This window comes from Mycobacterium deserti, from assembly GCF_025345615.1.
Classification (GTDB): Bacteria; Actinomycetota; Actinomycetes; order Mycobacteriales; family Mycobacteriaceae; genus Mycobacterium; species Mycobacterium deserti.
The window spans coordinates 111,979-167,725 of the sequence record NZ_JAODWD010000007.1 but is presented as its reverse complement, the minus strand read 5'-3'; the positions used below and the strand labels follow the sequence as shown (position 1 = coordinate 167,725).

61 protein-coding genes (2 of these 61 running past the window's edge) are annotated in these 55,747 nt (G+C 66.7%); 28 read left to right on the top strand and 33 right to left on the bottom strand.

The window, feature by feature from the left end:
* The 7 genes from N4S67_RS26435 to N4S67_RS26405 all read right to left on the bottom strand — a co-directional run.
* A protein-coding gene (locus N4S67_RS26435; protein ID WP_260996011.1) for an endonuclease crosses the window boundary here: on the bottom strand, window positions 1-446 show its 5' portion. 199 nt of this gene lie to the left of the window's left edge; 446 of the gene's 645 nt are visible here — the first part of the coding sequence; its start codon is at window positions 444-446; the stop codon falls past the left edge of the window.
* Window positions 447-465: 19 nt separating this feature from the next.
* Window positions 466-798 carry a TfoX/Sxy family protein gene (locus tag N4S67_RS26430; protein WP_260996010.1) on the bottom strand — a complete coding sequence of 111 codons (333 nt, stop codon included), beginning with the start codon at window positions 796-798 and terminating at the stop codon, window positions 466-468.
* 136 nt (window positions 799-934) lie between these two features.
* Entirely contained in the window at window positions 935-3,301 is a 2,367-nt protein-coding gene (lon, locus tag N4S67_RS26425) for an endopeptidase La (protein ID WP_260996009.1), read from the bottom strand.
* Between the two features lie 151 nt (window positions 3,302-3,452).
* Window positions 3,453-4,457 (bottom strand): esterase family protein, encoded by a 1,005-nt coding sequence (locus N4S67_RS26420; RefSeq protein ID WP_260996008.1) that lies wholly within the window; start codon window positions 4,455-4,457, stop codon window positions 3,453-3,455.
* Between the two features lie 201 nt (window positions 4,458-4,658).
* On the bottom strand, window positions 4,659-5,909 hold the full coding sequence (locus N4S67_RS26415) for an alpha-hydroxy acid oxidase (RefSeq protein WP_260996184.1): 1,251 nt from the start codon (window positions 5,907-5,909) through the stop codon (window positions 4,659-4,661).
* Window positions 5,910-5,915: 6 nt separating this feature from the next.
* On the bottom strand, window positions 5,916-7,316 hold the full coding sequence (locus N4S67_RS26410) for a mechanosensitive ion channel domain-containing protein (RefSeq protein ID WP_260996007.1): 1,401 nt from the start codon (window positions 7,314-7,316) through the stop codon (window positions 5,916-5,918).
* Window positions 7,313-9,481, bottom strand: coding sequence for an adenylate/guanylate cyclase domain-containing protein (locus tag N4S67_RS26405; RefSeq protein WP_260996006.1), 2,169 nt, complete (start codon window positions 9,479-9,481; stop codon window positions 7,313-7,315). The genes N4S67_RS26410 and N4S67_RS26405 overlap by 4 nt, the downstream gene beginning before the upstream one ends.
* A gap of 44 nt (window positions 9,482-9,525) precedes the next feature.
* Here N4S67_RS26405 and N4S67_RS26400 point away from each other — a divergent pair, with 44 nt between their 5' ends.
* Window positions 9,526-9,978, top strand: coding sequence for a DUF1810 domain-containing protein (locus N4S67_RS26400; RefSeq protein WP_260996005.1), 453 nt, complete (start codon window positions 9,526-9,528; stop codon window positions 9,976-9,978).
* On the opposite strand, the gene N4S67_RS26395 is transcribed toward N4S67_RS26400, so the two are convergent.
* The 5 genes from N4S67_RS26395 to N4S67_RS26375 are packed head-to-tail and all read right to left on the bottom strand — an operon-like array spanning window position 9,953 to window position 15,038.
* The gene (locus N4S67_RS26395; protein WP_260996004.1) at window positions 9,953-11,251 is read right to left on the bottom strand and encodes an alpha-amylase family protein; all 1,299 of its coding nucleotides are present in this window, start codon (window positions 11,249-11,251) and stop codon (window positions 9,953-9,955) included. The two genes, N4S67_RS26400 and N4S67_RS26395, sit on opposite strands and share 26 nt — an antisense overlap.
* Entirely contained in the window at window positions 11,248-11,727 is a 480-nt protein-coding gene (locus N4S67_RS26390; protein WP_260996003.1) for a nucleoside deaminase, read from the bottom strand. The genes N4S67_RS26395 and N4S67_RS26390 overlap by 4 nt, the downstream gene beginning before the upstream one ends.
* A gap of 54 nt (window positions 11,728-11,781) precedes the next feature.
* Window positions 11,782-13,458 (bottom strand): tetratricopeptide repeat protein, encoded by a 1,677-nt coding sequence (locus N4S67_RS26385; RefSeq protein WP_260996002.1) that lies wholly within the window; start codon window positions 13,456-13,458, stop codon window positions 11,782-11,784.
* Complete coding sequence (locus tag N4S67_RS26380; RefSeq protein ID WP_260996001.1) at window positions 13,394-14,455, bottom strand: hypothetical protein; 1,062 nt, start codon at window positions 14,453-14,455, stop codon at window positions 13,394-13,396. The genes N4S67_RS26385 and N4S67_RS26380 overlap by 65 nt, the downstream gene beginning before the upstream one ends.
* Window positions 14,448-15,038 (bottom strand): TetR/AcrR family transcriptional regulator, encoded by a 591-nt coding sequence (locus N4S67_RS26375; protein ID WP_260996000.1) that lies wholly within the window; start codon window positions 15,036-15,038, stop codon window positions 14,448-14,450. Before N4S67_RS26375 ends, N4S67_RS26380 begins: the two co-directional genes overlap by 8 nt.
* A gap of 144 nt (window positions 15,039-15,182) precedes the next feature.
* Here N4S67_RS26375 and N4S67_RS26370 point away from each other — a divergent pair, with 144 nt between their 5' ends.
* Window positions 15,183-15,818: a DUF5701 family protein gene (locus N4S67_RS26370; RefSeq protein ID WP_260995999.1), complete on the top strand. Its 636-nt coding sequence runs from the start codon at window positions 15,183-15,185 to the stop codon at window positions 15,816-15,818.
* A gap of 47 nt (window positions 15,819-15,865) precedes the next feature.
* Entirely contained in the window at window positions 15,866-16,501 is a 636-nt protein-coding gene (locus N4S67_RS26365) for a PaaI family thioesterase (RefSeq protein ID WP_260995998.1), read from the top strand.
* Here the strand turns inward: N4S67_RS26365 and N4S67_RS26360 are convergent.
* Window positions 16,473-18,461 carry an FUSC family protein gene (locus tag N4S67_RS26360; RefSeq protein WP_260995997.1) on the bottom strand — a complete coding sequence of 663 codons (1,989 nt, stop codon included), beginning with the start codon at window positions 18,459-18,461 and terminating at the stop codon, window positions 16,473-16,475. The two genes, N4S67_RS26365 and N4S67_RS26360, sit on opposite strands and share 29 nt — an antisense overlap.
* A 336-nt stretch (window positions 18,462-18,797) precedes the next feature.
* Between N4S67_RS26360 and N4S67_RS26355 the strand changes: the two genes are divergently transcribed.
* From N4S67_RS26355 to N4S67_RS26325, 7 genes are read left to right on the top strand one after another with little or no spacing between them, the layout of a single operon-like run.
* A complete protein-coding gene (locus tag N4S67_RS26355) occupies window positions 18,798-19,637 on the top strand; it encodes a nitrile hydratase subunit beta (RefSeq protein WP_260995996.1) in 840 nt (279 codons plus the stop codon).
* Window positions 19,638-19,678: 41 nt separating this feature from the next.
* The gene (scnC, locus tag N4S67_RS26350; protein ID WP_260996183.1) at window positions 19,679-20,338 is read left to right on the top strand and encodes a thiocyanate hydrolase subunit gamma; all 660 of its coding nucleotides are present in this window, start codon (window positions 19,679-19,681) and stop codon (window positions 20,336-20,338) included.
* Complete coding sequence (locus N4S67_RS26345) at window positions 20,335-20,694, top strand: thiocyanate hydrolase (RefSeq protein WP_260995995.1); 360 nt, start codon at window positions 20,335-20,337, stop codon at window positions 20,692-20,694. The genes scnC and N4S67_RS26345 overlap by 4 nt, the downstream gene beginning before the upstream one ends.
* A gap of 28 nt (window positions 20,695-20,722) precedes the next feature.
* On the top strand, window positions 20,723-21,451 hold the full coding sequence (locus N4S67_RS26340; protein ID WP_260995994.1) for an EthD domain-containing protein: 729 nt from the start codon (window positions 20,723-20,725) through the stop codon (window positions 21,449-21,451).
* The gene (locus tag N4S67_RS26335; protein WP_260995993.1) at window positions 21,448-21,891 is read left to right on the top strand and encodes a TIGR03618 family F420-dependent PPOX class oxidoreductase; all 444 of its coding nucleotides are present in this window, start codon (window positions 21,448-21,450) and stop codon (window positions 21,889-21,891) included. Before N4S67_RS26340 ends, N4S67_RS26335 begins: the two co-directional genes overlap by 4 nt.
* Window positions 21,892-21,907: 16 nt before the next feature.
* Complete coding sequence (locus N4S67_RS26330) at window positions 21,908-22,669, top strand: enoyl-CoA hydratase/isomerase family protein (protein WP_260995992.1); 762 nt, start codon at window positions 21,908-21,910, stop codon at window positions 22,667-22,669.
* Window positions 22,670-22,675: 6 nt separating this feature from the next.
* Window positions 22,676-23,692: an acyltransferase family protein gene (locus tag N4S67_RS26325; RefSeq protein WP_260995991.1), complete on the top strand. Its 1,017-nt coding sequence runs from the start codon at window positions 22,676-22,678 to the stop codon at window positions 23,690-23,692.
* Here the strand turns inward: N4S67_RS26325 and N4S67_RS26320 are convergent.
* Window positions 23,661-23,855, bottom strand: coding sequence for a (2Fe-2S)-binding protein (locus N4S67_RS26320; RefSeq protein ID WP_313959994.1), 195 nt, complete (start codon window positions 23,853-23,855; stop codon window positions 23,661-23,663). The two genes, N4S67_RS26325 and N4S67_RS26320, sit on opposite strands and share 32 nt — an antisense overlap.
* A 10-nt stretch (window positions 23,856-23,865) precedes the next feature.
* Window positions 23,866-24,495 (bottom strand): fatty-acid--CoA ligase, encoded by a 630-nt coding sequence (locus N4S67_RS26315; protein ID WP_260995989.1) that lies wholly within the window; start codon window positions 24,493-24,495, stop codon window positions 23,866-23,868.
* Between the two features lie 240 nt (window positions 24,496-24,735).
* On the opposite strand from N4S67_RS26315, the gene bfr reads away from it, so the two are divergent.
* The 4 genes from bfr to N4S67_RS26295 all read left to right on the top strand — a co-directional run bounded on the left by bfr (window position 24,736) and on the right by N4S67_RS26295 (window position 29,338).
* Window positions 24,736-25,221 (top strand): bacterioferritin, encoded by a 486-nt coding sequence (gene bfr, locus N4S67_RS26310; protein ID WP_260995988.1) that lies wholly within the window; start codon window positions 24,736-24,738, stop codon window positions 25,219-25,221.
* A gap of 117 nt (window positions 25,222-25,338) precedes the next feature.
* Window positions 25,339-27,384 (top strand): MDR family MFS transporter, encoded by a 2,046-nt coding sequence (locus N4S67_RS26305; protein WP_260995987.1) that lies wholly within the window; start codon window positions 25,339-25,341, stop codon window positions 27,382-27,384.
* Window positions 27,385-27,463: 79 nt separating this feature from the next.
* Window positions 27,464-27,946, top strand: a complete 483-nt coding sequence (locus N4S67_RS26300) for a carboxymuconolactone decarboxylase family protein (RefSeq protein WP_260995986.1) — start codon at window positions 27,464-27,466, stop codon at window positions 27,944-27,946.
* A 30-nt stretch (window positions 27,947-27,976) separates the two neighbouring features.
* On the top strand, window positions 27,977-29,338 hold the full coding sequence (locus tag N4S67_RS26295; RefSeq protein WP_390893532.1) for a glutamine synthetase: 1,362 nt from the start codon (window positions 27,977-27,979) through the stop codon (window positions 29,336-29,338).
* Between the two features lie 15 nt (window positions 29,339-29,353).
* Here N4S67_RS26295 and N4S67_RS26290 read toward each other — a convergent pair whose 3' ends face one another.
* The 3 genes from N4S67_RS26290 to N4S67_RS26280 all read right to left on the bottom strand — a co-directional run bounded on the left by N4S67_RS26290 (window position 29,354) and on the right by N4S67_RS26280 (window position 32,590).
* Entirely contained in the window at window positions 29,354-29,797 is a 444-nt protein-coding gene (locus N4S67_RS26290) for a nuclear transport factor 2 family protein (protein WP_260995984.1), read from the bottom strand.
* A complete protein-coding gene (locus tag N4S67_RS26285; RefSeq protein WP_260996182.1) occupies window positions 29,787-31,577 on the bottom strand; it encodes an N-acyl-D-amino-acid deacylase family protein in 1,791 nt (596 codons plus the stop codon). Before N4S67_RS26285 ends, N4S67_RS26290 begins: the two co-directional genes overlap by 11 nt.
* Before the next feature lie 89 nt (window positions 31,578-31,666).
* Window positions 31,667-32,590: an SDR family oxidoreductase gene (locus N4S67_RS26280; protein ID WP_260995983.1), complete on the bottom strand. Its 924-nt coding sequence runs from the start codon at window positions 32,588-32,590 to the stop codon at window positions 31,667-31,669.
* Window positions 32,591-32,631: 41 nt separating this feature from the next.
* On the opposite strand from N4S67_RS26280, the gene N4S67_RS26275 reads away from it, so the two are divergent.
* The 5 genes from N4S67_RS26275 (at window position 32,632) to N4S67_RS26255 (ending at window position 36,604) form a co-directional block, all read left to right on the top strand.
* Complete coding sequence (locus tag N4S67_RS26275) at window positions 32,632-33,543, top strand: dienelactone hydrolase family protein (RefSeq protein ID WP_260995982.1); 912 nt, start codon at window positions 32,632-32,634, stop codon at window positions 33,541-33,543.
* Window positions 33,544-33,658: 115 nt separating this feature from the next.
* A complete protein-coding gene (locus N4S67_RS26270; RefSeq protein ID WP_260995981.1) occupies window positions 33,659-34,765 on the top strand; it encodes a glycosyltransferase in 1,107 nt (368 codons plus the stop codon).
* Window positions 34,766-34,794: 29 nt separating this feature from the next.
* Window positions 34,795-35,304, top strand: a complete 510-nt coding sequence (locus N4S67_RS26265) for a hypothetical protein (RefSeq protein ID WP_260995980.1) — start codon at window positions 34,795-34,797, stop codon at window positions 35,302-35,304.
* A gap of 179 nt (window positions 35,305-35,483) precedes the next feature.
* Window positions 35,484-35,918 carry a hypothetical protein gene (locus tag N4S67_RS26260; RefSeq protein WP_260995979.1) on the top strand — a complete coding sequence of 145 codons (435 nt, stop codon included), beginning with the start codon at window positions 35,484-35,486 and terminating at the stop codon, window positions 35,916-35,918.
* Window positions 35,915-36,604, top strand: a complete 690-nt coding sequence (locus N4S67_RS26255; RefSeq protein WP_260995978.1) for an HAD family hydrolase — start codon at window positions 35,915-35,917, stop codon at window positions 36,602-36,604. Before N4S67_RS26260 ends, N4S67_RS26255 begins: the two co-directional genes overlap by 4 nt.
* A gap of 38 nt (window positions 36,605-36,642) precedes the next feature.
* Here the strand turns inward: N4S67_RS26255 and N4S67_RS26250 are convergent, their stop codons facing one another.
* Window positions 36,643-37,287 (bottom strand): TetR/AcrR family transcriptional regulator, encoded by a 645-nt coding sequence (locus N4S67_RS26250; RefSeq protein ID WP_260995977.1) that lies wholly within the window; start codon window positions 37,285-37,287, stop codon window positions 36,643-36,645.
* A gap of 45 nt (window positions 37,288-37,332) precedes the next feature.
* Here N4S67_RS26250 and N4S67_RS26245 point away from each other — a divergent pair, with 45 nt between their 5' ends.
* Window positions 37,333-38,661, top strand: a complete 1,329-nt coding sequence (locus N4S67_RS26245; protein WP_260995976.1) for an NAD(P)/FAD-dependent oxidoreductase — start codon at window positions 37,333-37,335, stop codon at window positions 38,659-38,661.
* Here the strand turns inward: N4S67_RS26245 and N4S67_RS26240 are convergent.
* Window positions 38,624-39,913 (bottom strand): cytochrome P450, encoded by a 1,290-nt coding sequence (locus N4S67_RS26240; protein WP_260996181.1) that lies wholly within the window; start codon window positions 39,911-39,913, stop codon window positions 38,624-38,626. The two genes, N4S67_RS26245 and N4S67_RS26240, sit on opposite strands and share 38 nt — an antisense overlap.
* Before the next feature lie 116 nt (window positions 39,914-40,029).
* Between N4S67_RS26240 and N4S67_RS26235 the strand changes: the two genes are divergently transcribed.
* Entirely contained in the window at window positions 40,030-41,949 is a 1,920-nt protein-coding gene (locus tag N4S67_RS26235; RefSeq protein WP_260995975.1) for a flavin-containing monooxygenase, read from the top strand.
* Here the strand turns inward: N4S67_RS26235 and N4S67_RS26230 are convergent.
* Both N4S67_RS26230 and N4S67_RS26225 read right to left on the bottom strand, forming a co-directional pair.
* Window positions 41,946-42,449, bottom strand: a complete 504-nt coding sequence (locus N4S67_RS26230; protein WP_260995974.1) for a nuclear transport factor 2 family protein — start codon at window positions 42,447-42,449, stop codon at window positions 41,946-41,948. The genes N4S67_RS26235 and N4S67_RS26230 overlap by 4 nt on opposite strands.
* Window positions 42,450-42,518: 69 nt before the next feature.
* The gene (locus N4S67_RS26225) at window positions 42,519-43,970 is read right to left on the bottom strand and encodes a glycosyltransferase family 39 protein (protein ID WP_260995973.1); all 1,452 of its coding nucleotides are present in this window, start codon (window positions 43,968-43,970) and stop codon (window positions 42,519-42,521) included.
* A gap of 24 nt (window positions 43,971-43,994) precedes the next feature.
* Here N4S67_RS26225 and N4S67_RS26220 point away from each other — a divergent pair, with 24 nt between their 5' ends.
* Window positions 43,995-44,957, top strand: a complete 963-nt coding sequence (locus N4S67_RS26220) for an alpha/beta hydrolase (RefSeq protein ID WP_260995972.1) — start codon at window positions 43,995-43,997, stop codon at window positions 44,955-44,957.
* Here N4S67_RS26220 and N4S67_RS26215 read toward each other — a convergent pair.
* Window positions 44,954-45,415 (bottom strand): SRPBCC family protein, encoded by a 462-nt coding sequence (locus N4S67_RS26215; RefSeq protein WP_260995971.1) that lies wholly within the window; start codon window positions 45,413-45,415, stop codon window positions 44,954-44,956. The genes N4S67_RS26220 and N4S67_RS26215 overlap by 4 nt on opposite strands.
* Window positions 45,416-45,518: 103 nt before the next feature.
* Between N4S67_RS26215 and N4S67_RS26210 the strand changes: the two genes are divergently transcribed.
* Entirely contained in the window at window positions 45,519-46,400 is an 882-nt protein-coding gene (locus tag N4S67_RS26210) for a TIGR03854 family LLM class F420-dependent oxidoreductase (RefSeq protein ID WP_260995970.1), read from the top strand.
* Between the two features lie 2 nt (window positions 46,401-46,402).
* Here the strand turns inward: N4S67_RS26210 and N4S67_RS28095 are convergent, their stop codons facing one another.
* Window positions 46,403-46,561, bottom strand: a complete 159-nt coding sequence (locus tag N4S67_RS28095; protein ID WP_390893530.1) for a DUF6653 family protein — start codon at window positions 46,559-46,561, stop codon at window positions 46,403-46,405.
* A gap of 31 nt (window positions 46,562-46,592) precedes the next feature.
* A complete protein-coding gene (locus N4S67_RS26205; RefSeq protein ID WP_260995969.1) occupies window positions 46,593-46,913 on the bottom strand; it encodes a hypothetical protein in 321 nt (106 codons plus the stop codon).
* Between the two features lie 104 nt (window positions 46,914-47,017).
* On the opposite strand from N4S67_RS26205, the gene N4S67_RS26200 reads away from it, so the two are divergent.
* On the top strand, window positions 47,018-47,305 hold the full coding sequence (locus N4S67_RS26200; RefSeq protein WP_260995968.1) for a putative quinol monooxygenase: 288 nt from the start codon (window positions 47,018-47,020) through the stop codon (window positions 47,303-47,305).
* Between the two features lie 3 nt (window positions 47,306-47,308).
* Here N4S67_RS26200 and N4S67_RS26195 read toward each other — a convergent pair whose 3' ends face one another.
* Window positions 47,309-47,512 carry a hypothetical protein gene (locus N4S67_RS26195; RefSeq protein WP_260995967.1) on the bottom strand — a complete coding sequence of 68 codons (204 nt, stop codon included), beginning with the start codon at window positions 47,510-47,512 and terminating at the stop codon, window positions 47,309-47,311.
* Window positions 47,513-47,570: 58 nt separating this feature from the next.
* On the opposite strand from N4S67_RS26195, the gene N4S67_RS26190 reads away from it, so the two are divergent.
* Window positions 47,571-48,098 carry a putative immunity protein gene (locus N4S67_RS26190; RefSeq protein ID WP_260995966.1) on the top strand — a complete coding sequence of 176 codons (528 nt, stop codon included), beginning with the start codon at window positions 47,571-47,573 and terminating at the stop codon, window positions 48,096-48,098.
* Window positions 48,099-48,110: 12 nt separating this feature from the next.
* Here the strand turns inward: N4S67_RS26190 and N4S67_RS26185 are convergent, their stop codons facing one another.
* On the bottom strand, window positions 48,111-49,037 hold the full coding sequence (locus N4S67_RS26185) for a bifunctional helix-turn-helix transcriptional regulator/GNAT family N-acetyltransferase (protein WP_260995965.1): 927 nt from the start codon (window positions 49,035-49,037) through the stop codon (window positions 48,111-48,113).
* 171 nt (window positions 49,038-49,208) lie between these two features.
* On the opposite strand from N4S67_RS26185, the gene N4S67_RS26180 reads away from it, so the two are divergent.
* Window positions 49,209-50,093, top strand: coding sequence for a cyclopropane mycolic acid synthase family methyltransferase (locus tag N4S67_RS26180; protein WP_260995964.1), 885 nt, complete (start codon window positions 49,209-49,211; stop codon window positions 50,091-50,093).
* Window positions 50,094-50,138: 45 nt separating this feature from the next.
* Here the strand turns inward: N4S67_RS26180 and N4S67_RS26175 are convergent, their stop codons facing one another.
* Window positions 50,139-50,987 carry an alpha/beta fold hydrolase gene (locus N4S67_RS26175; RefSeq protein ID WP_260995963.1) on the bottom strand — a complete coding sequence of 283 codons (849 nt, stop codon included), beginning with the start codon at window positions 50,985-50,987 and terminating at the stop codon, window positions 50,139-50,141.
* 140 nt (window positions 50,988-51,127) lie between these two features.
* Here N4S67_RS26175 and N4S67_RS26170 point away from each other — a divergent pair, with 140 nt between their 5' ends.
* Window positions 51,128-51,673, top strand: a complete 546-nt coding sequence (locus N4S67_RS26170) for a hypothetical protein (protein ID WP_260995962.1) — start codon at window positions 51,128-51,130, stop codon at window positions 51,671-51,673.
* On the opposite strand, the gene N4S67_RS26165 is transcribed toward N4S67_RS26170, so the two are convergent.
* Window positions 51,663-52,922: an MFS transporter gene (locus tag N4S67_RS26165; RefSeq protein WP_260995961.1), complete on the bottom strand. Its 1,260-nt coding sequence runs from the start codon at window positions 52,920-52,922 to the stop codon at window positions 51,663-51,665. The genes N4S67_RS26170 and N4S67_RS26165 overlap by 11 nt on opposite strands.
* A complete protein-coding gene (locus N4S67_RS26160; protein ID WP_260995960.1) occupies window positions 52,919-53,422 on the bottom strand; it encodes a GNAT family N-acetyltransferase in 504 nt (167 codons plus the stop codon). The genes N4S67_RS26165 and N4S67_RS26160 overlap by 4 nt, the downstream gene beginning before the upstream one ends.
* Window positions 53,423-53,468: 46 nt before the next feature.
* Here N4S67_RS26160 and N4S67_RS26155 point away from each other — a divergent pair, with 46 nt between their 5' ends.
* Window positions 53,469-54,056, top strand: coding sequence for a helix-turn-helix domain-containing protein (locus N4S67_RS26155; protein ID WP_260995959.1), 588 nt, complete (start codon window positions 53,469-53,471; stop codon window positions 54,054-54,056).
* Here N4S67_RS26155 and N4S67_RS26150 read toward each other — a convergent pair.
* The 3 genes in view from N4S67_RS26150 to speB are tightly spaced (at most 4 nt apart) and all read right to left on the bottom strand, a layout consistent with a single transcriptional unit that may run on beyond the window.
* Complete coding sequence (locus N4S67_RS26150) at window positions 54,053-54,430, bottom strand: thiol-disulfide oxidoreductase DCC family protein (RefSeq protein ID WP_260995958.1); 378 nt, start codon at window positions 54,428-54,430, stop codon at window positions 54,053-54,055. The genes N4S67_RS26155 and N4S67_RS26150 overlap by 4 nt on opposite strands.
* A gap of 4 nt (window positions 54,431-54,434) precedes the next feature.
* Window positions 54,435-55,424: an NAD(P)H-dependent flavin oxidoreductase gene (locus N4S67_RS26145; RefSeq protein ID WP_260995957.1), complete on the bottom strand. Its 990-nt coding sequence runs from the start codon at window positions 55,422-55,424 to the stop codon at window positions 54,435-54,437.
* 3 nt (window positions 55,425-55,427) lie between these two features.
* Window positions 55,428-55,747: the end of an agmatinase gene (speB, locus tag N4S67_RS26140; RefSeq protein ID WP_260995956.1), read on the bottom strand. It continues 712 nt past the right edge of the window; the window shows 320 of its 1,032 coding nt (coding positions 713-1,032); the start codon falls outside the window, past its right edge; its stop codon occupies window positions 55,428-55,430.

The window sequence follows — 55,747 nt, the reverse complement described above, 5'->3', positions numbered from 1 at the left end:
CGCAAGAAGATCGCGGCTCCGGTGTCGCCGATCCCCGTGAACTGTTTGAGCAGACGCGTCGCGGCAGTGATGTCGTGTCCGCTGGACTCGGCGAGTTTGCGAAGGTCCCCGTCGTAGGAGTCGCTGACGGCTTGCGCGATGTCGACGAGCCGGGTCGCCGAGCTCTCGTCGTACCGGACGTAATGCGCCCGGCCGAATGCGCGGATCATGTCGGTGCGAGCCGCGTTGCGCACCGCATCCGGTGTGCGCATGCCCGCGGAGAACAACTCTCGCGCGGCGGCCACCGCGATCGAGGCATCGATCGGCTTGCTCGCCAGCATGCAGAAGGTCAACAACTGAAACAGCGGCTTCGGCGTATCCGCAAGCCGGATACCGGCTTCCTCGGCGTAGCTGACGCCCGCCTGTTCGAGCAGGTCATCCACCTTCTTGCGCGCCGCCGTGTCCACTCCGGTGGGCGTACCCCTGCTATTTCGGAGGCAAACGCTTGGCGTAGTCGACGCCGCGGCCCACCCACGATTGGAGCTGGCGTTTGGCCTTGACCCCCTCGGCCGACACCCGCAACCACCCGCGCGTCTCGCGGCCGGCCATCACCATCGGCGTGACATGCTCGCGGGTCAACAAGGTGGGCGTCTCCTCGGGCGGCACCCTGACCATCAACCCGCCCTTGCCGCTGACGGCGACCGACATGTTGCCGTTGATCAGGAATGCCAACCCACCGAACATGGTCTTCTCCTCGACGCCGCGTTCGGCGGCGATCAGCTCACGGACGCGATCGGCAAGGTCCTGGTCGTAGGCCATGGTCGAAGGCTAACGCCGCGCACAGACATTCACCCCATGCGTTGAGCGACGGTTACTTCGCTTACGTGACGCCATGGCGCGATGTGGTGTGATTCGTCGCCATGGCGTCACAACCGGCGGCGGTTGCCGGTGTCGGCTAGGCCGCCGCGGTCACGGACTCCGCAGGCTCCAGAGCCTGCGCGACGATGTCCGCGACGTCGGTCATCGGTTTGACCTCCAGAGCGTCGAGCACCTCGGCCGGGACGTCATCCAGGTCCGCCTCGTTGCGCTGCGGGATGAACACCGTTGACAGCCCGGCCCGTTGCGCGGCCAGCAGCTTCTGCTTGACCCCGCCGATCGGCAGCACCCGTCCGTTCAGCGTCACCTCGCCGGTCATGCCGACGTCCGAGCGAACCTGGCGGCCGGTGGCCATCGACACCAGCGCCGTCACCATCGTCACGCCGGCCGACGGCCCGTCCTTGGGGACGGCGCCCGCAGGCACGTGCACGTGGATGCGACGGTTGAGCGCCTGCGGATCGACACCCAACTGCTGGGCGTGGGAGCGCACGTAGGACAGCGCGATCTGCGCGGATTCCTTCATGACGTCGCCCAGCTGACCCGTCAGCTGCAGGCCCGCTTCGCCGTCGGTGGCGCCCGCCTCGATGTAGAGCACATCGCCACCGAGTCCGGTGACCGCGAGACCTGTCGCCACCCCCGGCACCGCCGTGCGTTCAGCCGACTCCGGCAGGAACCTTGGACGGCCCAGGTAGCCAACCAGATCCGGCTCGTCGATCACCAGCGTTGCGCCATCTCCGCCATCTCCATCGTCGTCTGCTCCTCGCGTGCGTGCAGCCAGCTTCGTGGTGGCCTTGCGCATCGCCTTGGCCAGCAGCCGCTCGAAGTTGCGCACCCCGGGCTCGCGCGTGTAATCCGCCGCGATTTTGCGCAGCGCGTCCTCGGTGACGACGACCTCGTCCTCGGTCAGCGCCGCGCGCTCACGCTGTCGCGGCAGCAGGAAATCGCGGGCGATGGCGACCTTGTCGTCAGAGGTGTAGCCGTCGATCTGCACCAGTTCCATGCGGTCCAGCAGCGCCGATGGGATGTTCTCGATGACGTTGGCCGTCGCCAGGAACACCACGTCGGAGAGGTCGAGGTCCAGGTCGAGGTAGTGGTCGCGGAACGTGTGGTTCTGCGCCGGGTCCAGCACCTCGAGCAGCGCTGCGCTGGGGTCGCCCCGGAAATCCGAGCCGACCTTGTCGATCTCGTCGAGCAGCACGACGGGGTTCATCGACTGCGCTTCGCCGATGGCCCGCACGATGCGGCCCGGCAACGCGCCGACGTACGTGCGGCGGTGACCGCGGATCTCGGCCTCGTCACGCACGCCGCCGAGTGCGACGCGAACGAACTTGCGCCCCAACGCCCGCGCCACGCTCTCACCCAGCGACGTCTTGCCGACACCGGGCGGACCTGCCAGCACCATGACGGCTCCGGACCCGCGTCCGCCGACGACCTGCAGGCCGCGCTGTGCGCGCCGCGCCCGCACCGCCAGGTACTCGACGATGCGCTCCTTGACGTCGTCGAGCCCGTGATGATCGGCGTCGAGGACCGCCCGCGCCGCCTCGAGATCGGTCGAGTCCTCGGTGCGCACATTCCACGGGAGGTCCAGGACGGTGTCGAGCCAGGTGCGGATCCAGCCGCTCTCGGGGCTCTGGTCGCTCGCGCGCTCGAGCTTGCCCACCTCGCGCAGTGCGGATTCACGCACCTTGTCCGGCAGGTCGGCGGCTTCGACGCGGGCCCGGTAGTCCTCGGGATCTTCCTCGCCCTCCGGCCGAAACTCGCCGAGCTCCTTGCGGATCGCCGCCAGTTGCTGGCGCAGCAGAAATTCCTTCTGCGTCTTCTCCATGCCTTCGCGAACGTCCTCGGCGATCTTGTCGTTGACCTCCACCTCCGCGAGATGGTCGGTGGTCCACTCGATCAGTGCGCGCAACCGCTCCGCAACATCAGGAGTCTCCAGAAGCTGACGCTTCTGCACCTGGGTCAGGTGCGAGGCGTACCCGGCCAGATCGGCCAGCGCCGACGGGTCGGTCTGCTGGTTGACGAAGTCGACGATCTGCCACGCCTCGCGGCGCTGCAGCACGGCGAGCAGCAGCTTCTTGTAGTCGGCTGCCAGAGCGTTGGTCTCCTCCGTCGGTTCGCCTTCCTCCACCTCGGTCACCTCGACCCACAGCGCGGCACCCGGCCCGTTGGCGCCGGCGCCGATGTGGGCACGGTTCTGGCCGCGCACCACCGCCGCGGTTCCGTTTCCCCCGGCGATGCGGCCCACCTGCACGATCGAGGCCAGCACGCCGTACGACGGGTAACGGTCCCCGAGCCGCGGGGCGATCAGCAGCTCACCGGACTCGCTGGCCCGCGCGGCGTCCACCGCGGCGCGCGCGGCGTCGTCAAGCTCGATCGGCACCACCATGGCGGGCAGGACGATCGGGTCGCTCAGAAACAGCACCGGCACTGACTTGGCTTCAGCCATCAATCCTCCAAAGTTTGAGTCTGATGCGCTCAACCTTGGCGGCGTCCGGTTTGTTCCCCATTTGCCACTGTGACGTTTGCAGGGAAAAGGCAGGGAGCCTGCCGTTCGGGGGTGACGGCAGGCTCCCTGTAGTGGGTGGAACTAGGCCAGTTCAGGCACTGGCTTGCGCCCCCAGCGTCCGCTGGACGTCGGGCAACATCTGCTGCAGCTGCTGACCCCAGTAGCCCCAGCTGTGCGTGCCCTGCGGCGGGAGGTTGAACACACCGTTGGCGCCGCCCGCGGCTACATAGTTGTCCCGGAAGCTGACGTTGGTGCGCAACGTCAAACCTTCGAGGAACTGCGCGGCCATCAGGTTGCCCCCACCGCCGCTGGTGTCCAGATCGGACGGAGTTCCGGAACCGCAGTAGATCCAGATGCGGGTGTTGTTGGCCACCAGCTGGGCCATGTTGACCATCGGGTCGTTGCGCTTCCACGCCGGGTCAGTCGACGGGCCCCACATGCTCTCGGCGTTGTAGCCGCCCGCATCGTTCATCGCCAGCCCGATCAGCATCGGCCACCAGCCCTCCGACGGGTTCAAGAAGCCCGATAGCGACGCGGCGTAGATGAACTTCTGCGGGTAGTAAATCGAGTACGTCAGCGCCGTGCTGCCGGCCATCGAGATGCCGACCACCGCGTTGCCGTTCTGCGACACACCCTTGTTGGCTTCCAGCCACGTGGGAAGTTCCTGCGTCAGGAAGGTTTCCCACTTGTAGGTGTAGTCCTGGCCGTTACCCCGTGACGGCTGATACCAGTCGGTATAGAAGCTGGACTGACCACCGACCGGCATCACGACCGACATGCCTGAGCCGTGGTACCACTCGAACGCCGGGGTGTTGATGTCCCAGCCGTTGAAGTCGTCCTGGGCGCGCAGGCCGTCGAGCAGATACACCGCATGCGGTCCACCACCCTGGAACTGAATCTTGATGTTGCGATTCATCGCGGCCGAGAACACATCCAGATATTCCACGGGCAGACCCGGCCGGGAGAACGCACCAGCAGTCGCCGACCCCCCGACGAAGCCGATCAGCCCGGGCAGGGTCGCCGCCGTCACGACGCCAACCGCCAACCGGCGCAACAATTTTGTCCCGGTATCCCGGTACCTCTCAATGAACTTCATAACGGCAACCAACCCACCTTTCATCACATGCCACCAAGCATTGCCGTTGCTCTTCCTGCGTTATGAAACACGCCCAGACGGCACGGGCCGCCGCGCAACACGGCGCGGCGACGTCGCGTTTGGCTAACGATTCCGACTCGGCGCGGCCTCAGGAACCTGCGATTTGGCCTGTGACCTGTGTGAACTGTGTGGCGGATGTGACTAGCTGCCGGTGCCTGCCCCGCCGCGTGTCAGGCGATGTAGCTGGGTGACGTGGCTCGGCGTCAGCTCGTCGACAGAGGTCACCCCCAGCAGCCGCATCGTGCGGCTGACCTGGCCCGACAGGACCTCGATCGCACGATCGACGCCCGCCTCGCCGCCTGCCATCAACCCGTAGAGGTAAGCGCGGCCCACCAATGTGAAGCGTGCGCCCAACGCCAGGGCGGCGACGACGTCGGCGCCCGACATGATCCCGGTGTCCAGCAAAACCTCGGTGTCGCGCCCGAGTTCTCTCGCCACCATGGGCAACAGGTGAAACGGCACCGGAGCGCGGTCGAGTTGACGCCCGCCGTGATTGGACAGCAGGATGCCGTCGACGCCGAGATCGACCACCGCCCTGGCGTCTTCAAGCGTCTGAATTCCCTTGACCACCAACTTGTTCGGCCACTGTGTCTTGATCCACGCGAGGTCGGCGAACGTGACGGTCGGGTCGAAGGTGCTGTCCAGGTACTCCGCGACCGTGCCCGACCACCGGTCCAGCTCGGCGAAACTCAGCGGTTCGGTGGTGAACAGGTCAAACCACCAGCGGGGATAACGCACCGTGTCGAGCACTGTGCTCAGAGTCAGCGCGGGCGGTATCGACATCCCGTTGCGGGTGTCGCGCAGGCGGGCGCCCGCGACCGGGACGTCGACGGTCACCAACAGAGTGTCGAAGTTCGCCGCGACGGCACGCTCCACCAAGGCCATCGACCGATCGCGGTCCTTCCACATGTACAGCTGAAACCAGTTGCGGCCATGCGGATTCGCGCGCTTGACCCCCTCGATCGTGGTGGTGCCCAGCGTGGACAGCGAGAATGGGATGCCCGCTCGCGCCGCGGCACGGGCACCGGCGACCTCGCCTTCGGTGTGCATCAACCGGGTGAAGCCCGTCGGGGCAATGCCGAAGGGGAGTTCTGACCGGTCCCCGAGGATCGTGACGCCGGTGTCGACCTTTTCGACATCGCGCAGGATCGTGGGGTGAAACTCGATGTCGCGGAAAGCTTGTCGCGCTCGCGCTAAGGACAGCTCATCCTCGGCGGCTCCGTCGGTGTAGTCGAACGCGGCCTTCGGCGTGCGGCGCTCGGCGAGGCGGCGGAGGTCCTCGATCGTCAGCGCGGACGCCAGCCTTCGTTGGGTCGCGTTCAGCTGCGGGCGCCGGAAGCCGATCAGTGGTGCCAGTTCGCGGGGGCGGGGGAAACGTCGCTTCATCGCCAGCGCCGACTACTCGCCCGCAGCCGCCAGCGCTCGGCGCAGGCTGGCTCGTCGCTCGTCAATGGCCCGTCCGAACTCCTGCAATAGCAGGGGTTTTCGCGCCACCAGATCCTCGATGACCTCGCGATCTAATTGCAGCACGGTCACCTCCTCGAGTGCGTATGCCGCCGCTGTGACGGCCTCGAGCGTCAGGGTGGTCTGCCCGAGAAACTCGCCCTTCTCCAGCGTACGCACCGGAATCAGGCCGCCCGCATTGTCGGTGGCCGCCAACCTGACCTTGCCGTTGACGATGAACATCATTCGCTTCGGAACCTGCCCGCTGTACTGGAGGTACTCGTCGGCGCCGTACCTGGTGAGCCGGACACGGGGCAGGAGCGCCTGCTGGTCGTCCTGGCTCAGCCGCAGCGTGGGCGCGACGATCCGCAGCGAAGCGCGCAGCCGTTCCGGTGTCTCGAATTCGTCGTCAGCTTCGTCGAGATGCAGGCCCGCGCGTCGCGATGCGTACCAGACCCAGCGCAGGAACATCGATTTCGCGGCGAAATCGTCGGCGGGGGTACGCAACGGAACCGCCGTGCTGTACTGCAGACCGCCGGCGTGCACGCTGGACGGGGTGGCACCCGGGCGCAGCTGAGGCAGCATCGCGGCGGCCCGGTTGAGCATCGCGATGACGTCGTCGGGTGGGTCGTCGACGGCGAACGTCGTCGTGACGCCCAGCGAGTGGGTCCCCGGCGGTCGGCTGTAATTGGTGAACGAGGCGGCGGCCAGCACCGAGTTGGGCATGATCAACAGCCCGCCGCCCGTGTCGATATGCGTGGCGCGCCAGTTGACTTCGACTACACGGCCGCGTGCAGAAGGCGTCTCGATCCAGTCGCCGAGCTGGAACGGCTGCTCGAAGAGCACCAGCAGACCGGAGATGATCTGGCCGACGGAGTTCTGCAGCGTCAGACCCAAGACGATGGACGTCACACCCAACGCGGTGAACAATCCGCCGACGTTCGCTCCCCAGATGTAGGCGAGCATGATGCCGACACCGACGGCAATCAGTGCGAACCGCGCGACGTCGAGGAAGATCGATGGAATTCGTCTGCGCCAGCTGCCATCGGGAGCGGTTTGGAACATCGTTGCGCTCAGGCCGGACAGCAGCAGCACCAGGACGACGAAGCCGAATACCGTCGCGACGATGCGGACCGGCGTCGCCTCGCCCGAGATCTGAATGGCCTGCACCAGCAGAAGAAGCAGTGCGCCCAGCGGCAGGATGTAGTTGCGCACCAGGTGCACCGGACGTGCCAGCGCACTGTTGCGACGAAGCAGCGCGTTGTGCAGTTCGGTGAGGAGAACCAGGCCGACGGGGAACCCGACGGCCACGGCGATGGCCCAGTAGAACCACGGCGCGTCGACGACGCTGCTCACGGCTGCCGCTCCGACAACCGCCAGACGGGTTGCTCCTCACCGTCCACCGTGATGTTGCCTGCGGCGGTGAACTCGCGGCTGTCGCGCATGACGTCGTACACGGTTGAGGTGACATAGACGCCTGGCTGGGGCGAGCCGCTCTGCACCTGATACGCCAGGTTGACCGCCGATCCCCACATGTCGTAGGCCAGCGTGGACCGGCCCACCAGGCCACTGGTCACCGTGCCGGTGTCGATACCTGCCCGCAGGTATAGCCGGTGCCCCGTCTCGCTGCTGAACCGGTCGATGACACGTTGCATTTCGATCGCGAAATCCACGGTGCGCCGGACGTTGTCGAGCCGGGGGACGCTCAGACCACAGCTGGCCAGATAACCGTTGTGCAGTGTGCGCACCTGCTCGACGCCGAGATTTTCCGCCGCAGCGTCGAATTGGCGCGTCAGCTTGTTGACGATGGAGAGCAGCTGATCGGAATCGAGATCGGTGCCCAATTCGTCGAGACCGACGATGTCGGCGAAGATGACGGTGACATCCCGATGATCCTGGGCGATCGTCTCCTCGCCCTCCCGGTAGCGCTGCACCACCGGTTCGGGCATCAGCGACAGCATCAGCCGGTCGTTCTCCCTGCGCTGCTCGGCAAGTAGATCCTCCTTTATGGCGAGGTTGCGGCTCATGTCGTTGAAGGCGACGGTCAAATCACCGAACTCGTCGCGAGACTGCACCGGCAGCGTGACGTGATAGTCACCGGCGCTGATCTGTTGGGCGCCGGCCTCCAGCCGTCGGATCGGCCGGACGAACAACCGCGCCAACAACATCGCGGCGAGACAGACGACGAAGATGATGACCACCGTCGACAACACCAGGGTGCGGGTGAAATTGGCGACCGGAGCGAACGCCTCCGACGTGTCGATCTTCGCGACGATCGACCAGTCCAACCCCCGGAGGTTCACCGGTGCGTACGCCTGCAGCGTCTCGTGGCCCAGGTAGTCGCTTTCGACGATGGTCCCGCGCTCGCCCCGCTGAGCCTGCCGGGTCGCTTCGGTGGCCACCGGTTGCACCAGGGTGGTGCCGCCCTGCCGGATCGCCTGCTGCGCCACGTCCGGAGGTGTTCCCGCATCGACGACGTCACGTTTGTACGCTTCGGGATCTTCGAGAAACAGCCGCGAGTCCGAACGCATCAGGTCGTCCGGCCCGACGAGGAACGTCTCGCCGGTCCTGCCCATGCCCGCGGCTTCCCACTGCTGATCGACGGTCATCAGATTGTTGATCCTCGAGATCGGGAACTGCAGCGCGAGCACACCCTGCACCCGGCCCTGCGGACCGACGGGGGAAAGCAACCACGCGGTGGGTTCGTCCGCCGGTTGGTAGTCCCCGAAGTCGGTCACCCCGACGTAATCGACCGCATTGGAGGCCATCGCCTTCTGATACGCCTCACGCAACTGGCCCTCGCGGTAGGGGCCGTTGAGGATGTTCGTGCCGAGGTCGACGCCCTTGTATGCGCTGTAGACGACGTTGCCGCGCGCGTCGAGCAGCAGTGCGTCCTCGAACTGGAAGCGCAGCACGATCTCCCGAAAGAAGTCGTTGAACCGCGCGTTGGCCGCGGACCACGCGCTGCCGTCGCGGGCATCGTCGAACCTGATCGCCTTGTCCCAGTCGTCGAAAGGAGCGGTGTAGTGCGCCTGCAGATACTTCTGAGCGTTCGACGTCGGCAGCAGCGCGCCGACGTCGAGAGTGTTACCCGTCTGTTGTTGCTCGGCTTTGCCGAAATTGTTGGCGTAGTAGTCCACCACCGACTGCCACTGTCCCGGATCGACTGTCGTGGCGTTCAATTCGTCGAATCCGGCGGTGAACGCGGTAATGGCTTCGTTGGCCGTCACGCCGCGGGTATAGATGATCAGTGATTCTTCGAGGTCGCTGAACTTGGCCTCGAGTTCGCGCGACTGCGAACCCCTGATCTCGGTCAGCCGGTCGAAAACCGAAGCCCGCAGTGAGGACCGGCCGGATTGGTAGCCGATCGCACCGACGACGGCTGCTGACAGAATGCTGGTCAGCAGCAGCATCACCAGTAGTTTGGATTGAATGCTCATCCGGGACAGCACTCTGCGCCGCAAGGTGCGGGCTGTGGGCGCAGCTTCGATCGACGTATGCGGTTCGGTCGTAGTCGTCATTGAATCGCACAGACTAGCCTGCCAAAGTTGCTGATGAGGTGCCTGTGGACAAATCGTTAACATCGAGCGACCCATTCGATCTGCGCCGCTTCCTCGATGCGCAGAACCGCGTGTACGACACCGTGCTCGCCGAACTGCGCAACGGCAGAAAAGAGAGCCACTGGATCTGGTTCGTCTTTCCGCAACTCAAAGGCCTCGGCCGCAGTCCGACGGCGCTACGCTTCGGCATCTCCTCGGCGGCCGAGGCGCAGGCCTATCTTCGCCACGAGGTGCTGGGCGCACGGCTGCGGGAATGTACACGGCTGGTCGCCGAGATCGACGGCCGCAGCGCCGACGACATCTTCGGCTGGCCGGACAATCTCAAGGTGCGGTCGTCGATGACGCTGTTCGCGAGAACCGCCGAGGATGCCGACGTCCGAGCCGAGTTCCGCGCCGTGCTGGACAAGTTCTACGACGGTGCGGAAGATCCCCTCACGGTTGCGGAGTTGGCGCGATGACCAGCCAGCCGTGCGGCTCGACATCGGTTTCGGAGACGGCTTCCTGCGGCGGCGCTCCCGAACCCCCCACGACGTGTCCACCGCCGAGCCCCAACTCGGGCAGTGCGACACGCAGTGGTTTGTCATCGATGTTCAGCGCCACCACCAGCGTCTCGGAACCCGCGCGTGACTGATAGATGTACTGGCGGTTGGTCAGTGCCAACGGCAAGGTGCGGGCCGCGTGAAGCCACGGGTGCCGACGACGCAATCCGATGAGGTATTGGTGCAATCGGAACACATCGCTGGCATGTCCGTCGATGTCCATTGGCGGAGAACCGAATTCGGGCCGCACCGCGTCGTCGCCGCCAAACCGTTCCTCCTTGACGCCTCGGTAGCCGGCCTCGTCACCTGCGTACACGCTGGGCACGCCGCCGACGGTCATGAGCAGGACCAGTGCGTGTCCGAGGTGACGGATGTCGTCTACGCGGCTGGCGATCCTGGTGACGTCATGGTTGCCGACGAACGTCAACGGTGCGAAGGACTCTAGAAACTCGTTGTGCCGCAACAACGCCCAGTCCAGTTCGTGAAAGTTGCCGTCGTTCAGACTGCTCCAGATCGCTTTCCACAATTCGTACTGGGTGACCGAGTCGAAGCTCGAGTCGCCGACGCAGGCTGCGTAGTCCCCGTGGATGACCTCGCCGACGAACCAGGCGTGGGGGAAGGCCTCGCGCACCCTCGGCAGCACCTGGGCCCAGAATCGGTCGGCGACCGCATAGGCCGCGTCGAGGCGCCAGCCGTCGGCACCTCGCTCCAGCCAGTGCTTCATCACGTCGACCGTGTACTCGACGACCTCGGGTTTGTCATGGTCGAGTGCCCGCAGCTCACCGTGTCCCTCGAACGTATCGAAGTCGTCGGCCGACCCCCGGCCCCGCTTGCGCAGCCACGAGGTGTGGGGAAAGTCGACGCCGACATGGTTGAAGACCCCGTCGAGCAGTACGCGAAGCCCGCGGCTGCGCGCCTCGGCGATCAAGGTGTCGAAGTCGGAGCCGTCGCCGAGTCGCGGGTCGATCCGATAGTGGTCGGTGGTGTCATAGCCGTGTGTGCGCGACGCGAACACTGGTCCGAGCGCCACACCCGACGCCCCCAACTCGATGGCGTGGTCGAACCATTCGGTGATGCGCAGCAGTCTGTGCTCGTCCGCAGTGGGCGGGGGATCGGCGGGGTGAGCCCCGACGAAGCCGAGCGGATAGACCTGCCACCAGATCGCGTGCTGAATCCACTCGCCGGCGCTCACGACTTGAACTTCGCTTCGTAGAGCGCCTTCATCGCGTCGGCGAACTGCTCGGCCGGCCCCTCGGCGACCACGCGGGGCGCGACCATGGTGATCGGCAGCGGCGCGACCGGCGGCGGCGGGGCTCCCCACTCGGTGAGCCACTGGCTCAACTGGGCCGACGAGGCCGCATAAACGATGCGGCCGAGGCCCACCCACGCGTGCCCCGCGGCACACATGGGGCAATGTTCGCCCGAGGTGTACACCGTCGCGTGTGACCGCTGATCCGATGTCAGGTTCTCGACAGCCCAGCGAGCTATCGCGAACTCGGGGTGACGGGTGTGGTCGCCGTCCTTGACGCGGTTGCGGTCCTCGAAAAGCGTGGCGCCGCTGCCGTCGACCAGGACTGAGCCGAAAGGCTCGTCGCCATCGTCGAGTGCTTCCCGCGCGAGTTCGACACAACGGCCGAGACGTTCAAGATCACTGTCGTTGATCGCCATTGGCCGCAGTCTACGTACCGCCGTTCGCGCACCCGGCCGGTGCTGCCGACTACCTCAGGCCCCAGCCGCCTCGAGCCGGCATGCACATGACGCCCTGATCGGTACGTCGGCGCGCGCCTGCGCGAGGGCCAGCTGCTGACCGATGATCACCGCCTCGGAGGTGCGGCCAAGCCGCTGCAGGCATTCGTGGTAGCCGTGCAGGCTCCACACATTGCCGGGGTGTTGGCACGGCCGGGCCAGTGTGGGGTCGAGCCCGAGGTCCGCGGCGTACACCTGCGTGGCCTCCTCGACGTGCCCCTGCTCGAGCAGTAAAGCGCCGTAGGCGTGCCGGGTGGGCTGCATCCAGCCCCACGGTTCGTCGTAGGGCAGGGCGTCGTCGAGCTCGATGGCGCGCCGCAGATGCGCGAATGATCCGTCGTAATCACCTGTCCGATAGGCGATTTCACCGTCGAGCATTGAGCCGGCGACCGCCAGGATGTCCGCCACGGTGTTGTTGAACAGGTACCGGGTGTCCGGAATACGCGCACAGGCCGCGGTGAATGCGTCTCGCTCGGCACGAGCCTGCGTCGTGTTGCCCTTGGCGGCGTGTGCCACGCCGCGGCCGTAGTGGACGGTCGCGGCCGTGCTGCAGTACAGGTCGAGGTCCGCCGGCAGCGGTTGGGCGATCAACTCGTCCCAGCGGCCGAACCTGACGAGAACGTGGGTTCGCAACGGTACGAACGCTTCCAACCAATCGGCCATCGGCGGCGATTCGATGGCCAGTATCGACGGGGTGAGCTGGTCGGCCAATTCCTCGGCGGCCGCGAAGGCGGCGCGCGAGTTGCCCTCGAACATGGCCGAGTACACGATGAAATGCAGGTTGTGCGCTCGATAGAGGGAGTAGAAGTTCAACGGCCCCTCGCGTTCGACGAAGCGTCGATCCACCGATACCGCAGCTTGATTGGACACCACGGAGTCGCGGTAGTTGCCGCACAGCACGTCGATGTGACTGGGCATGTGTTGCAGATGCCCGGCGTCGGGCACCAGCCCGCGCAGCAGGTCCGCCGCGGGCAGTGCATCCTGCGGGCTCGCCGACATCTCCATCGTGTGGACGTACAGGTGCAGGATGCCGGGGTGCTCGCGACCCACAGGGGTGGCCAGCGCGTCATCGAGGATCTTCTTGGCCTCCACGACGCGCGAGTTCGGCGCCGGTTCGCCGGTACTGGTGTCCCACAGCGCCCACGCGGTCAGGTTGACCAGCGCATCCGCGGCCAGCGCAAGGACATCGATGTCGTCGGGGTACGCCTTGGCCAGTGCGGCCATCGCGTCGGCGTAGGCGGCGGCGCCCGCATCGAGCGCCTCGGTGTCGTTCGGGTCATCAGTGGGGAAGCGGGTCTGCAACGCCTCGATCAAGCCGAACTCGACCGCAGAACCCCGGCTCGATGCGGCCAGTCCGAGCTCCATCCGGGCGCGCGCCAGCGACGCGGCCATGTCGACGGGATCGAACGCCTCCCACGTCTTGTTGTAGTTGGGCCCGACGGCGTATGCCACACCCCACCGGGCGATGGCCATGTCGGGGTCGATTTCGAGTGCCCGGTCGAAGCACCGGATCGCCTCTTCGTGGTTGAACGCGTAGGACCACACCATGCCGCGGTCGAACCACATCTGCGCCGCGGGCGTTGGTGTCTCAGTCGGCCGACGGTAAGAGCCGAGGTCGTAGTAGGGCTCGGCGTCGCCGAGGGAAACGCTCATGCCCGGCACGATAATTCACCCGCGCGGCCGTCGCGACGATTGCGAGCAGACAGCCCGCCGCGGCCCACAGCACGAGCGTGAGCAGTGATGTCGCCGCGCCGTTGCCGCCGAAGTAGACGACGCTGCGCAACAGCGAGACACCCGAGCCCTGCGGCACGATCGTGCTGAACGTCGAGTAGAAACCGGAGAGCAACGGCCGGCCCACCGGGCCCGCCGCGGCAGCGTTGCCGACGATGACGAGAAACAGCGTCAGCGCCAGCGAGACGCCGGTGCCGAATGCCGCCGCAGTACCGGTGATCGCGCCGGCAACCGCCATGGCATAGAGCCTCAGGGCACCGAAGACCTGCCAGCCGTGGCCCACCAGTGCGCCGAGGATCACGTCGACGTAGAGCGTCACCCCGCCGGCCAGCAGCGCCGAGTAGCCGGCGAGCGTCACCGTGCGCAGCCCCAGGATCGCGGGCGTACGGACGGTGCCCATGAAGCGGCCCAGCACGGTGGCTCCGACGGAGGCGCCGATCGAGATGAATATGACGGCGTAGAACTCGACGGTCCCAGACGGGTCCGCTGCGGACACGGGCGCGACGTCCTCGACGGTGGCGCGCAAGCCGGACTTTGCGGCAACCGCCCGCCCGACCGTCTCGGCCGCGGCCGCCACGCTGCGCCCGCCACCTCCTGCGACGAAGATCTTCATCGCACCGGTCGGGTCGACGGCGAATGCAGCATCGGTCGCCCGCTCGTAGACCTGAGTGCGGGCGGTCGCAGCGTCCCCGACCTCGGTGATGGCCAGCCCATCCTGGCCGCGGAGGCCGTTCGCCACCTGCGGCGGCGCCGCCACCGCGACGGTCAGGTGATGCAGCGTCGGCTTGGCGAATGCGCCGGAATAACTCGCGATCATCGCGACGACGACCAAGGCCAGGCCGACCAGCGCCAGTGCGGTGTTGCGGACGGCCGCCGGGTCCCCGACGCGCGGTCGCTCCGGAACGTGATGCCTACCCATGGTGGGAGCCTTTCGAAGGTGTGGCCACGCCGAGCAAGGCGGCGACGGTGTCGAGTGCCGCGCGCGCCCGGCCGTTGAGGTCGGTCGAATCGGGGTCTTCCATCCAGGACCGGAGGACTTCGGTGAATCCGCCGACCAGGAAGCGGGTGACCGACTCCGGCGCCACGCCCGCGATCGTCGTGACGGACGGCTTCGCAGCGGCCGCCAACTCTTCGCACGCCGGAAGCAGTTCGGCCCGAAACGCGGACACGACGCGCTGGGTCACGGTGCTCGGCACAACGTTGCGGTACATCGCGCGGTGCTCGGCCGCGAAGTCGAACAACCGAAGGATGCGGGCGGGCGCGTGGCCGCCGATGTCTACTGTCGCCGCGGCGAATGCCGTGCCGAACGCGGCCGCGACGGCATCGTCCCGGTCGGTGAAGTGCTGGTAGAAGGCTTGGCGGCTGACACCCGCGCGGTCGACGACGTCCCTGACGGTCAGTTGATCAACCGGGCGCTCGTGGGCGAGGGCCAGCGCCGCGTCACGAATACGGCTGCGGACCCGCTCGGCGCGGGGATCAACGCTGTGGGCGCGGGCTGCCATGCCAGCAGCGTATGCCACTTCGTGTACAGATGACCACGAGTAGTTAGGTGTTCTAATACGGGATGTACGGCGGTTGTGATGCGCGCCGCTCGCGGGGCGGGTGCGGATGCGGAACCGGCGGCCTGCCGTCCTCGTTGTGCCTCCGTGCCCACCGCCACCATCGCCCTGCCAAGCCTGGCCCGACAAGCCGACACCCTCATCGAACTCGGTATCCACGCGATCGCGGGACTGACCTCCGAGGCCGTGCGTCAGACACCCGAAGGTGCCGGCTTGCTCGTCGTGCATCCCGATCTGCTGCCCGCCTCGACACTGGCCCCGTTGATCGTCGTCAACGGCAGGAAGGGATTCGTCGTCTCGGACATGTCCGACGTCGACGAGTTCACGCCGATCCCCGGCGCACAGCCGCCGCACGGCCCGGTCTACGTGGTGCGGCACCCCGATCGCGGTGATGCGATGGCGAACTGGAGTCCCGACGAGGCGCTGCCCGCGATCGTCGATGCCGGCCGAACGCCGTTGACGCTCACCGAAGGTCTGCACTGGCTACTTCACCGGCCCGAGGTCCTCGAGCGCAACCACTGCTTCATGACCATCGGGTCACGCCGTCGCAAGCCCAGCGGCGCCCTCGACTCCAGGACCCCCGCGCTGTGGATCAGCAACGGCACCGGACGCGATGGCCGCATGAACCGCGACGCACCCAAGGTCGGCTGGTGCTGGGCGGGCAACCGACACACCTGGCTGGGCTTCGCCTCCGCAGCCGAGCGGATCACCTCAGGCGCGTAGCCCTTAGTGACTCGACAACCCGCGCTAGAACGTGTTCTAGTTCTCCCGTGGTGGAGTTCACCGACATCGGCGATGTCCCCTCGGCCGAAGTCGACCGGATGCGTGCCGTGTACCAGCCGCTGGCCGACTCGGTGCGTGAGCTGGTCGACGCGACGATCCGAACGGAGATGGATGCCGACACCGTGGCCGCGGTGAGAGCCGAAATCGACGCCGCAACAGCCCGTTTGAGGTCGCGGCAGATCGACGGCGCGTTCGGCGTGCGCTACACGACGGGCGGCGACAGCCTGGCGTGGGGCAATCCGGTGATCGGCGTGCGCAATCCGATAGCTCCGCCGTTGACGATCGAGCGCGACCTCGAGGACGCCCGCGGGAGGGTGTTCACCGACTTTCACCTCGGCGCCGCCTACGAAGGCCCGCCCGGTCACGTGCACGGCGGTGTCGCCGCGCTGATCCTCGACCATGTGCTCGGCGAAGTGGCGGCCCACGCCGACACTCCGCGCTTCACCGGCACGATCACCTTGCGCTACCTGCGTACGACCCGTCTCGGGCGCCTGCACGCCGAAGCCGCGATCACCCGAACCGACGGAATCAAGGCCTACGCGGTGGGCCACCTGGCCGACGAAGACGGTGTCACCGTCGAAGCCGAAGGCGTGTTCATTCAGCCGCGCTGGGCTCGCGGGTAGTCGCGATGCTGGACAGGCTGCGGGTAATCGCCGCGACTTCGGCCACCAGCACGCGCGTCGCACTGTTGTCTTCTGCGAGCCGGGCGCTCTGCTCGCGCACCTGCTGATTGGCGGTCGTCAGCGCCGCGAGGTCGACGGTCCACGGGGCGGCCGGGTTGGGTGGCGCGCCGCGCAGCGCATCGACGTAATCCTCGACCGCCGCCACGAACTCGGGAGTCAGCGCCACCCGCGGCTGCGACGGCAGATTGCTTTCCAGCGCGGTGCAGGCGCTGGTTACCGCGTTCAGCGCCGCGCGGTACGACCGAACCCATCTGCGGAGCTCGCGGGATTCCATGCGCGTTGCCCCCGAAACCGCTTCGAACGCCGCGCGCGCCCGAAAAGCCCGCTGCCACGCCGCCGACAACGCGTCGGCCGGCTGGTCGAGCTCCCTGATGAATGCCTTGATCACCGTTGCCGCGTAATCCACTTCGGTCTTGAGTAGCTCGCCGGCCCGCTGCTGCAGCCGGGTCAGGGCGTCATCGGGCAGCACCACGTGCACGACGACGGCGAGCCCGCCGCCCACCACGACGGCGAACAGCCGGTCTTCCATGGTCGCGCCGGATGCGGCGGCGTCGATGCCGAGCAGGAAGTCGACGGCCGCTGCGAGTGCCCCACTTACCGCGACGTAGCCGTACCGGGTCACCGTGTACGTGGCGGTGAGGAACAGCCCAGCAAGCACCGCCGCGGCGACGCCAGTCGGGTTCAACACGGTCGCGATCAGTGACGCGAGCACGACGCCTGCGGCGATGCCGCCGAGCCGACCGACGCACCGGGTATAGGTGTGCGACGTCTCCGGACGCAGAACAAGCAACACGACCAGCGCGATCCAATACCCGTGCTGCACGGGCGCCAATCTGTCGGCGGCTACGCCCAATGCAGTGGCCGTCGACAGCCGGATCGCGTGGCGCAGAATCGGCGACGTCGACGTCAGGTGGCCGCGCACCTCCGCGGCGGCGGCTCCAAGGCCGCTGATGACGTCGGGGCGTCGCAGATCGGGAAATCTCGACTCCGCGGCTTCGTGTAGAAGCCTCGAAAAACGTTGCGCTGTCTCGGCATTCGGACCAGAGGTCGATGCGACCGCGGAATCCAGCGCCTCGACCGCCTGCTGCGCGTCGCGTCGCGCCGTTGGGTGGTGGGCGGCAATCGCGTCGAGGAGGGTGCCCGCCGCGGTCAACACCTGTGCGACACCGTCGTTCGCCGCATCGCGCGCTTCGCCGAGCGTGTGCAGCACTGCGGCGATTCGCTCGGGCAGCCGGTGGCCGCCGTGATAAGCCTTGGGGCGCCGCGTCGCCTGGCTGTCGACGAACACGTCACGCAGAAACGACATCGGTGCCGAGTCGATCGACGCATCACGGTCGGAGGCGACCCGGCGGGCGTCGGCGGCCAGGGACCGGTAGGCCCGCGTCAACACGTCGCGCTGCAGGCGCCACCGGTGCGGCGGCCACACCGCGATCAACGTGGCCTGCACACAACCCGCAGCGAAGGTCAACGCCGCCGCCACGACGATCGACGACACCGAAGTCGCGACGGGCGGCGACACCACCAGCAGTGCGCCCGCTCCCGCGGCGACCAGTCCGGCGTGACTGCCCAGCGCCCACTGCAACCCGGCGGCAAAACACCACGCCGCAACCACACCGATGAACACGAGATCGTGTGGCGAGGTCAGCGCTCCGAGGAGAACGGCAGCCGCCATCTGCCCCGACACCGCGATCACCAACGGCACGCGTCCACCGGGGCTGTCCTGCAGTCCGATGGCACCTGCTATCGCGCCTGCACCGGCCGCCCATACCGCCGCGGTCGCGGAGTCCCATGCCAACGCGAGCGCGGCCATCGCCACCATCCCGGCGCAGCTTCGGACCACCGCGCCGAAATCCGGCGTGGTCAGGCGCACGGTGTCCAACACCCGGCTGCCGGTGATCACCTATCCATTGTGACCTGCGCTGCGTCTCATACCGGCAACCCACACGCCGTGAGACCGTGCGCAGTGAACTCGACCCGGCGACCGCCCGCTCGACGTCGCGCAGACATTTTGCTGCGCAACAGACTTCGCCGATTTCCCTACAGGTGAAGATCGCCGGAGTTAAGCTCCGCTCATCCTGGTCGGCTGGTCCACCGTGGAGGTGTCGATGACCCGCAGGGCTGTCACTGCCGACGGCGTTGCTGAATTCCGGCCGCAATCGCCATTCGCTGAGCACTGCGCCCGCGTCGTTGCGCCATGCGTTTTGCGACCGGCAACCCCGAACGAAAGGACGTCTCGATGACCACGGCGGCCGAGCGTGCGGCACAACTCGAACTGGTGGCCCGGCTGAAGTCGGCCTACCCCGAGTTACCCGACGCACCAACCCCCGACCTTCTCGACCACGAACGCATCACCGCCTACCTCAAACCGGTCCACGACGTGGGCGGTGAGCCCGATGCGCCGATGAAGTACGAGAACAAGCAGTACGAATATTGGGAGCACATGACGTATGTGATCTGCGAGGTTCTGGCGTGGCGGGGGATCTGGCTCTCGGAGGAACGGCGCCGGATCGGCAACGTCGACGTCGGCAGGGCCGAGTACCTGGGGTTGCCGTACTACGGCCGCTGGTTGCTCGCCGTCGCAAGAGTCCTGGTGGAAAAGCACCACATCGGCCTGACCGAGCTGAGTGAACGGATGGCCGAGGTCAAGGCCCGATACGAGGGCGGCCTCGACGGCAAGAAGCTGGAGGCCAGACCGAAGTCCGAAGGCGACGGCGCCGACGTCAAACGCAACGCCCACCACAAGCACGCCGTCGGCAAGGGCGACCCGCAGGTGTATGCCGGCCAGGCAGGCGAACCGAAATTCACAGTCGGCGACGCGGTGGTGGTGCGCGAGCTTCCCGTTATCTTCTATACGCGCACACCGGAATACGTGCGCGGCGCCACGGGCGAGATCGCGACTGTCGCCTACGAGAGCCCGGCCGCAGAAGACGAAACCTGGGATCGGCCCGGTGCCGTGCCGGAATGGTTCTACGTCGTGCGGTTCACCATGTCCGACTTGTGGGACGGCTACACCGGAACCACCGCCGACGTCATCCAAACCGAGATTCCTGAGCACTGGCTGGAGGCCGCCTCGTGACCCACGACCACGACCACAACCACGACCGCACGGTGAAACCGATGGTCGACGAGATCACCGATTTCGAGGTGCTCGAGATCGCATTGCGCGAATTATGCATCGAGAAGGGCATTTTCACGGCCGAGGAGCACCGCCGCTTCACCGAGTTCGCCGAGCAGATCGGCCCCACGCCGGCCGCGCGTCTGGTCGCCCGGGCGTGGCTCGAACCCGAATTCAAGGAGCTGGCGCTCGCCGAGCCCATGACCGCCAGCAAGGAGGTCGGGGTCGACTGGATGGAGCCGACCGGTTTCGGCACGCCAAGCGACTTCACTGCCTTCGAGATCTTGGCCGACACCCCCACCGTGCACAACGTGATCGTGTGCGCCCTGTGCTCCTGCTACCCGCGCCCGATCCTGGGGAACTCCCCGGAGTGGTATCGCACGCCGAATTACCGCAGACGCATGGTCCGCTGGCCGCGCCAGGTGCTCGCCGAGTTCGGTCTGTATCTGCCCGACGAGATCTCGATCCGCGTCCAGGACTCCAACCAGAAGCACCGGTTCATGGTCATGCCGATGCGCCCGGTCGGCACCGACGACTGGACCGAGGACCAGTTGGCTGAGATCGTGACTCGTGACTGCCTCATCGGCGTCGCCCTGCCCAAGGCCGGAGTCACGACCAACGTCATCACCGATACCCGCCCGGCCATCCACCCGGTGTCATGACACGCAGATCCGTCGAGAAGTCGAGGATCGCGCCGCTGCAGGAGATCGTCGACCGCAATCAAACCTGGCCCCGCATGGCAGCCAAGTACGGCGTCGAGAATCCGGTGCCGCCGTGGAAGACCAGCCTCGACGGCATGTGCGACGCGTTGGACCGGACCGCCTGCGAAACCACGATTCCCGACTTCAAGGAGCGCCGCGACGAAGAGGACGAGCTGTCGGCGACGCTGTACGCCGATCTGCCGTATCCGGAGAACCAGTTGGTCTCGCTGGCGCACTCTCTGATGGCTCGCGGCGTGATCGACGAAGCCGAACTGCGACAGCGGCTGGCTACCATCCGCGAACGCCTGGAAGCCTGAGGCGACCCGACGCGTTAAGTTCGCTTCTGTGGAGAAAGTCATCATCACGCTGCGCGGCGTCGACGCGGATGACAAATGGTGTGCGCGGATGCGCGCCGCCGTCGCCGCTGATCTGCTCGACCTCGACCTGCCGGGGCTGGCGGTCAACCTGCGCGACGACGTGGTGCGCGAGTCGCTGATGACACTGACGACCCTGGATCCGCCGATCATCGGCTTCGTTACGCTGTGGACGCAGCAGTCCTACGGCGATCAGGTGCACGCGGCGATCGCACGGCTGAGCGACGAAGCCCCCGACGTCGCTGCGTATCTCGTGACCGAGTCAGTGCCCCTGCCGCCACCGGAGACCGTGCCGGGGCAGCGCACGGCCGGCTTTGCCAACGTCGCGCTGTTACGCAGACCCGCCGACCTGGACGAAGCCACCTGGCTGCGGCGGTGGCACATCGACCACACGCCGGTGGCCATCGAGACGCAGTCGACGTTCGGCTACACCCAGAATGCGGTGGTGCGTGCGCTGACACCGCAGGCACCTCCGATCTCGGCGATCGTCGAAGAACTCTTTCCCGAAGCCGCAACAAAGGACCTGCACGCGTTCTTCGGCGCGGCCGACGACGACGATCTGCGCGACCGGATGGAGCGCATGGTGGCCAGCACCGCCGCCTTTGGGGCAAACCGCGACATCGACACCGTGCCGACCAGTCGCTATGTCTTCCGAACACCGTTCGTGACCAACGACATTCGGCGAAGGGCTGCCACATGACCACACTCGACGAAGCCGTCACACTGGCGTCGAAGGAAAGCGGCTTGGCGGTGATCTCGACGTTGCGAGGCGACGGCACCATCCAGGCGTCACTGGTCAACGTCGGAGCGCTCGCGCACCCGGACAACAGGGGACAGGTACTTGGCTTCGTCACCTACGGCAAGGTCAAGCTGGCCAACCTGCGTGTCCGGCCACAACTTGCGGTGACGTTCCGCAATGGTTGGCAATGGGCCACCGTTGAGGGCCGGGCCGAACTGTTCGGCCCGGACGATCCTGCGCCGTGGTCCACCGACTCCGACCAGTTGCGCCTGCTGTTGCGTGACGTGTTCACCGCGGCAGGCGGAACCCACGACGACTGGGACGCCTACGACCGGGTGATGGCCGAGCAGCGCCGCACCGTCGTGCTCGTCGAACCCACCCGCGTGTACAGCAACGGTTGACCCGTACGCTGCTGGCGTGGTCTTACAGGTCAGCGACGACAATCGGGTGCGTACCCTCACCCTGAACCGGCCCGACGTTCTCAACGCGTTCAACGAGGAGCTCTACCTCGCCACCGCGACCGCGCTGCGTGAGGCGGCCAACGATTCCGAGGTGGCGGTCGTGCTGCTGACGGGCGCGGGCAGGGCGTTCAGCGCAGGCAACGATCTCGTCGAGATGCAAAGACGCATCACCGATCCGGCGTTCAACCAGCAGGGCAGCCACTTCTCGACCATGATCGACGCGCTCACCGACCTGCCCAAGCCGCTGATCTGCGCGGTCAACGGCGTCGGCGTCGGCATCGGTGCGACCATGCTCGGCTATGCCGATCTGGTGTTCATGTCGGCGACCGCGCGCCTGAAGACACCGTTCACCAGTTTGGGTGTCGCACCCGAGGCGGCGTCGTCCTACCTATTGCCGCGGTTGATGGGCAAGCAGAACGCGGCATGGCTGCTGTTGTCGTCGGAATGGATCGAGGCCGACGAGGCGCAGCGCATGGGTCTGGTATGGAAGGTCTGCGCGCCCGACGACCTGATGCACGAGGCGCGAAGGCATGCCGATGTGCTTGCTTCCCGGCCGATTTCGAGTTTGATCGCGGTGAAGCAGACGATGGTCGCGCCTACCCGCGACGGCATCGCCGCGGCAACGGCCCGAGAGATCGAGCACTTCACCGAGTTGATGGGGGCGGCGGCGAACTCACAGGCGCTGTCGGAGTTCACGGGACGCCGCGGATCCGACTAGCCGCACATGACGCGACTTGCGTGGGTCGACAGGGCCAAAGGCATCGCGATCCTGTTGGTCGTTCTGCATCACGTCATTCAGTTCTCGGCGGATCAGCAGTGGGCAAGTCACCAAGTCCTGTACTACAACTCAATGTTGCAGACGTTCCGCATGCCGCTGTTCTTCGCCATGTCGGGATTGTTCTTCAGCCAGGCCGCGGGCCAGTCGTGGCGATGGCTGTCGACCAACCGTGTCCTACCATTCGCCTACCTGTATGTCGTGTGGGCCGTCATCTGGAACCTCTGCTTTTCGCTGACGCCCGTCGAGGGAATCGGACTCGGGCTGCGATACTTCTCGGCGCACTTCCTCGACCCGGGCACGGGCCCGTGGTACATCCTCGCGCTGACGGTGTATTTTATTGCGGCCAAGGTTCTTTCGCCGTTGCCCGCGTGGGCTCAGCTCTCCGTTGTCGCAGCGGTCTCGGTGCCCGTGGCGGTGCACCTGGTCAAACTGCCCTGGGCTTGGGAATACATCTGCATGTATTGCCTGGCCTTCTTCGCCGGCATGCACGGCCGGCGCCTCTTACTCCGGCTTGCCGAGAAAGCGACGTGGGCGACCGTCATCGTCGCCGCCACCTTGTGGGGTATAGCAACCTTCGGCGTGTACGTACTGGCCTGGCCGTTCGGTCGCTATCTGTTCATTCCGCTGTGTGCGGTGGGGATCGCGCTGGGCGTATCGCTCGCCGCCGTGTCTACCGGTGCCGGAGTTCTGAGTTGGTTCGGCAGACGGACGCTTCCGATCTACTTTCTGCACCAGCCGATGATCGCCGCCGTCTACTCGGTCGGGATCATCCGAACTCTGCCCGCGACGCCGTGGGTCACGGCGGTGATTCTCCTGACCACCTTGTCGCTGGTGGTGACGGCATCGATCGCGATCTGGCGGGTTGGCAGAGTCGTCCCCGGGATCTTCGTCGCACCGTGGCACGGCGCGGGTCAAGTGACGATGTCGCGGGTCATCTCACGGACTGCGACGGGCAGTCGTTGACGTTCTGATGGGCCGCGATGATCGCACGCAAAGTACGCCTGCAGCGCCCGCAGTCGCCCCCCGCGCCGCAGGCCTCGGCGATCTGCTTCGACGTCGTGGCGCCGTTGGCCACGACCTCGTTGACCACGTGGCTCGTGACTCCCATGCACAAACAGACGAACATCGCGGCCCCGTCAATCCTCGTCGACGCTCATGAGATGGGCGAACCTGCCGACGAACTGTGTGGGGTAGGGCCCGAGGCCGGCATTGGACATCCACTCCGCCGCCGTGTCGGGATGATCGATCCACTGCCTTGCCGCGGCCTCGTCCTCGATTTCCTGAAGGATCATCACTTCCTGCCCGTCATCGAGCGCACGGTAGACCCAGATTTTGCGCACACCGCCGCGCTTGAACCGGTCGAGTCCGTCGTGCACCTTGACCATCAGCGCGGAGACGTCCTTGACCGACGACATCACCCCGACCACGACGCGGCCCACATGCTCGGCGGGCGACGGGGGATAGAGGTCGACCTTCTCGACGACTTCGCCGCCGAAGATCGGCGGAATGTCGTCGGCACCGGAGATGTCGAACCACTCGAACAACGCAGGCGACCGCAACACCTCGCGGACGGATTTCGCCTGCCGAATTCCAATGGTCACCAGGACCCGATGCGGTTCCCAGATTGAGGTGTACAACACGACGTGATGCGCGCCGATAGCGGCCAGACTTTCCCGATGTTTTCTCAGCCAGGCCCACATTCGCTCGACGTCATCGACGCGGTAATCACAGGCGAGAATGAATGAGTGCAGATCGTACTCACTCACCTTATTCCCCATCTCCCGGACGCCGTTGCCAAAGGTTAGCGCAGTCTAACCTTAGTTAGCGTAGGCAGTCCAGACTCCTTGGCCGAGGAGCGTCCCGGAGCGGCCAAACGGCTCGCCACGGCGCCGAAAACACGCCTGGCGCAACCGTAAAGGTGGGCTCTCGGGCGTTTCCTGGACTAGATTAGGTGGCGCACAACCGACAGCGACAGTTGACCAGCCCACAAGGTGCTAGGAGCGACCATGCAAGGCGATCCGGACGTTCTCAAATTGCTCAACGAGCAATTGACAAGCGAACTCACGGCGATCAACCAGTATTTTCTCCATTCGAAAATGCAGGCCAATTGGGGCTTCACGGAACTCGCTGAATACACCCGAAAAGAATCATTCGAAGAAATGGTTCACGCGGAGCACATCACCGACCGAATTCTCATTCTGGACGGTCTGCCGAACTACCAGCGTCTGTTCTCCCTGCGGGTCGGTCAGACACTGCGCGAACAGTTCGAGGCCGATCTCGCGATCGAGTACGAGGTCATGGAGCGGTTAAAACCGGGCATCGTCATGTGCCGCGAGAAGCAGGACGCCACCACCGCCACCCTGTTCGAGAAGATCCTGGCCGACGAAGAGGAACACATCGACTACCTCGAGACCCAGTTGGCCCTGATGGACAAGCTCGGCGACGCGTTGTACGCCGCCCAGTGCGTGGCCCGCCCGCCGACGGCGTTGTAGTTCCCGCGGGGCGTTTCCCGTCGGCGTGAGCGGCAACACCTCCGTCGGGCCGTAACCTTTCTAGCTTGTCTAACGATATGGCTTCGTGAAGGTTCAACACCTCGACGGAGGGCGAGTATGAGTTCGGCGACGTCTGATGCCGTGGACGCGCCCAGCGACGCGATGGTCAGCCCGCAGCGCCGCAACATCATCTTCGTCGCGGTGCTGCTCGGCATGCTGTTGGCCGCACTGGATCAGACCATCGTGGCGACGGCGCTGCCGACGGTGGTCGCCGATCTCGGAGGCGCCGGCCACCAGTCGTGGGTGGTGACCAGCTACCTGCTCGCCTCGACGATCGTCACCGCCGTCGTCGGCAAGCTCGGCGATCTGTTCGGTCGCAAGGCCGTCTTCCAGACCTCGGTGCTGTTCTTCCTCGCCGGCTCCGTCCTGTGCGGGCTGGCCACCTCGATGACGATGCTGGTCGCGTCGCGCGCACTGCAGGGCGTTGGCGGCGGGGCCATCATGGTCACCGCGATGGCCGTCATCGGCGAGGTCATTCCGCTGCGCGAACGCGGGCGTTACCAGGGTGCACTCGGCGCGGTGTTCGGCGTCACGACCGTCATCGGCCCACTGCTCGGCGGCTTTTTCACCGACCACCTCACGTGGCGATGGGCCTTCTGGATCAACATTCCCGTCGCGATCGTCGTTCTGGCGGTGGGTGCGGTGGCTATCCCGTCGCTGGCCCGGTCCGCCCGGCCCGTCATCGACTACGCCGGCATCCTGTTCGTCGGGCTCGGCGCGTCGGGACTGACTCTGGCGACCAGCTGGGGCGGCAGCACGTACGCATGGGGCTCGGCCGTGATCGTCGGGCTCTTCGCGGCCTCGGCGGTGGCGCTGGCGATCTTCGTGTGGGTGGAAAGCCGCGTCCCCGAGCCGATCCTGCCCATCCGCCTGTTCGCCAGCCCGGTGTTCGCGGTCTGCTGCATTCTCGGTTTCATCGTCGGGTTCGCGATGCTCGGCGCGCTGACGTTCCTGCCGACATTCATGCAGTTCGTCAACGGTGTCTCGGCGACGGAGTCGGGCTTGCGCACCCTGCCGATGGTCGCAGGCATGCTGATCACGTCGATCGGCAGCGGCAGCATCGTCGGGCGCACCGGCCGGTACAAGGTGTTCCCGGTGGTCGGCACCGCCACGATGGCGGTCGCGTTCTGGCTGTTGTCCGGTATGGACGCCACCACACCCACCTGGCAGCAGTCGGTGTACCTGTTCGTCCTCGGCACGGGGCTCGGATTGTGTATGCAGGTGCTGATCTTGGTCGTGCAGAACACGTCGAGTTTCGCCGACCTCGGCGTCGCAACGTCCGGCGTGACCTTCTTCCGCACCATCGGAAGTTCCTTCGGCGCAGCAATTTTCGGCTCACTGTTTGCCAATTTCCTCGCCAGCGGGATTGGGCCGGCGCTGGTCGCCAGCGGAGCGCCACCGCGGGCAGCGGAATCACCCCAGGCGCTGCACGCCTTGTCCCCGGCGGTAGCCGCACCGATCGTCGATGCCTACGCCGACTCGCTCGGCACGGTGTTCCTGTGTGCGGTTCCCGTCGCGGTCGTCGGCTTCGTCGTCTCACTGCTACTGAAAGAGGTGCCGCTGCGCGACGTCGAGATGGTGTCGGCGACCGACCTCGGCGAGGGCTTCGGGATGCCGAGCACCGAGTCGCCCGAGAAGATCCTCGAGGTGGCGATCGGCAGGCTGTTCCGCGACTCGCCGGACATCCGGCTGCGCAGCCTGGCTCAACTGCCGGGATGCCATCTCGACGTGACCCGGATGTGGGCGTTGCTTCAGATCTACCGCCAGAACCAGGTGTTCGGGTCGGCCACCCTGATCGACATCGCCGAACGTCTACGGGTGCCGTATGAGGTGATCGAGCCGACGTTCGACCGTCTCGTGGATGAGGGCCTGGCGTTGCGCACCGGCGGGCGGCTGTGGCTCACCCAGGCCGGCGTCAAACAGGTCGACGCGATCTCCGCCCTGATCGTCGGTTGCATTGTCGACAAGTTGGCGACGTCGCCGTCGTTCGAGGGCCGCCCGGACCGCCTGCAGGTCGAAGCGGCCGTGGAGCGGATCGCACATCGGATGCTGGTGCAGCGGGACTGGACGGACGACCGCCGCGAACTGGCTTCCGCGAGCTGAGCGAGCAATCAAACTTCCGCGAGCTGAGCGGAAACTAGAACGCGTTCCAATTCTATTCGTCCGAGCGTACGATGCCGCCATGAGCCGAATCGGAGCTTTCGCTGATGACGACGCCGCGGCATGGGTGACGAAGTCTCCTGACATCGGCGTCGCCATGGCCGGTTTCACCAACGCGGTGTACACCAAGAACCGGCTACCGATGCGTGTGCGGGAGCTGGCGCGCATGGTCATCGCCCTCGACAACGAGTGCGTGGTGTGCCAGAACACCCGCGATGCCGAGGGCGTGGCAGCGGGCGTCGACGAGGATCTCTACGATCACGCCGCCGAATGGCAGACCTGGCCGGGCTACAGCGACCAGGAGCGCATCGCCGCGGAGTTCGCGCAACGCTTCGCCAGCGACCACACCGGCCTGCGCGACGACGAGGAGTTCTGGGCTCGTTGCGGCGAGCATTTCAGCGACGAGCTACTGACCGATCTCGCACTCTCGTGCGCGATGTGGCTGGGCATGGGTCGCATGCTGCGCACGTTGGATATCGGTCAGTCCTGCAAGATCACCCTCTGATCAGCGGCTAGACCGCGCACAATGGCTGTTGTGAGAACCAAGGCAGCCAAACCTCTCGCCGCTGCCGCGATCGCGCAACTCGAGGCCGACGGCGTCGCGACACTGATCGGCACCGTCGTCAACGCCGCGGGGCTCACGCATGCCAAGACGGTGCCGCTGCGGCGGATGGGCGCATTCGCCGACCCCGGGCTGGGGGCCAGCCCGGTGTGGCATGCGTTCGCGATCGACCAGGCCGGCATCGTCTTCAGCGACGCGATCAGTCCGGTCGGCGACCAGCGCATTCGGATCGATCTGAGCGCGCTGCGCATCCTCGGCGACGGATTGGCCTGGGCGCCGGGCGCTTTCTTCAACCAGGACGGCTCACCCGATCCGTACTGCAGTCGCGGCGCGCTGAGCAGAGTGGAGGACAAGCTCACCGAGGCGGGCATCGACACCGTGGTGGGGCACGAGATCGAGTTCCTTCTCGTCGGGCCCGACGGGGGCCGGTTGCCGTCGCACCTGTGGGCGCAATACGGATTGGCGGGCGTGCTCGAATACGAAGGGTTCGTCCGCGACGTTACCGACGCCGCCACGGGTTCGGGCCTGGCCATCGAGCAGTTCCACCCCGAGTACGGTTGCAATCAATTCGAGATCTCGCTGCCCCCACAGTCACCCGTCGCGGCAGCCGACGCGCTGGTACTGACGCGCATCATCATCGGTCGTGTTGCCAGGCGGTACGGCATGCGTGTCAGCCTGTCGCCGGTGCCGTTCGCGGGGAGTGTGGGATCAGGCTCGCATCAGCACTTCTCGATGAAGCGCGGCGACACGCCGCTGTTCTCCGACGGCACCGGTGTCAACGGGATGACGCCTGAGGGCGAGTCCGCCGTCGCCGGGCTGATCGCCGGCCTGCCCGAGGCGCAGGGCGTGCTCGCCGGATCCATCATCTCCGGACTTCGCATGCAGCCCGGTCACTGGTCCGGCGCCTATGTGTGCTGGGGTACCGAAAACCGCGAAGCCGCAGTGCGATACCTCATCGGGGGGCCGAGCAATCCGCTGGGCGCCAACGTCGAAGTCAAGGTGATCGACTCGTCGGCGAACCCGTACTTCGCGACCGCAGCAGTGCTGGGCCTTGCGCTCAACGGGATCGAGCGCGGCCTGACGCTGCCGCAGGAGACGACCGTCGACCCTGCCACGCTGAACGACGCGCAGCGGGACGAGGCCGGCATCGTGCAATTGCGCGAAAATCAGTCTGACGCGTTGGACGCGCTCGACGGATCGTCGCTGCTGCGTGAGATACTCGGCGACCAGGCCGTCGACTCGGTGGTGGCGGTGCGCCGCTACGAGCAGCAGAACTTCGGTGACTTGAGCGCAGAAGAGCTGACCGAGAAGTTCCGGTTGGCATGGAGCGTGTGAAGTTTGCGCTGACTCCTACACGAGACCGGTGGCGTCGAAAACCCAGCTCATGTCGGCATTGGCGAAGTCTTCCATCCAGGTCGGGGGCGCGTTGTTGGCCAGCGCGCCCATGTCCCAGTAGTCCTTCCACAACGTGATCTTGCCGTCCTCGACGCGGTGCACGCTGACGAATTGGAGCACAGCCGATTCGCCTGTGGCCCAGTGCCATTCCTCGTGGTGCTCGTACATCACGTCTGATCCGTTGTCGACCATCAGACCGTTGAAGTTCTCGTACGAAGCCAGCGGCTCGAGCCCGATCTTGAGCCGCTTGACGATGTCCTCGGGTCCTCGCGCGGCGGCGGCCGGACCCACAGGCATGTCGAGGTAGATGCAGTCGTCGGACAGGTACTTCTTCACCGACTCCCAATCCCGCGCGGACAACGCCGCCCACATCTGGAGGACGGTATCCTCAACTGACACTTGCGAATTCGCCCTTCTCGATGGGTAAAGCCGGGGTTTTGTGCGCTGCCCGCAGGAAGCGCCCGGTGCGTTGGACGCCGACCAGCTCGGTCAACCGGCCTTCCGTCAGCACGGCGCGGCCGCCGACCAGGACAGCGGTCACGGTGTCGTCGTTTCGGTTCACCATGCGCGACAGGCCGCCGTACTGCTCGACAGGTTGTTCGGCGTAGGCCTCCAGCGTCGCGTCGAGGCGCTCCGGGTCGAGGATCACCACGTCGGCGCGGTCGCCGATGCGCAAGTGGCCCGCGTCGATGCGGTACCAGTCGGCGAGCTCACCGGTGAGGCGGTGCACGGCGTGCTCGACGGTCATGAACGGTCGGCCCGCCCGCTGCGCATCGTGCACGTGGCGCAGCAGCCGCAGTCCCATGTTGTAGAACGCCATGTTGCGAAGGTGCGCGCCCGCATCGGAGAAGCCCATTTGGACACCGCTGTCGCGCGCGAGCTTCTTGAGGACGGCGGGCCGGTGGTTGGAGATGGTGGTGCGCCACCGCAGCGCCTTGCCGTGCTCGAGTACCAGGTCGAGGAAGGCGTCGACGGGGTGCAGGCCGCCGCGGTCGTTGCCGACCTGACCGAACGACTTGCCGACGACGGACGCGTCGGGGCAGTCGACGATCTCGGTGTCGAAGAAGTCGCGCTGCCAAACTCGGATGCCGAACTTGCTCTCGTAGTCCTTCCGGAACCGGCGGCGGTACTGCTCGTCGCGCATCAACTCGTTGCGCTCGACCTCGTCGCGCAGATGTAGTGCCGCCGCACCGGCGCCGAACTCTTCGAACACCACGAGGTCGATGCCGTCGGCATAGACCTGGAAGGGCACCGGCAGGTGCTGCCAGCGGAAATCGCCGCCGAGCCGGTTGATCAGCCGGGCGGCCGGCCCCAGGATGTGGATGCTGTACGGATTGGACTTCACGTCGGCCGCCGAGAGCAGGCTGGTCTTGAGCGGATTGCGGATGACCCCGAGCGATTGCGCCAGCTGCGAAGCGAGGTTCAGCGGGTTCTTGATGTCGGGTCCCGACTGCAGCACCCGGCCCGTCCGCCGCAGAAGCGACTTGAGCCTGCGCAGTTCACGCGGCTTGGCATACGTGGACGGCAGTGTGCGCGAGCGGCACACATCACCGTCGAGCTTGTCGAAAAGCAATTGTTGCGACGACATTCCGACGAAACCGGCTTCGAGCGCCTCGACGAGCCACCGCTCCATCTGCTTCTGCTCGCCGCGGGTCGGCCGCTCGTCCTTGCGGGTGGCGCGGTCGAGTCCCATCGTCGCGGCACGCATGTCGGAGTGTCCGATGAACGCTGCCACGTTGGGGCCCAGGGGTCGCGCCTCGAGCGCGTGGATGTACTCCTCGCTGCTGGTCCACGTCTTGTGTCCGTCGACGGCAGCGATGACGTGTTCGCGCGGGATGGCCTCGACCCGGCCGAAGATGTCGCCGGCGTCCACGCCGTCGACGTGAACGGTCGACAGGGAGCAGGATCCGAGCATCACGGTGGTGACGCCGTGGCGCAGCGACTCTGACAGCGCGGGGCCACCGAGCACTTCAACGTCGTAATGGGTGTGGATGTCGAGCATGCCGGGCAGCACCCACTTGCCCGTCGCGTCGATGATCTGTGGGCAACCGGTCTCGTCGAGGTCGTCGGGCGTGATCGCCGCGATGTGCCCGCCTCGAATACCGATGTTGCGCACGGCCGACGGCGCACCGGTGCCGTCGAACCAGCGACCGTTGTTGATGATCGTGTCGTAGGTCACCACGCCATAGAACAGGGCGACGATCGCGAGTGTCAACGAAATCTGTGAACAGATTTCGCAAAATGTCTACTTTGGCTCTTGAACTGCAGTTATCCGGTAGACCAGCCGTCCGGTCTGCGACCGTCGATGTCGGTGAATCCGTACTCACGAGCCAGGTCCGCGGCGGTGATCGAGCGCTGGTTCCACCTTCCGCGAGCCTCGTCGGCGGCGATCGCGGCGATGCCCCGGCCGATGTAGCGGGGAGTCTCCGACGCGGCGAACGGCGGCGGCGCGGTGGGGCCGTCGGACCGGTCTGGCGCCAACGCGTCGCGCCAGTTGTCCTCGGTGACGCCGTAGTTGTCGAGCATCATCTCCGAGCGCAACCAGCCCGGGGTTACCGCAATCGCGGTGGCCCCGAATGCCTCGAGCTCGTGGCCGTGGCTGTAGGCCAGCCGGTTGACGGCTGACTTGACGAGGTCGTAGAAGACCGAAAGCCGGTAGGTAGTCGCGTTGAAGTCGGTCGTGCCATCGGTGATCTCGACGAGCAAACCGCCACGGCGAGCGACGAGCAGCGGCAGTAGGCAGTGCGAGGTGATCAGGTGGGTGTCGATACCCAGCCGGAGTATGCGCAGTCCGTCGTCGAGGTCGTGCTCCCACATCGGCCGGTTCCACGTCGGCGGCGGTCCCTTGAGTTTCTCGGCGCCCCAGATGTCGTTGACCAGAATGTCGATGGTGCCGTGGTCGCGACGCAGGCGGTCGGCCAGCGATTGCACCGCGGCGACATCGAGGTGGTCGACCTGCAGCGGGATGCCGGTTCCGCCGAGCGCGGTCACGAGTTCGGCTGTCTCCTCGATCGTTTCGGGCCGATCATAGTCTGATTGCGCATTGCCCGACCGGCTGCTGCGACCGGTGCAGACAACCGTGGCTCCGGCTTCGCCGAGCGCGGCGGCGATACCGCGGCCCGCTCCGCGCGTGGCGCCGGCGACGACGGCCACGCGACCGCGCAGTGCATCGGGATCGGGAGTCCAGCTCATACGCTGACCATTCTGCGCTCCGCCGGCGCATACTCGCCAAGGTGACACCGTTACAGCGCTACATCGCCGAAGAGATCGCCACCGACCATGTCGACGGTCTGCTGTCGCGGCGCGAAGCCCTGCGCCGGCTCGCGCTTTTGGGCGTCGGCACCGCCGCGGCCACCGCGTTGTTCGCCGCGTGCGGCGAGAACCGGCAGCCGACGACCGATGCCCCGGTCACCTCCACCGAACCCGCGACCGCGAGCGCTCCGCCACCGGGCTCCGAAAGCGCGTTGCCGACAACGCCGGTCACCTGGGCGGGGCCCCGCGGCGAACTGCAGGGGGCGTGGGCGGAGGCGCCGAACGCCAAGGGGGCAGTGCTCGTCATCCACGAGAACAAGGGCCTCAACGACTACATCCGCTCGGTCGCGGGCCGCTTCGCCGGCATCGGCTACTCGGCGCTGGCCATCGACCTACTGTCCGGACAGGGCGGTACCGCGACGTTCGCCGATCCGGCCCAGGCGACCGCGGCGTTGGGCAAGCTGCCTCCCGAGGACGGCATCGCCGACCTCAGGTCGGGCATCGACGAGCTACAGCGGCGCGCGCCCGGCAAGAAGATCGCGGCCGTGGGCTTCTGCATGGGCGGAGGCTATGTATGGCGGCTGCTGGCCTCCGGCGAGCCGCGGTTGGCCGCTGCGGTTCCGTTCTACGGTCCGACCCCCGACGATCCGGACTTCGCCGGCTCCAAAGACGTTGCCGTCCTGGGCATCTATGCCGCCCAGGACCAACGCGTCAACGCCACCGAACCCGTCGCCCGGGCCGCGCTGGAGAAGGCAGGCCTGGTGTTCGAGTTGGTCACCGAACCCGACGCCAACCACGCGTTCTTCAACGACACCAGTGACCGTTACAACGCCACCGCCGCCGACGATGCCTGGCGCCGCGTCCAGGACTGGCTCACCCGCTACCTCGCCTGAGGATGTTGCGGTCCTCCACGGTTCCCGGGCCAAGCCGGGGGTGTTTACGGGGTGTTCGCCTCGCCGTTGGTGTCGCGTTGTTGACCGCACACGCGCCGCGGACACATTCACACCCATGCGGGTGGTGCAGATCGCGAACTTCTACGGTCCGCGCTCAGGAGGCCTGCGCACGGCCGTCGACCGACTGGGCGCGGAGTACTGCGCGCACGGTCACGAGGTGTTCCTCGTCGTGCCGGGCCGCCACACCGAGTGGCGCGAGCTTACGTCGGGTGTTGTTCGAATCTCGTTGCCTGCCACGCTGATCCCGTTCACCGGCGGCTACCGTGCAGTCCTTCCCGGCCCCGTCACCGCCCTGTTGGAACAGCTTGCCCCGGACGCGATCGAGGTGTCGGATCGGCTGACGTTGCGTTCGCTCGGCGGCTGGGGCCGACGGCACGACGTTGCCACCGTGATGATCTCCCACGAGCGCCTCGACCGCCTCCTCGGGCAGATTCTGCCGGCGCGGGCGGCGCGCGAGATCGCCGACGTGGCCAACCGCCGAACCGCGGACAGTTATGACGCCGTGGTCTGCACCACGGCCTTCGCCCGCGAGGAGTTCGACAGAATTCACGCCTCGAACGTGCTCACGGTGCCGCTCGGAGTCGATCTCGACCAGTTTCACCCCAGCCGCCGCTCGGCGTCGGTACGGCAACGGTGGGCGGGACCCGAGCAAACCCTGCTTGTGCACTGCGGACGGCTATCGGTGGAGAAGCACGCCCATCGCAGCATCGACACCGTTGCCTCGCTGCGGGATTCAGGTGTCGACGCCCGCCTCGTCATCGTGGGGGAGGGCCCGATGAGGGCGCGGCTGCAGCGGCAGGCGGCCGGCCTGCCCGTCGACTTCACCGGGTACATCGGCTGTCGCGACACCGTCGCGACGATCCTGGCCACCGCCGACGTGGCGCTGGCCCCCGGCCCGCACGAGACCTTCGGCCTGGCCGCGCTGGAAGCGCTGGCGTGCGGCACACCGGCAGTCGTGTCGCGCACGTCCGCCCTCGCCGAGATCCTGACCGCCGAAAGCGGGGCCGCGGCCGACAACGACCCTGACGCGATCGCGTCCGCGGTGACCACCATCATCAGCAGGCCGGAACTGATGCGCCGCAACAACGCTCGACGTCGCGCCGAACAGTTCACCTGGCCCCGCGCGGCCACCGGCATGCTCAGCGCGCTCGGCGCGAGCTAGGCGCGCGGCAGGGTTACCGTGGACTGCCTATGCAGGCCCTTCTCATCTCAGCCGGCTTGGGTCATACCGACTGCGAGCGCGCCGTCGACGGCGCGCTCGCACAACCGGTGCTGGCCCTCACCAGCGTGGCCTACGTCGCGGCGGGGATCCTGGTGCTCTTTTTCCAGGGGCGGGCCAGAACGTGGTTGACATGGGCTGTCGGCTTGGCGCTGGTCGGGGTGGGAGTCGGCAGCTTCGCCTACCACGGGCCCCAGCCGTCGTGGGCAGGTCTCGCGCACGATCTGCCGATCGCGGTGTTGGCTGCGGTGTGGGTCGCCGGCCTGGCCATCACCTGGCGCCGGCACGTCCGGTCGGCGTGGGTGGCACCGCTTCTGATATGTGCGTTGGGACTGGCCGCATATGTCGCGGGGCGCTCCGGGTCGTCGCTGTGCCGACCTGACAGCCTCTGGCAGTACCACGGGGCGTGGCACATTCTTTCTGCCGCGGCCGCGTTGGGGGTGGCCCGCGCCATCACGACTCAGGGCCCGAAGACTGCGTGACATGCGTTCCGACGTCAGGAGGCAATGCCTTGCCTTGCGACGCTCACCGTCGCACTGTTGACGGTGCTGGTCAGCGGCGATGCCGCGGGCGGGCCGGTTTAGATACGCCGCCCCGCGGGCACACGCCGAATTAGCGGGTTCGTCAATCGGCGTGACCCGGACCGACCGAAGGAGCCGACATGGATCCCATCATCTGGGTCGTCGTCGCCGTCGTGGCGATCGCCGTGATCGTCCTCATTGCGCTCATGGCGCGCAAGGCCCGCGACACACGACGTCATGCCGAGGCCGAACGGCTGCGCGCCGAGGTCGGTCAGAAGACTCAGCACGTCGAGAAGCGTGAGGCGGCCGCCGCCGAGGTCGAGGCCCGCGCCCGCGCCGCGCAGGCCGAAGCCGAGGCCAAGGCTGCAGAAGCCGCGCGGCTGCAGGACACCGCGCAGACCCATCGCCAGGCCGTCGATTCGTCGCGCGAGGAACTCGACGCGCAACGGGAACGCGCCGACGCACTCGATCCGAAGTCCAGCACCGCCGATCCTGCGCCGGGACAGGGCGACGGATTGCCGCCGCACGGCACGTCGACATCGCAACGCACGCCCGACCCGCAGCAGCGGTCGTGAGTAAGAAAAAACCGGCGGTGCTGTTCGATATCGACGGCACGCTCATCGACTCCACCTTCCTGCACGTGCATGCCTGGGCGCGCGCGTTCGCCGACATCGGAGAACCCGTCGAAGCGTGGCGCATTCACCGTTCGATCGGGATGGACGGATCCACTCTCCTCACCGGGCTTGCGGGGGACGCCGATGAGGACGCGCGCAAGCGCGCCAAGGACCTCCATTCGCGCTACTACCGGGAGACGGCAGCACTGTTGCGGCCGTTGCCTGGAGCGCGGGAACTCCTCGACGCCGTCGACAAACTGGGTCTGCAGGTCGTCCTGGCCACCTCGGCGCCCGAGGACGAATTGGCCATGCTTCGCGAGGTGCTCGACAGCGATCATCTGGTCTCGGCGGTGACGTCGTCGGAAGACGTGGACACCGCCAAGCCCCAGCCCGACATCATCGAGGTCGCCCTCCAGCGCGCAGGCGTCGACGCCGCCCACGCCGTGTTCGTCGGGGACGCGGTCTGGGATGTTGAAGCGTGCCAGCGAGCCGGAGTGCCGACCATCGGCGTGCTGAGCGGCGGCGTATCCCAGGGCGAGCTCGAAAAGGCAGGCGCACAACAGGTTTTCGAGAATCCACTGGAACTGTGTCAGCATCTGGACGATACCTCTATCGCCGCGCTGGCGAATATGGTCGGTACGCGCTGACGCAGTGCTACGGCAGTGCGTACCTCAGCACCGCCGGATTACCCGTCGAATAGTTGCCAACACAGGTTCTGTGCCAGCCAGGTCTCGAACCGGGTATGCGACCAGCCGCGCAGGCGGACCAACCGGTCGTAGAGCACGGCGTCGGATGCCAGCCAGGCGATGTCCACGGCCGTGTCACGGCTGAGGTCCGGTCTGAGCGCCTTCAGGGCGGTCAAACGTCGAACGACGGTGCGCGCGCCTTCAAGGCGTTGATGTTGTGACGACTCGATCAACGCGGCGGCTTCGGCGTCCCCGCCCGCCGCGACCTCGAGCGCCGTCATCAGGGGGCCGACGCGCCTGTCGATGTCGACAAGGATGCGGGCCCATCCTGCGAGCAAGTCGACGGGGTCGTCCAGTGCGAGGAGCGCCCGCATCTCACTGCGGTCTTCCAGTGCGACAGGTCGATCGTCACCGGCCACCGCCCAGTCCAGCGCGGTTTTGAGGAGGTCCAACTTTCCGCCGACCGCAGTGAAGACCGTCTTGCGGCTGACGCCCGCGGCGCGGGCGACCGCATCGATGGTCGTCCCACCGTAGCCGTGCTCGACATACAGCCGCGACGCTGCGTCGACGACAGCCCTGCGCGTCTGCTCGGCCTGCGCAGAGCGCAGATCTGATCGGTACTCGCGCTTGACACCGCCGGACATTCTAGGTAACCCTGTGCGTATTCATTACACTCAATGTAACATCAAATGGCCGGAGGGTACATGGGCATCGTCGCCGTCGGCGCCGGACCGACCGGCCTGTTCACTGCCATCGCGCTCGCGAGGAGGGGCAGGGACGTGACGGTCATCGACCGCGACCCCGGCCCGCCCGCCCACGGCGACTGGCGGCGTAAGGGCGTGATGCAGTTTCAGCACCCCCATAGCTTCCGCGGCCAGGTCGTCGAGGCGCTTCGCGCCGAAATGCCCGACGTGCTCGACAGGTTGGAGTCATCCGGCGCCGCCGTGGTGATGCACGGCGACCGGGCTGCGGCACTGCACTGTAGGCGGATGGTCTTCGAGCGTGAACTGTGGCGCTGCGCCGCCGAAGAACCGCGGCTGCGCCTGGTCTGCGGCCACGTCGACGACGTTGTCGCGCATCGCGGCCGCACTACTGGTGTCCGGGTCGACGGCAGGCAGGTGAGCGCCGATCTCGTCATCGACGCGTCCGGACGCGCCAGTCGCTTCACGCGCGCGCTGCGTGGTCGCGGTGAGGGTGCGGATTGCGGCGCCACCTACGTCGGCAGGCAGTACCGGTTGCCCGCCGATGCGCCGGGCGGCCCGACGAATTCGGTGATCGGGCTGTCCTTGGGCTTCCCGGAGTACGGCGCCGTGGTGTTCCTGCACGACAGTCGCGTCTACACGGTCGCCCTCATCCATACCGGCGACGACCACCGATGGCATCGGCTGCGACACGACGATGTGTTCGAGGCGGCCGTCGGCGCCATTCCAGCGCTTGCGGACTGGATTCAACCCGACCGTGCGGTGCCGATAGCGTCGGTGCTGCCGGGCGGGCGCCTGCAGAACCGCTACCGCGGCCAGCTCGACGACTCGGGCCGTCCTGTCCTGCCGGGGCTGATCTCGGTGGGCGATTCGGTGTGCACCACCACGCCGCTGGCCGGCCGAGGGGTGGCTTTGGCGCTGATGCAGGCGCGAGAGCTGGTCCGGTTGCTCGAGGACCATCGCGATGTCGACGCCGCCGCAGCGGAGTTCGACCAGTGGTGCAGCCGTCGGATCAAGCCGTGGTTCGCCGATCACGTCCGCACCGATGGCGAACGGGTACGGCGCTGGTCCGGACACGACGTCGCCCTCGACCGCCCCCTGCCGTCGGACCTCGTCGTCGCGGCAGCGGAGGCCGACCCGCGGCTGGCCGACATCGTCGGCCCGTACATCACCATGGACGCGCTGCCCGACAGCCTCGCACCGGCCGAACGCCGGGCCCGCGAGATCTTCTCTTGTGGCTGGCGGCCGACCTATCCGCCCGGCCCGACGCGCGACGAACTCATCTCGGTGGTGTCCACGACACCGGCAGTCGCTTGATCCCGTGGATGAAAGGCGACAGCAGCCGAGCCGGCTCCTCGGTCGCGGCGATGTCGGGGATCAGGCGGTGCAACTCCTCGAACACCACGCTGATCTCGCGCCGGGCGAGGTTGGCGCCCAGACAGAAATGCGCGCCGCCGCCACCGAAGCCGGCGTGCGGGTTGGGGTTGCGGCCCACGTCGAAGGTCCACGGATCGGCGAATTTGTCCTCGTCGCGATTGGCCGAGCAGTACCACAGCGTCGCCTTGTCGCCCGCAGCCATCTTGGTGCCGCTGAGCTCGAAATCCTCGGTCAGCGTGCGCCGCATGTAGATCACCGGTGACGCCCAGCGCACGATTTCCTCGACGGCGGTCGGGGCCAGCGCGTCGTAGTCGGCCCACCACCTCGCCCGTTCGTCGGGGAAGCGGGTGAGCGCGAGCACGCCGTGGCTGATCGCGTTGCGCGTGGTCTCGTTGCCCGCCACCACGAGCAGGATGAAGAACGACGCGATCTCGGCCGACGTCAGCCGCTCGCCGTCGACTTCGGCCTGCACCAACGAGGTGGTCAGGTCATCCTGCGGGTGGCGGCGGCGGTCCTCGGCGTGCCCGGTGGCATACGCGCCGATGTCCATGGCGACCTTGAGGAACTCGTCGTAGTCCTGGGCGATGTCCTTGTCGCCGAACCCGAGGATGACGTTTGTCCAGTGGAAGATCTGCTGGTGGTCGTCTTCGGGAATGCCCATCATGTCGCAGATGACCTGCAGCGGCAGCGGTCCTGCCAGCTCCTCGACTACCTCGCCGGTCCCGTCGGGATGCTCGGCGATCATGGTTTCGACCAGCCGCCGCGCCCGGTCGCGCACCGACTCCTCGGTGCGCGCCACCACCCGCGGGGTGAAGGCCCTGCTGACGATGTTGCGCAACCGCAGGTGCTTCGGATCGTCCATCGCGATCATCGAGCCGAAGTACTCCGACACCTCGGGGTTCGCGTCGTTGATGGTGATGTTCGGGCTGGAACTGAAAATGTGCGGGTGCCTGCTGGCGAAGTGGACATCGTCGAATCGGGTGATGGCCCAGTGCCCGGCCCCCACCTGCACACCGGGCGTTTCGAGCGGCGGGTGGAACGAGATCGGCGCCTCGCGGCGCAACGTGGCGAAGGCACCGTCACGGTAGTCGTCGCTGCGCACCCAGAACTTCCACGCTCCGAGGTCGATGTCGGACAGCGGCACCTCGGGCGGAGCGGCGCCGTTGGCCCGGACTAGTTGCGCAGTGGCCATACTCACCTCACCCAGCCTAGGCCTGCCGCCGAGGACCAGAAGCGAACTCGCACAAATTTGCCCGCCGGCACGCGATTCTGCGTCTTCAAGACGGCGAAGCGTGGTAGCACCGACGGGTGCGCAACCCACATGCCGGGCAACCGTTTACGACATCGGACGACGAAATCGCCGCGGCGCTGGCCGACGTCAGCATTCCCACGCTGATGCTGTCGCTGGTGCACATGTCCGGCGATCCGACGTTGATCCGCGGCGCGCTGAAACCAGCGGGGCTGTTCCTCAACGAGGTGCAGGGCTATATGTCCGAAGACGACAAGGCGGCCGTCCGCAAGATCGCGCTGGAGGTGATCGCCGGCTATCGGGACCGCGGGTGCCCGGAACCCGAGCCGGTGAGCGCCGAGCTACTGCACGAGATGATGCAATGGCTGGTCTGCGAGCCGGTACCCGACGAATACGTCCCGATGTTGCTCGAGGAGATGGAACTCGACGGTCGCGACGCGAGAGCCACCCGAGCGACGTCGCCCGCACACGACTTTCCCGTCGTCGTCATCGGGTGCGGCGAGTCGGGACTGCTGGCGGGAATTCGGCTGAAAGAAGCCGGAATACCCTTCACCATCGTCGAGAAGAACGGGGGCGTCGGCGGCACCTGGTACCAGAACACCTACCCCGGCGCTCGCGTCGACGTGGGAAATCACTTCTACTGCTACAGCTTTGAGCCCTCCGATCAGTGGACGCACTTCTTCGCCGAGCAGCCGGAGCTGCAGGCCTACTTCCAGCGGGTGATGGACAAGCACGACATCGGCAGACACGTGCGCTGGGAGACCGAGGTCGTCGAGGCTGTCTGGGACGACGCCACCGCGACCTGGACCGTGCACGCGCGTGACCGCGACGGCGAGGCGGTCACCTTGACGGCCAGGGCGGTGATCAGCGCGGTCGGACAACTGAACCGGCCCCACATACCGCAGATCGCCGGTCAGCACGATTTTGCCGGCCCCGCCTTCCATTCCAGCGAGTGGGACCACTCGGTGGACCTGCGCGGTAAGCGTGTGGCCATGATCGGCGCGGGTGCCAGCGGGTTCCAGATCGCGCCGTCGATCGCACCGATCGTCGGACAACTCACGGTGTTTCAGCGCACGGCGCAGTGGATGTTCCCCAATCCGAACTACCACGAGCAAGTGGGGCCGGGGGTGCGGTGGGCGTTGCGACACCTGCCGTTCTACGGCCGCTGGTATCGCTTCCTGCTGTTCTGGCCGGGGTGCGACAAAGGTCTCGACGCGGCCCGGGTCGACCCCGAGTACCCGGATCAGCACAAGGCGGTCAGCGAGATCAACGAGATCACCCGCATCATGTTCACCGAGTGGATCACCAGCCAGATCGGCGACGATCCGGATCTGGTGGCCAAGGTGGTGCCGGACTACCCGGCCACCGGCAAGCGCACGCTGCAGGACAACGGCAGCTGGCTCAAGACGCTGACCCGCCCCAACGTCGAACTGGTGCGGACCGGAATCGACCGCATCGAGCGGGACGCGATCGTCACCGCGGACGGTGTCCGGCACCGAGCCGACATCATCATCTACGCCACCGGTTTTCACGCCGGCAAGCTGCTCTGGCCGATGACGATCCGCGGCCGCAACGGCGAGGTACTCGGCGAACGATGGGGGGAGCGCCCGTCTGCGTATCTCGGCATCACGGTGCCGGACTTTCCGAACCTCTTCTGTATGTACGGACCCGGCACCAACCTGGCGAGCGGCGGCAGCCTCATCTTCCACTCCGAATGCCAAATGCGTTATATCACACAATGTTTGGAGTTGCTGATTGCCGACAGGCGCCGCTCACTCGAGCCACGCGAGGACAGGACCGCGGACTGGATCGAACGCAGCCAGGCCGAAATGCGCAAGATGGTGTGGTCACAACCATCGATCAAACACTCGTTCTACAAGAACAGCCACGGGGAGATCTACACTTTGAGTCCGTGGCGACTTGTCGACTACTGGGGGTGGACCCGTGAACCGAACCCGCAGGACTTTGTATTCCGTTAACGCAGTTCCCAATTCATGTTCTTGGCGAACATCCTGGCATCGTCGGAGATCGTCCCCAGTTCGTGGCAGCGCTGGACGTAGCCCTGAACCATCACCAGGAAGTTCATCGGGTTGTAGGCGTCCTCTTCGTAGCTCCACCTGCCGTCACCGGCGTACTTGAGCACCGTGATGACCGCCGTGCCGTGGACGCTGCCGTCGCCAGGGTCCTTCATGGTGTTGACGTTCTTGTTGATGATCCAGCCTTTGTCGACGTCGATCGAATACCACTCGACCGGATAGAACGGCATCTCGCTGCCGGGGAACATGTCCATCGTCGAGACGATCCATTCGCGGATCGCGTCGCGACCGGTCATGTTGCCCAGCGCGTGCTCGACATAGGTCGCGTCCTCGGTGAACTGGTCGGCGTAGCTGGACCAGTCCCAGGTTCGCCCGACCTCGACCACCTTCTGCTGGTAGCGCGCGAACGCCTCCTCGAGCTCGTCCCGTGACCACTGACCCATCGCTGACTCCTTCGGCTCGCTCGGCGCTGGGTCCGTTCTATCGCACCTGCGCGGTGCGGCGAAGCGAATTCAGGACACCGTCAAAGTCCGCGACTGCGACCAGATCTCATGCCACGGCCGCTGTCGCCCGGTCAGCAGGAAGGCGTCCATGTCCGCACCGACATCGCCCACATCGCGGACCTCGGCGAAGAACGGGCGCAGCGCGCCGGGGTCGCGTCCAATGAACAGGACACAGTCCTTATCGGCCGTCGGCGGCGGAAAGTAGCCGTAGCTGCGGTTGGTGCTGTACGCCTCGGGCAACCGATATCGCCGCGCGTAACCGTCGACGAAGGCGGCGAGGATGTAAGACTCACCGATGATCGCGGTGCGCTCACGTTGCGCTTCGGGCAGAGCGCGGTACGCGTCGGCAGTTCGCCCGGCGATATTTTCGCCAGTGTCACCGCGCACGAGCATCACTGACAGCGTCAGCATCCCGACGGCCAAAGCCACACTTGTCGCGTACGTCGGCCACACCAGCCAGCGCGCGCGCGTCGGTCGGTCGGCGCGCCGCCGTTGCATGCCCAGCGCACCGGCGGCGGCCAGCGGCGCGTAAAGACCGGCCAGGTAGTAGGGGCGGCCCGCGGTCGCCACAACAAGGACGTACAGCGCGATGACCGCAACGCCGAGAAAGCGGTAATTGCGCAGTGCTTCGTCACGGAACACCCACCACAGCCCGGACAACGCCAGGGCCGCCCCGGCGACCCCGGCGAAGACGATCAACTGGATCGCGATTCCCGCCCTGCCGCCGTAGAGCGCTCCGGCCTCTCCCGCGACCACCGGAGCCATCTGCAGTTGCGGCCAGCCATGGGCGTGTTGCCACATCAGCGTCGGCGTCACCAGCAGCGCGGTGATGCCCGCTCCCGCCCATAGCAGCGGTCGGCGCAGCAGATCGCGCGGGCCCACCGCCGCTACCGCAGCCAGCAGCACGACACACAGCAGCAGCACCTGGAACTTCGTCAGTCCGGCGATTCCGGCGACGACGCCGAGAACGAGCAGCAGCCGGTCGTCGCGCACCCGCACCCAGCGGACGAGAAGCCAGATCAGAAGCAGCCACTGCACGGGTTCGAGCGCATACGGGGTCAGCCAGTGCCCGGCCAGCGCCGTCCAACCGACGGTCGCCTGCGCCGCCGCTACGAAACCTTGAGCGCGTCGGTCACATCCGAGTTCACGGGCGATCAAACCGGCCATCACCACCGCCGCCGCCGTGGCCAGTACCGCGGGCAGGCGAAGCGCGAGAACCGAACCGGGCGCGATTGCGTCCATCGCCGCGGCCAGCGCGGGAGCAAGGGGAGGCTGATCGGCCGATCCCCAGTCGAGGTGGTGACGACCGATCGCCAGCATGTACACCTCGTCGAACCAGAATCCGCCGAATGTCGCTGCGGCGCAGTGTAGGACGGTAACCAGAGCGGCGATTGGCAGCACTAGGCGCGCGGCGAATGGCGCGACGGGTTCGGTGGCGGTGTCGATCGGCGCCGTCGTCACGTGCGCCCACGATACTGTCGCTTCATGGCACTGGAGATCGACGCACAGGTGCTGGCCGCGATGGCGCCGCTGATGCGGGCCCTCGGCGAGGCCGAAACCCCTCCGATCGGCGACGTCGACTCCCGCAGGCGCGACGGCCACCGCATGTTCGACTACGTCGCGGGCACCTGGCCGCCGATCGACGGCGTCGACATGCAGCAGCACGCGCTGACGGCGCCCGACGGCGCGACCATCGACCTGCGCTGGTATCACCGGCCGCAGGACCGGCAGTCGGGCAGCGCGGCGCTGTATCTGCATGGCGGCGGCATGATCTTCGGCCTCGAGCACGTCGGCGCGCTCTACGATCTCGCGGTGCGCGAGTACGTCGCGACGTCGTCGGTGCCGATGCTCGTCGTGGACTACCGGATCGCACCCGAGCATCCGCACCCGACGCCGGTGGAAGACTGCTACGCCGCGCTGGTGTGGTTGGCCGCGAACGCGCAGCGCCTGGGAGTGGACCCGGCGCGGATCGCCGTGATGGGCGACAGTGCAGGCGGCGGCCTAGCGGCCGCTGTGAGCCTGCTGGCCAGGGACCGCGGTGGCCCACCGGTTGCGCAGCAGATCCTGATCTACCCGATGCTCGACGACCGCACTCGCACTCCGGACCCGCAGGTGATGCCGTTTCTGACCTGGACATACGACGACAACATCACCGGCTGGGGCGCACTGCTGGGCGACTCGACGAGTGGCGCAACGGTATCGCCCTACGCCGCACCGGCGCGCGCCGACGACCTGACCGGACTACCGCCCGCGTACATCGACGTCGGCGATCTGGACATCTTCCGCGACGAAGACGTCACCTACGCGCGCCGCCTGTCCGATGCGGGGGTACCGACCGAACTGCACCTGCACCCCGGCTGCCCGCACGCGTTCGAGGCGCTCGCGCGCGAAGCTGACGTGTCGCGCAGGGCAATCGCCGACCGCGTGCGCCGCCTGCGCGCCCTCTAGCCTTCGGGGGCTTCGACGACCGCCTTGATCCGTTCGAGTGTCTTGCGCATGTCGCGAATGTTGCGCCGCCGCCGCAATTGACCGCCCAGCACGGAGAACACCTTCATCAGAGCCGAGTCATCGAGCCGAAACGACTCGGTGACATCGGTGCCCGTCGCGGTCGGCGTCAACCGGTAATGCCAGTTGTTGACGGCCTTGTCGCCCAACAGGACCGCGAACCCGAACTCGCGGCCCGGCTCGCACGCCGTCACCTCGCACGTGGTCCAGTAGACGGGTCCTATCTCGTTGCGTTTGACGTGTCCGCGGAAGCGGGTGCCGAGCGCCGGTCCGGTTGCCCCGCCGAGCCATTCGGCCTCCATGACCTCCGGCGAAAACTTGCCGGTGTTGCGGACATCGGCGATCAGGTCCCAGATGCGTTCTGCGGGCGCGGCCATCGACACCGTCACCGATCCGTCCATACGCGTGTCCTCCTGGTCTCGAGCTTCCTGGCTCTGGGTAGCGCAGCCACCTTATGCGCCGCTGCGCGTGGCGGCGGGTCGCTTCGCCTATCCTGGCGGTGACGTGAAGATTCGATTCGGAATCGGGCTGGGCGCAGAGACCGGTCCAGACAAGCTCGCGGAGATCGTCGACCACCTCGAGGCGTCCGACGTCGATTCGTTGTGGCTCTCCGAGCTCGTGTACTCCCAGGCCGTGGACCCCTTCGTCGGCATGGCCTTCGCGCTCGCCCGGACCAAGAACCTGAAGCTCGGCACCTCTGTGGCGGTGCTGCCGGGACGCCATCCGGTGCTGGTCGCCAAGCAGCTGGCCTCCCTGGCGGGGCTGGCGCCCAAGCGGGTGCTACCCGTGTTCGGCCTGCGCTCGGCGATCCCTGCCGAGCGCGACGTCTTCGTGGTAGCTGACGGCAGCCGCGCAGCGGTGTTCGACGAAGCGCTGCTGCTGTTGCGGCGGGCACTCGAAGACGATCAATTCGATTTCACGGGTGACTATTTCGCAGTGCGCTCGGTGGCTGTCGCACCGCGACCTGACCAACCGCTCGATATTTGGCTGGGCGGTTCCGCGCCCGCCGCCTTCGACCGCATCGGCCGGCTTGGCGACGGCTGGCTCGGCAGCTTCGTCACTCCCCGGGAGGCGCAGCGGGCACGTGTGCAGATCGAACAGGCCGCGACGGTCGCGGGCCGCTGCATCGAGCGGGACCATTTCGGTATTAATCTGGCTGTCGCAGACGGCGCGCCCTCAGAACGACTGCTGGCCGCGGTCAAGCGCCGCCGACCCGACGTCGACCCGTCCGAGATCGTCGCTTTCGATTGGCCACAGCTTCACCGGCAGCTCGATGGATATGCCGAAGCGGGCCTGACCAAATTCGTCATCCGCCCGTTCGGCGATGCGCCGATCGCGGAGTTCGTCGAGCGGTTCGTCGCCGAAGTCGTTCCCCGACAGAACTGACGTCAGCACGACATTGTCGCGCCGATGTCGTCGTCAGCAGTGCCATTCGAACCAGTGCGAATCCAGATCGCCGCGACGAGAAGCACCGGTATCGGAACGCGGGTGTAGACGCTCCACGGATCGCGTGATGGCGCCAGGCGTTCTCGCCGTCGACACCGCACACATTGGCCAACCGACGATCGAGAGCCATCGCTACCGCGACCGCGAGATGTCGCCCCGCAGATCAGGCCACGGCGGGCGGCGGACCATGGCCACGCCGGTCAAGGCGACCGAGATCAACCCGACCAGGATCCCCATCAGCGCGACGCGTTCGGAGTCGATGGCGGGTCGCCACGTCGCCCGTCCGTCCTTGACCACGAACACGCCGAGTGGCCTGGCTGAACCGGTCGTCCGGCCCCGGGTCCTGGCCACGGGAATGACGGTCGCGCCGTCCGCGGTCTCGTAGGGCTTCCCGAACAGCTCGGAGGCGTCAGGTCCGGGGCTCGCCTCGGTACGTACTTGTCGCAGGTTCATGCGTTCATGCTGACACCGCCGGAGCCGCCGTCGATGAATTCGGCCGCGCAAGCAGGTCTGTTCCACAGTCAGCAGACCGAGCAGACCAAGAGAGAGGAATTCCTGTGGTGATCGTCGCGGGCCACATCGTCGTCGATCCGGCCGACAGAGCCGACTACCTGGCGGGCTGCGGTGAGGTGGTGCGGCAAGCCCGCAGCGCACCGGGCTGCCTCGACTTCGCGTTGTCGGCAGACATCGAAGACGCGGGTCGAATCAATGTCTACGAACGGTGGCGGTCGCAGGCCGCAGTCGAGGAGTTCCGTGGCAGCGGGCCGAGCTCGGAACAGAATGCGCAAGTGCGCTCCGCTTCGGTTGCCGAATACGACGTGACCGACGAGCGGAACCTCACCTGACGGTCAACGGTCGAAGTCGGCTTCGTCCTCGGGAACGTCGATGGCTTGCTCGATCAGGTCGGCTTCGTTGGCGTGCCAGTCCTTGGCGGCGGTGACGCGATCGGCATCACGCCAGGTGTCGTCGTCGTCACGGTCCTCGACCGGGGTGAGTTGTTCGACCACATCGGCTTCGGCCCCTTCAACCGCGAGGCCCTCCGGGTGCGTCATGACGGCGTCCTCCCTCCTCGATACGGCGACTGTCGCGCTACCCACGATAGTGGTGGACGTGGCCGACCACTCGATCGAGCTGAGCACATCCGACCTTCGCGAGGTCACCGGCTTTGCGGTGGCGTGCGCACGGCCGGCACTGGCGATCTTCGAGCGCGACCGTCCTACCGACCGGCGTCCGCGGGTGGCCCTGGAGGTTGCGCAGGCGTTCGCAGAGGGAGCCGGGCGCACGAAGTCGATTCGCGACGGCGCGTGGGCGGCCCAGCGCGCGGCCCAGGACGCCCGTGCCGCGCACAGGCTTGCGGCATACGAGGCTGCCCGCGCGGCGCTCGCGGCGGCCAGTGCGCCGTTTCTGCATCCGTTGCCGAAGGCCACGCAGGTCAAGCACATCCTCGGGGCGGCAGCGCACGCTGCCCGAGCGTTCGAACTGCACGTCGGTGACGATGCCGGGGCCGAGCACATCGCGCACGCCTGCGGGCTTGCCAGCGCGGTGGTCGTCGATGTTCTCCAGCGCTATCCGTCTGCACCGAGCGGCGGAGGGCGTCCCGGGGAACTGATCCGCCTGTTGGACACCGCGCTTCGTTGATCTGGGCTCGGTTCAGAGGTCGCGCGACCAGTACTCGCCGACGAGGTCGTGACCGAAGCTGTGGTGTGGCTCACGCCGATCGCAGATGAACCCGGCTTGTTCGTAGATTCGGCGTGCGGCCAGCAGAATATCGTTGGTCCACAACGTGATTCGCCTATATCCGGACCGTTTTGCGAACCGTAGGCATTCATCGACCAGCCGGGTCCCCACACCGGAGCCGCGCGCGGAGGGCTCGACGAGCAGCAGGCGCAGTTGCGCCGCATCCGGCGCGTCGGCGGCCGTGCAGAACACAGAGCCGACGCGCTCGCCGTCCAACTCGGCGATCCACGCCGCCTCGCGTCTGGTGTCGGATCGTTCGGCGAAATCGGCGACGATGCGCGCGACCAGCGACTCGAACGACAAGTCCCAGCCGTACTCCGCGGCGTAGCGGGCACCGTGCCGTTCCACCACCCACCCCAGATCGCCGGGCGCGGGCGGCCGAAGGACCAGTCCCGAGTTGCGCCCCGGATGTTCCTCGCGAGCGCGCAAGACGCGACGGATCCGGCCCATCGCGGTCACCAGGTCAGTGCGCGCCCGGTCGTCCAGCGGGGCCAGCAGCTCGTCGATCGCGTCGGCCTGCAGCTTGTCCAGCTCGCCGAAGGCCTGCCGGCCCTGGGGCGTCAGGCGGACGACCTGCCGCCGTCCGTCGGACTCCGATTGCTCGCGGATCACAAGCCCGGCCGCCGTGAACGCCGAAAGGATGCGGCTGAGGTATCCGGCGTCGAGATCGAGCTGTCGACGCAACTCGGCCACCTCGATGTCGTCGACGTGCGCCAGCTCGAACAGGACCCGTGCCTCGGCGAGCCCGAATGGTGACCCGACCAGTTTGGGGCGAAGCAGCCCCAAGACCCGGGTGTAGAAGCGGTTGAACGCACGAACGTCGTCGACGACAGCGACCATAGTTGACATAGTCAACGTATTAGTTGCCATTGTCAACGAAATTGGAATCTCACGGGGTGATGGAGTCACTTCGCAGGTGGTGTGCGTAAACTGCGCACACGACGGGGGAGGCTCTCGAACCGTGCGGAGCTTCAAAACCACATCACGATCGATGACTTCAGAGGCTGTACCTTGCCAGAGAAAACGAGCAACACCCAGGATCTGACGCCACATTTCGAGGACGTGCAGCACCACTACGATCTGTCCGACGATTTCTACCGGCTGTTCCTGGATCCCACTCAGACCTACAGCTGCGCCTACTTCGAGCGCGACGACATGACCCTCGAAGAAGCGCAGATCGCCAAGATCGACCTGTCGCTGGGCAAGCTGGGCCTCGAGCCGGGCATGACGCTGCTCGACGTCGGCTGCGGATGGGGCACCACCATCAGGCGCGCGCTGGAGCGGTACGACGTCAATGTGATCGGTCTGACGCTCAGCAAGAACCAGCAGGCGCACGTGCAGAAGGTTCTCGACGGTCTCGACAGCCAGCGCACCAGGCGGGTGCTGTTGCAAGGGTGGGAGCAGTTCCACGAGCCCGTTGACCGCATCGTGTCCATCGGCGCGTTCGAGCACTTCGGCCGGGACCGTTACGACGACTTCTTCAAGATGGCTTACGACGCGCTACCCAGCGACGGGGTGATGATGTTGCACACCATCGTCAAACCCAGCAACGAGGAGTTCGAAGAGCGGGGTTTGCCGATCACCATGACCAAGATCCGCTTCTTCAAATTCATCATGGACGAGATCTTCCCGGGCGGAGATCTACCGCAGGTGAGGGCCGTCGAGGAGCACGCTACGAAGGCCGGCTTCGACGTCAAACTCGTCCAGCCGCTGCGCCCGCACTACGCGCGCACGCTGGACCTGTGGTCCGCTGCACTCGAGGCGCACAAGGACGAGGCCATCGCGATCCAGTCGCAGGAGGTCTACGACCGGTACATGAAGTACCTGACCGGCTGCGCCGATCTGTTCCGTGAGGGCTACACCGACGTCTGTCAGTTCACGCTCACCAAGTCCTAGCGTCGGTCAGCCTGACGCGCGCCGTACGCCCCGGTCGCGCGACGGCTAGGGCCGCGGGCTGTTCGCTCCGACCGTCGCGACCGCGTCGATGACCGACGTCGGGGCGTCCAGCGAGACGAACGTCCGCGCGTCGGGCACCTCGATCAGCGTGGAGTTGGGGAACAGCGCCGCCAGCCGCCTGCCCAGCGCGGGTGTGAACGCGCGGTCGCGCTGGCCCCACACGAGCGTCACCGGTTTGGTGAAGCGGGGCAACCGCGTCGCCACGTCGGTCAGGTCGGTCTTGGCCACGGCCCGCAGCAGCGTCGCCAGATCCTTCCGGATGCGCGCGTCGCGCCGGGCGGGTTCGAGCCACGAATCGGTCAGGACCGGATCCGGTTTGACGAGCATGCCGAACCCGAGGGGGCTGTGCCGCAGCGCCTTGAGCCTCATCGGCTCGAACAGCAGTTTGATCGTCATAGGGCCGCGCAGAAGCGCGAAGACCAGCGTGAAGGGGAACGGTGGGAATTTCTCGAACGCATCGCAGTTGGTGAGCACCAGCCGACCGACACGGTCGGGATAGGCGTCGACGAGCAGTTGACACAACCCGCCGCCGGTGTCGTTGCCCACCAGTGTCGCGTCGGCCAGGCCGAGGGCATCGAGGAAGTCGCGGATCATCACCGTCACCGCGTCGGGGGAGAGCAAGACATTGTCGTTGACCGGGATGGTGTGCGAACCCAACGGCCAGTTCGGCAAGTAGCAGCGGAATCCCAGCCGCGCCAGCCCGTCAGCGACGGGGTCCCAGAGCCGGCGGTCAACCAGCGCCCCGTGCACGAACACAACGGGCGGATGCGGCGAATCCTCGGGACCCGTGACGCGATAGTCGATCGTTGCGTGCTCGAGTGCGACCTGCGGCATCTGAGCCGTCCTTCCGATCCGAAACTTACATACGCCTGGTAGGTAAGTTACGGGCAGGTGGCGTGCTTGTCAACGATGGCGATAAAGCTGCCCGAGAATCCTTCGCCGACAACTGCTTCGGGCGTACCGTCGGAGAGGACATGAATGACAGCACCCACTGGATCCGAACGCGGCAATCTCGCGCACTGATTGGGGCCGCCCTCGCGATGTCCCTGGCCCTCGGCGCAGCCTTCGTCGCGGTGAACGATCCGCCCCCCGACGCGCCTGCTCAGCACGGCGCGGCGCTGAGCGACGCACAGGCGGCCGCCCAGGTCGTCGACGCCGCCCGAGAGATCGTCGCAACGGCGGGGCTACGCGAGGCCACCGGCGGCTACACCTTCATGTCATGCAGCACTGGCGACGAGCCGCCCTATCAAGCGGCGCTGTACATGAGTTTCGCTGTGCCGCAAGCAACTTCGGCGCAATACCTCGACGGTGTTGCCTCGGCGATGGCCGCCGACGGCTGGGCGGTCTCTGCCGTGGTGGGTGAGCACTTCGGCCACAAGCTCACATTGGGTGGCGTCATCTCGGACATCAGTCGCAATCCGGAGAAGCCCGGTTTCGCCACCATGCGCCTGTACGGCGAGTGCCGCAACATCGCTGACCACCGCGACGACAATCCGGCGTGGACAGACGTCAGTCTCTGACGGACCCGATTTCGCGCCGGCGCGCCCGATGCGCCAGCACCAGCGTCACCGCGCCGGCGCCGTGAAGGACGGCGGCGACGGCGAACACCGCGACGAAGCCCCCGAACGCCGTGCTCGCGATGCCGGCCAGCAGAGGGCCGACGGCCCGCGCGGCGACGACGAATGCGCCGAGGACACCGTTGATGCGGGGATAGTCGGTGGCGCCGTAGTAGTCGACGACCAGCGTGCCGCGCAACAATGCCTCCAGCCCGAAGCCAAGACCGAACAACACCGTGAACAGGGCCAGCACGCCGACGGCTGCCGGTCCGGTTCCGTCGACAGCCAGCAGCATGAGTAGCGCGGCGCCTTGGCCGGCGAAGATCGTGGCCGTGGCGCGGTGCGTCGCGATGCGGTGCCGTAACGCGGTCACCAACAGCCTGCCGCCGACTTGAAACAGCCCGATGCCACCTGCGGCGAGCGCCGCCGTCGTCAACGCGTACCCGCGTCCGGTGAGGAAGGCGACAAGCACGACGCTCACCGCGAATTTCGCGCCCGTGCTCATCGACAGGCAGGCGGTGACCAACCAGAACGAGGGGCGATACCACGGCGATCTGTCCTCGGCGTTGATCTGCGGATCGGCCTGCGCCGGCGGGTCCTCAGCGCCGTCCGGGTGAAGACCGAGATCGGCCGGTCGGCGTCGAATCATCAGCGCGTGCACCGGCAATCCGATGAGGCCCGCGATGGCGGCAAGCGCGAGCAGGGCGTTACGCCAGCCGAGGCTCTCGACCAGCGCAGCGGTCATCGGAACGAAGACAGCGCTGGCCAACCCACCGAACACCGTCAGAATCAACACCGCGCGCGGACGGTGCCGGTCGAACCAGGCTGCGGTGACTGCGAACACCGGTTCGTACAACGTTGTCGCCATCGCAACGCCGCCCAGAGCGAAAACGGCGAAGAACATCGGCACCGAGTCGACATAAGACCACAGAACCAAGGTCGCCACCGTCGTGGCGGTGCCGATCGTCATCACGCCGCGCGCACCGCGCGCCTGCAATACCCGACCGATCGGGATCGCCAGCACTCCGGACACGATCACACCGGTTGCGTATGCGGCATTGAGTTCGGCCATGGACCAGCCCAATTCGGTGTGCATCGGTACCACCAGGACCGAAAACGCGTACACCAGCACGCCCCAGGAGATCAGTTCGGTCACCCCGAGGCCGCCGACCATGAACCAGCCGTAGTACGGACGACCTCGCGCCATGCTCATTCGGCGTCGAGACTGCGTTGCAGGAGAACGGTGTCGAGCCAGCGACCGTGCTTGAATCCGACGGATCGCAGGCGGCCGGCCTCGACGAATCCGCGATGACTGTGCAGTGCAAGGGAAGCCGCCCCATCGGCGTCCACTATCACGGCGATGATCTCGCGCATTCCGGCGTCCGTGCAGTCGGCGATCAGCGCGTCAAGCAAGCGCCCGCCGACACCGCGACCAAGCGCATCGGGCGCAACGTACACCGAGTCCTCGACTGTGTGCCGGTATGCCGGGCGGGTCTTCCACGGCGCGCAGTAGGCGTAGCCGGCGACTTCCCCGTCGATCTCTGCCGTCAGAAACGGCAGCCCCGCGTCGACGATCGCACTGAAACGACGCAACCACTCGCTGCGGTCGGGCGGTGTGAGTTCGAAGGTGGCCACCCCGGCTTGGACGTAGTGCGCGTAGATGGCACAGATCGCGTCGAGGTCATCAGGGGCGGCCGGACGGACGGTGACCACGCCGAGTTATTTCGCTATAGCGGAATCGAACACTACAATAGTATACGTGGATCTGTTGATGTTGGGTGAACGGGTGCAGTCCCTGCGCATCGATCGCGGTCTGACGCTGCGCGACCTGGCGCAGCGTTCGGAGGTCAGCGTGAGCATGCTGTCGTCAGTGGAGCGTGGTGAGAAGGCGCCGACCGTACTGGTTCTGGACCGCATCGCCGACGGACTGGAGGTGACGCTCGCAAGCCTGGTGGCCGAATCCGACGTCGAACGCATCATCGTGCGGCGGGCGAAGGATCAGGACCGCGTGGACGAACCCGCCGGTTGGCAACGGACGATCCTGACTCCGGTGGTACCGGGAGTGAACTTCGAATGGATTCGCAGCACGCTGCCACCGGGTTGTGATGCCGGTACGTTCCCGGCGTACGCCACTGGCTCTCACGAATTCGTGGCCGTCGATTCGGGCAGCCTGACCCTGACTGTCGGCGACCGTGAAATGACCCTATCTGCAGGCGATTCCGTGTACTTCGCGGCAGATGTACCGCATTCTTACGCCAACCGTGCCAAGGTGCAGTGCGTGTATCACGTGGCCGCGCTGATCATGCGGCCCCGCTCGCCAGGCAGGACGCGCCGCGCAAATCCCTAGCAGGCCACCGGATGCGACTGGCAGTAGGGCGTGGTGCCGGGGAACCGATAGCGGTGATCCACGACCCAGCCGTACACGGCGTCCTGTAGCCATCGCACGCCGGGGATCCGGTAGATTCGCAGGGGCAGTCGGGTTCCCAGCGCCGCAGACACCGCCGCGTTCATGGCCTCCGCACCGTCATACCGGTCGCCGTCGTCGTCCAGCCAGCGTGCGGCGTCGAGGATCCGCGAGGCTGGGACGCCGAGCCGCTCAGGCGCGTCGTCGCTTTGCAACGTAGCCATCCGCAGACCCCCGGTCCGGTCCAGCTTCAGGACGAAATACATCGCCCGGGTGCACATCCCGCATGCGCCGTCGAAGAACAAGGTCCCGCTCATGACTTCATTGTCCTCCTGGGGCGAGCTCGGCAACAGCCTGCCGAGCAGAGATCACAGATTTCAGGCGCAATACCGTCTCTCCAGCGTAGAGCGCCGCATGATCGACCGACGAATCGGCCATCCCGACTGTCGGCGCGATAGGGGAGAACAGTGGGAGCCTCCCGGTCTGCAGCCCCACCGTCTTGGCAGCGACGCTGTCCGGCAGCTTGGCGAGCAATCCGCTGCCGCGGTTGATCAGCCGGGGTATCAGCGCTACGCGGCCGTCGGCCGAGCACCACGCACGCGTCGCATCGTTGGCCACGACGCGGTGCGGTGCCGGCCATCCTAACCCGAACAAGGTCGTACGAAATGTCTTGTCGGCGGCAAGGATTCGCCGTTGATATTCCGGATGGGCGCGTGACTCGGTGGTCAACAGGAAGCGGGATCCCGCCACCACTGCGTCGGCGCCGGCCGTCAGCGCCGCGCTGGTGTCCGCGGCGCTGGCGATACCGCCTGCGAGCAGCACGGGCCGCCCGGCCGCCGCGCGTATCGCGTGAGGCAGAAACGACAGCGCAGGCGTGACACCGGCCAGGTGCCCTCCGGCCTCGCACCCTTGTGCGATGAGCCCGTCCGCGCCGCAGGCGACGGCCCGGCGGGCCTGCTGTTCGGTGCCGACCATGACCAGAACGAAGACGCCCCGGCTCGCGAGCCGCTCGATCAGCCGGCGGTCGATGCCGAACCCGAGGACCACGACGTCGACGCCTGCGCCCACGCACGCGTCGACGTGCGCGCGCCGGACGAACGGCATCAGCAGGTTGACTGCGACCGCTCGGCCGGGGGCGCCGTCGCGCACCTGCGCAATCGCCTGACCCAGCATTGCCGCAGGAGCGAGGCCGAGAGTGCCCAGCGCGCCTGCGGCGGCGACAGCGGTGGCCAGTTCGGGCCCCGCGAGCCCGCCACCCATGCCGGCCTGGGCGACGGGAACGTCGAGGTGGAGCCGGTCGAGGAGGTCCATCGCCTACCGCGCCGGGGGTCCGGGCGTCGCCTGTGCGGCATCGCGGCGACGGGCGGCCATCCCGCCGAACGCTTCGAACACGACCCGGTGCGCGGCGTTGACCGTCAGTTCGGCGTGGTCGTAGGCGGGCGCGACCTCGACCACATCGACGCCGGCGACATCGTGCTCGTAGCAGAGTTGACGAACCATCCGCAGCAGGTCGGCGGTGGTGATGCCGCCTGGCTCCGGTGTTCCCGTCCCGGGCGCATGCGCGGGGTCGAGCACGTCGATGTCAACCGAGACGTACAGCTTGTCGGCCTTCGCCAACGCCTCGCTGACAGCGT

Coding starts and splice junctions, on each gene's coding strand:
- N4S67_RS26430 (WP_260996010.1), bottom strand. CDS start 798: ATGGCCTACGACCAGGACCTTGCCGATCGCGTCCGTGAGCTGATCGCC.
- lon (WP_260996009.1), bottom strand. CDS start 3,301: ATGGCTGAAGCCAAGTCAGTGCCGGTGCTGTTTCTGAGCGACCCGATC.
- N4S67_RS26420 (WP_260996008.1), bottom strand. CDS start 4,457: ATGAAGTTCATTGAGAGGTACCGGGATACCGGGACAAAATTGTTGCGC.
- N4S67_RS26405 (WP_260996006.1), bottom strand. CDS start 9,481: ATGACGACTACGACCGAACCGCATACGTCGATCGAAGCTGCGCCCACA.
- N4S67_RS26390 (WP_260996003.1), bottom strand. CDS start 11,727: ATGGCGATCAACGACAGTGATCTTGAACGTCTCGGCCGTTGTGTCGAA.
- N4S67_RS26385 (WP_260996002.1), bottom strand. CDS start 13,458: ATGAGCGTTTCCCTCGGCGACGCCGAGCCCTACTACGACCTCGGCTCT.
- N4S67_RS26380 (WP_260996001.1), bottom strand. CDS start 14,455: ATGGGTAGGCATCACGTTCCGGAGCGACCGCGCGTCGGGGACCCGGCG.
- N4S67_RS26375 (WP_260996000.1), bottom strand. CDS start 15,038: ATGGCAGCCCGCGCCCACAGCGTTGATCCCCGCGCCGAGCGGGTCCGC.
- N4S67_RS26355 (WP_260995996.1), top strand. CDS start 18,798: ATGACCACGGCGGCCGAGCGTGCGGCACAACTCGAACTGGTGGCCCGG.
- scnC (WP_260996183.1), top strand. CDS start 19,679: ATGGTCGACGAGATCACCGATTTCGAGGTGCTCGAGATCGCATTGCGC.
- N4S67_RS26345 (WP_260995995.1), top strand. CDS start 20,335: ATGACACGCAGATCCGTCGAGAAGTCGAGGATCGCGCCGCTGCAGGAG.
- N4S67_RS26335 (WP_260995993.1), top strand. CDS start 21,448: ATGACCACACTCGACGAAGCCGTCACACTGGCGTCGAAGGAAAGCGGC.
- N4S67_RS26325 (WP_260995991.1), top strand. CDS start 22,676: ATGACGCGACTTGCGTGGGTCGACAGGGCCAAAGGCATCGCGATCCTG.
- N4S67_RS26320 (WP_313959994.1), bottom strand. CDS start 23,855: ATGTTCGTCTGTTTGTGCATGGGAGTCACGAGCCACGTGGTCAACGAG.
- bfr (WP_260995988.1), top strand. CDS start 24,736: ATGCAAGGCGATCCGGACGTTCTCAAATTGCTCAACGAGCAATTGACA.
- N4S67_RS26305 (WP_260995987.1), top strand. CDS start 25,339: ATGAGTTCGGCGACGTCTGATGCCGTGGACGCGCCCAGCGACGCGATG.
- N4S67_RS26300 (WP_260995986.1), top strand. CDS start 27,464: ATGAGCCGAATCGGAGCTTTCGCTGATGACGACGCCGCGGCATGGGTG.
- N4S67_RS26280 (WP_260995983.1), bottom strand. CDS start 32,590: ATGAGCTGGACTCCCGATCCCGATGCACTGCGCGGTCGCGTGGCCGTC.
- N4S67_RS26270 (WP_260995981.1), top strand. CDS start 33,659: ATGCGGGTGGTGCAGATCGCGAACTTCTACGGTCCGCGCTCAGGAGGC.
- N4S67_RS26265 (WP_260995980.1), top strand. CDS start 34,795: ATGCAGGCCCTTCTCATCTCAGCCGGCTTGGGTCATACCGACTGCGAG.
- N4S67_RS26260 (WP_260995979.1), top strand. CDS start 35,484: ATGGATCCCATCATCTGGGTCGTCGTCGCCGTCGTGGCGATCGCCGTG.
- N4S67_RS26250 (WP_260995977.1), bottom strand. CDS start 37,287: ATGTCCGGCGGTGTCAAGCGCGAGTACCGATCAGATCTGCGCTCTGCG.
- N4S67_RS26245 (WP_260995976.1), top strand. CDS start 37,333: ATGGCCGGAGGGTACATGGGCATCGTCGCCGTCGGCGCCGGACCGACC.
- N4S67_RS26240 (WP_260996181.1), bottom strand. CDS start 39,913: ATGGCCACTGCGCAACTAGTCCGGGCCAACGGCGCCGCTCCGCCCGAG.
- N4S67_RS26230 (WP_260995974.1), bottom strand. CDS start 42,449: ATGGGTCAGTGGTCACGGGACGAGCTCGAGGAGGCGTTCGCGCGCTAC.
- N4S67_RS26220 (WP_260995972.1), top strand. CDS start 43,995: ATGGCACTGGAGATCGACGCACAGGTGCTGGCCGCGATGGCGCCGCTG.
- N4S67_RS26215 (WP_260995971.1), bottom strand. CDS start 45,415: ATGGACGGATCGGTGACGGTGTCGATGGCCGCGCCCGCAGAACGCATC.
- N4S67_RS26205 (WP_260995969.1), bottom strand. CDS start 46,913: ATGAACCTGCGACAAGTACGTACCGAGGCGAGCCCCGGACCTGACGCC.
- N4S67_RS26195 (WP_260995967.1), bottom strand. CDS start 47,512: ATGACGCACCCGGAGGGCCTCGCGGTTGAAGGGGCCGAAGCCGATGTG.
- N4S67_RS26185 (WP_260995965.1), bottom strand. CDS start 49,037: ATGGTCGCTGTCGTCGACGACGTTCGTGCGTTCAACCGCTTCTACACC.
- N4S67_RS26175 (WP_260995963.1), bottom strand. CDS start 50,987: ATGCCGCAGGTCGCACTCGAGCACGCAACGATCGACTATCGCGTCACG.
- N4S67_RS26170 (WP_260995962.1), top strand. CDS start 51,128: ATGAATGACAGCACCCACTGGATCCGAACGCGGCAATCTCGCGCACTG.
- N4S67_RS26165 (WP_260995961.1), bottom strand. CDS start 52,922: ATGAGCATGGCGCGAGGTCGTCCGTACTACGGCTGGTTCATGGTCGGC.
- N4S67_RS26150 (WP_260995958.1), bottom strand. CDS start 54,430: ATGAGCGGGACCTTGTTCTTCGACGGCGCATGCGGGATGTGCACCCGG.
- N4S67_RS26145 (WP_260995957.1), bottom strand. CDS start 55,424: ATGGACCTCCTCGACCGGCTCCACCTCGACGTTCCCGTCGCCCAGGCC.